This is a genomic window from Enterobacter sp. NFIX58 (assembly GCF_900110475.1).
Lineage (GTDB): Bacteria > Pseudomonadota > Gammaproteobacteria > Enterobacterales > Enterobacteriaceae > Enterobacter > Enterobacter quasiroggenkampii.
In genome coordinates, this window is record NZ_FODW01000007.1 from 57,672 (window position 1) to 114,606 (window position 56,935).

54 protein-coding genes (2 of these 54 only partly in view) are annotated in these 56,935 nt (G+C 56.1%); 37 read left to right on the forward strand and 17 right to left on the reverse strand.

All coding sequences use genetic code 11. The features are described 5' to 3' along the window. The 4 genes in view from ugpA to ugpQ are tightly spaced (at most 1 nt apart) and all read left to right on the forward strand, a layout consistent with a single transcriptional unit that may run on beyond the window. Positions 1–730, forward strand: the 3' portion of a protein-coding gene (gene ugpA, locus BMW97_RS21045; RefSeq protein ID WP_032650577.1) for a sn-glycerol-3-phosphate ABC transporter permease UgpA. Its footprint begins 158 nt before the window's first position; 730 of the gene's 888 nt are visible here — the last part of the coding sequence; the start codon falls outside the window, past its left edge; it ends in the stop codon at positions 728–730. After that, positions 727–1,572: a sn-glycerol-3-phosphate ABC transporter permease UgpE gene (gene ugpE / locus BMW97_RS21050; protein ID WP_013099125.1), complete on the forward strand. Its 846-nt coding sequence runs from the start codon at positions 727–729 to the stop codon at positions 1,570–1,572. Before ugpA ends, ugpE begins: the two co-directional genes overlap by 4 nt. A gap of 1 nt (position 1,573) precedes the next feature. Continuing rightward, entirely contained in the window at positions 1,574–2,644 is a 1,071-nt protein-coding gene (locus BMW97_RS21055) for a sn-glycerol-3-phosphate import ATP-binding protein UgpC (RefSeq protein WP_045909162.1), read from the forward strand. After that, positions 2,641–3,387 (forward strand): glycerophosphodiester phosphodiesterase, encoded by a 747-nt coding sequence (gene ugpQ / locus BMW97_RS21060; protein WP_045909163.1) that lies wholly within the window; start codon positions 2,641–2,643, stop codon positions 3,385–3,387. The genes BMW97_RS21055 and ugpQ overlap by 4 nt, the downstream gene beginning before the upstream one ends. Here the strand turns inward: ugpQ and BMW97_RS21065 are convergent. Further along, positions 3,371–3,748: a DUF2756 family protein gene (locus BMW97_RS21065; RefSeq protein WP_032664701.1), complete on the reverse strand. Its 378-nt coding sequence runs from the start codon at positions 3,746–3,748 to the stop codon at positions 3,371–3,373. The genes ugpQ and BMW97_RS21065 overlap by 17 nt on opposite strands. 123 nt (positions 3,749–3,871) lie before the next feature. Here BMW97_RS21065 and ggt point away from each other — a divergent pair, with 123 nt between their 5' ends. Continuing rightward, complete coding sequence (gene ggt, locus BMW97_RS21070; RefSeq protein WP_072204957.1) at positions 3,872–5,617, forward strand: gamma-glutamyltransferase; 1,746 nt, start codon at positions 3,872–3,874, stop codon at positions 5,615–5,617. 106 nt (positions 5,618–5,723) lie between these two features. On the opposite strand, the gene yhhY is transcribed toward ggt, so the two are convergent. Next, positions 5,724–6,212 (reverse strand): N-acetyltransferase, encoded by a 489-nt coding sequence (yhhY, locus tag BMW97_RS21075; protein ID WP_021242744.1) that lies wholly within the window; start codon positions 6,210–6,212, stop codon positions 5,724–5,726. Positions 6,213–6,468: 256 nt separating this feature from the next. Here yhhY and BMW97_RS21080 point away from each other — a divergent pair, with 256 nt between their 5' ends. The 5 genes from BMW97_RS21080 to gntU all read left to right on the forward strand — a co-directional run bounded on the left by BMW97_RS21080 (position 6,469) and on the right by gntU (position 11,420). Then, the gene (locus BMW97_RS21080; protein WP_063622868.1) at positions 6,469–7,506 is read left to right on the forward strand and encodes an oxidoreductase; all 1,038 of its coding nucleotides are present in this window, start codon (positions 6,469–6,471) and stop codon (positions 7,504–7,506) included. A 123-nt stretch (positions 7,507–7,629) separates the two neighbouring features. Beyond that, entirely contained in the window at positions 7,630–8,325 is a 696-nt protein-coding gene (locus BMW97_RS21085; protein ID WP_021242746.1) for a pirin family protein, read from the forward strand. A gap of 101 nt (positions 8,326–8,426) precedes the next feature. Next, positions 8,427–9,422: a gluconate operon transcriptional repressor GntR gene (gene gntR / locus BMW97_RS21090; protein WP_021242747.1), complete on the forward strand. Its 996-nt coding sequence runs from the start codon at positions 8,427–8,429 to the stop codon at positions 9,420–9,422. Between the two features lie 126 nt (positions 9,423–9,548). Next, positions 9,549–10,076 carry a gluconokinase gene (gene gntK / locus BMW97_RS21095; RefSeq protein ID WP_008503362.1) on the forward strand — a complete coding sequence of 176 codons (528 nt, stop codon included), beginning with the start codon at positions 9,549–9,551 and terminating at the stop codon, positions 10,074–10,076. Positions 10,077–10,079: 3 nt separating this feature from the next. Continuing rightward, positions 10,080–11,420: a gluconate transporter gene (gene gntU / locus BMW97_RS21100; RefSeq protein WP_014833577.1), complete on the forward strand. Its 1,341-nt coding sequence runs from the start codon at positions 10,080–10,082 to the stop codon at positions 11,418–11,420. A 104-nt stretch (positions 11,421–11,524) separates the two neighbouring features. Here the strand turns inward: gntU and plsB are convergent, their stop codons facing one another. Next, a complete protein-coding gene (gene plsB / locus BMW97_RS21105) occupies positions 11,525–13,945 on the reverse strand; it encodes a glycerol-3-phosphate 1-O-acyltransferase PlsB (protein WP_021242749.1) in 2,421 nt (806 codons plus the stop codon). Positions 13,946–14,099: 154 nt separating this feature from the next. Between plsB and BMW97_RS21110 the strand changes: the two genes are divergently transcribed. The 4 genes from BMW97_RS21110 to BMW97_RS21125 all read left to right on the forward strand — a co-directional run bounded on the left by BMW97_RS21110 (position 14,100) and on the right by BMW97_RS21125 (position 16,916). Then, complete coding sequence (locus tag BMW97_RS21110; RefSeq protein WP_021242750.1) at positions 14,100–14,468, forward strand: diacylglycerol kinase; 369 nt, start codon at positions 14,100–14,102, stop codon at positions 14,466–14,468. Between the two features lie 108 nt (positions 14,469–14,576). After that, positions 14,577–15,185 (forward strand): transcriptional repressor LexA, encoded by a 609-nt coding sequence (lexA, locus tag BMW97_RS21115; protein WP_045909165.1) that lies wholly within the window; start codon positions 14,577–14,579, stop codon positions 15,183–15,185. 63 nt (positions 15,186–15,248) lie between these two features. Then, positions 15,249–16,586: an MATE family efflux transporter DinF gene (gene dinF / locus BMW97_RS21120; RefSeq protein ID WP_045909166.1), complete on the forward strand. Its 1,338-nt coding sequence runs from the start codon at positions 15,249–15,251 to the stop codon at positions 16,584–16,586. 120 nt (positions 16,587–16,706) lie between these two features. Then, on the forward strand, positions 16,707–16,916 hold the full coding sequence (locus BMW97_RS21125) for a CsbD family protein (protein ID WP_014830284.1): 210 nt from the start codon (positions 16,707–16,709) through the stop codon (positions 16,914–16,916). A 47-nt stretch (positions 16,917–16,963) separates the two neighbouring features. Here BMW97_RS21125 and zur read toward each other — a convergent pair whose 3' ends face one another. Continuing rightward, complete coding sequence (zur, locus tag BMW97_RS21130) at positions 16,964–17,476, reverse strand: zinc uptake transcriptional repressor Zur (protein ID WP_008503369.1); 513 nt, start codon at positions 17,474–17,476, stop codon at positions 16,964–16,966. Between the two features lie 115 nt (positions 17,477–17,591). On the opposite strand from zur, the gene BMW97_RS21135 reads away from it, so the two are divergent. The 4 genes from BMW97_RS21135 to pspG all read left to right on the forward strand — a co-directional run bounded on the left by BMW97_RS21135 (position 17,592) and on the right by pspG (position 21,020). Then, positions 17,592–18,080 (forward strand): cupin domain-containing protein, encoded by a 489-nt coding sequence (locus BMW97_RS21135; RefSeq protein WP_045909167.1) that lies wholly within the window; start codon positions 17,592–17,594, stop codon positions 18,078–18,080. 172 nt (positions 18,081–18,252) lie between these two features. Then, complete coding sequence (locus tag BMW97_RS21140) at positions 18,253–19,563, forward strand: conjugal transfer protein TraF (RefSeq protein ID WP_048030222.1); 1,311 nt, start codon at positions 18,253–18,255, stop codon at positions 19,561–19,563. A gap of 82 nt (positions 19,564–19,645) precedes the next feature. Beyond that, on the forward strand, positions 19,646–20,641 hold the full coding sequence (gene dusA / locus BMW97_RS21145) for a tRNA dihydrouridine(20/20a) synthase DusA (protein ID WP_032623124.1): 996 nt from the start codon (positions 19,646–19,648) through the stop codon (positions 20,639–20,641). A gap of 136 nt (positions 20,642–20,777) precedes the next feature. Next, positions 20,778–21,020: an envelope stress response protein PspG gene (gene pspG, locus BMW97_RS21150; protein WP_008503373.1), complete on the forward strand. Its 243-nt coding sequence runs from the start codon at positions 20,778–20,780 to the stop codon at positions 21,018–21,020. A gap of 184 nt (positions 21,021–21,204) precedes the next feature. On the opposite strand, the gene BMW97_RS21155 is transcribed toward pspG, so the two are convergent. Then, the gene (locus tag BMW97_RS21155) at positions 21,205–22,188 is read right to left on the reverse strand and encodes a quinone oxidoreductase (protein ID WP_045909169.1); all 984 of its coding nucleotides are present in this window, start codon (positions 22,186–22,188) and stop codon (positions 21,205–21,207) included. Between the two features lie 60 nt (positions 22,189–22,248). On the opposite strand from BMW97_RS21155, the gene dnaB reads away from it, so the two are divergent. From dnaB to BMW97_RS21195, 8 genes are all read left to right on the forward strand, one after another. Continuing rightward, complete coding sequence (gene dnaB, locus BMW97_RS21160; RefSeq protein WP_008503375.1) at positions 22,249–23,661, forward strand: replicative DNA helicase; 1,413 nt, start codon at positions 22,249–22,251, stop codon at positions 23,659–23,661. Positions 23,662–23,677: 16 nt separating this feature from the next. Then, on the forward strand, positions 23,678–24,757 hold the full coding sequence (alr, locus tag BMW97_RS21165) for an alanine racemase (RefSeq protein ID WP_045909170.1): 1,080 nt from the start codon (positions 23,678–23,680) through the stop codon (positions 24,755–24,757). A 22-nt stretch (positions 24,758–24,779) separates the two neighbouring features. Then, positions 24,780–25,337 carry a nicotinamide riboside transporter PnuC gene (pnuC, locus tag BMW97_RS21170; RefSeq protein ID WP_023293520.1) on the forward strand — a complete coding sequence of 186 codons (558 nt, stop codon included), beginning with the start codon at positions 24,780–24,782 and terminating at the stop codon, positions 25,335–25,337. Further along, positions 25,334–26,344 carry an AAA family ATPase gene (locus BMW97_RS21175; protein ID WP_045909171.1) on the forward strand — a complete coding sequence of 337 codons (1,011 nt, stop codon included), beginning with the start codon at positions 25,334–25,336 and terminating at the stop codon, positions 26,342–26,344. Before pnuC ends, BMW97_RS21175 begins: the two co-directional genes overlap by 4 nt. A gap of 75 nt (positions 26,345–26,419) precedes the next feature. Next, the gene (tyrB, locus tag BMW97_RS21180) at positions 26,420–27,613 is read left to right on the forward strand and encodes an aromatic amino acid transaminase (protein ID WP_045909172.1); all 1,194 of its coding nucleotides are present in this window, start codon (positions 26,420–26,422) and stop codon (positions 27,611–27,613) included. 240 nt (positions 27,614–27,853) lie between these two features. Further along, positions 27,854–28,567 carry an acid phosphatase AphA gene (gene aphA, locus BMW97_RS21185; RefSeq protein ID WP_045909173.1) on the forward strand — a complete coding sequence of 238 codons (714 nt, stop codon included), beginning with the start codon at positions 27,854–27,856 and terminating at the stop codon, positions 28,565–28,567. A gap of 113 nt (positions 28,568–28,680) precedes the next feature. Beyond that, positions 28,681–29,097, forward strand: coding sequence for a secondary thiamine-phosphate synthase enzyme YjbQ (locus BMW97_RS21190; RefSeq protein WP_045909174.1), 417 nt, complete (start codon positions 28,681–28,683; stop codon positions 29,095–29,097). Positions 29,098–29,099: 2 nt separating this feature from the next. Further along, complete coding sequence (locus BMW97_RS21195) at positions 29,100–29,453, forward strand: MmcQ/YjbR family DNA-binding protein (RefSeq protein WP_008503382.1); 354 nt, start codon at positions 29,100–29,102, stop codon at positions 29,451–29,453. Between the two features lie 3 nt (positions 29,454–29,456). On the opposite strand, the gene uvrA is transcribed toward BMW97_RS21195, so the two are convergent. After that, positions 29,457–32,279: an excinuclease ABC subunit UvrA gene (uvrA, locus tag BMW97_RS21200; RefSeq protein ID WP_045909175.1), complete on the reverse strand. Its 2,823-nt coding sequence runs from the start codon at positions 32,277–32,279 to the stop codon at positions 29,457–29,459. A 250-nt stretch (positions 32,280–32,529) separates the two neighbouring features. On the opposite strand from uvrA, the gene ssb1 reads away from it, so the two are divergent. Beyond that, complete coding sequence (gene ssb1, locus BMW97_RS21205) at positions 32,530–33,054, forward strand: single-stranded DNA-binding protein SSB1 (protein WP_008503384.1); 525 nt, start codon at positions 32,530–32,532, stop codon at positions 33,052–33,054. A gap of 61 nt (positions 33,055–33,115) precedes the next feature. Here the strand turns inward: ssb1 and BMW97_RS21210 are convergent, their stop codons facing one another. Further along, a complete protein-coding gene (locus BMW97_RS21210) occupies positions 33,116–33,397 on the reverse strand; it encodes a YjcB family protein (RefSeq protein ID WP_045261050.1) in 282 nt (93 codons plus the stop codon). Positions 33,398–33,888: 491 nt separating this feature from the next. Here BMW97_RS21210 and BMW97_RS21215 point away from each other — a divergent pair, with 491 nt between their 5' ends. After that, positions 33,889–35,292 carry a sensor domain-containing diguanylate cyclase gene (locus tag BMW97_RS21215; RefSeq protein ID WP_045909176.1) on the forward strand — a complete coding sequence of 468 codons (1,404 nt, stop codon included), beginning with the start codon at positions 33,889–33,891 and terminating at the stop codon, positions 35,290–35,292. 339 nt (positions 35,293–35,631) lie between these two features. Continuing rightward, the gene (locus BMW97_RS21220; protein ID WP_045909177.1) at positions 35,632–37,197 is read left to right on the forward strand and encodes an EAL domain-containing protein; all 1,566 of its coding nucleotides are present in this window, start codon (positions 35,632–35,634) and stop codon (positions 37,195–37,197) included. A 6-nt stretch (positions 37,198–37,203) separates the two neighbouring features. On the opposite strand, the gene soxS is transcribed toward BMW97_RS21220, so the two are convergent. Continuing rightward, entirely contained in the window at positions 37,204–37,530 is a 327-nt protein-coding gene (gene soxS / locus BMW97_RS21225; RefSeq protein ID WP_008503387.1) for a superoxide response transcriptional regulator SoxS, read from the reverse strand. A gap of 98 nt (positions 37,531–37,628) precedes the next feature. On the opposite strand from soxS, the gene soxR reads away from it, so the two are divergent. From soxR to BMW97_RS21250, 4 genes are all read left to right on the forward strand, one after another. Next, positions 37,629–38,087 (forward strand): redox-sensitive transcriptional activator SoxR, encoded by a 459-nt coding sequence (soxR, locus tag BMW97_RS21230; protein ID WP_008503388.1) that lies wholly within the window; start codon positions 37,629–37,631, stop codon positions 38,085–38,087. Positions 38,088–38,451: 364 nt separating this feature from the next. Further along, positions 38,452–39,123: a glutathione S-transferase family protein gene (locus BMW97_RS21235; RefSeq protein ID WP_045909178.1), complete on the forward strand. Its 672-nt coding sequence runs from the start codon at positions 38,452–38,454 to the stop codon at positions 39,121–39,123. A gap of 294 nt (positions 39,124–39,417) precedes the next feature. Beyond that, positions 39,418–40,767 (forward strand): guanine/hypoxanthine transporter GhxP, encoded by a 1,350-nt coding sequence (gene ghxP / locus BMW97_RS21240; RefSeq protein ID WP_008503390.1) that lies wholly within the window; start codon positions 39,418–39,420, stop codon positions 40,765–40,767. Positions 40,768–40,917: 150 nt separating this feature from the next. Further along, complete coding sequence (locus BMW97_RS21250) at positions 40,918–42,564, forward strand: Na+/H+ antiporter (RefSeq protein ID WP_008503391.1); 1,647 nt, start codon at positions 40,918–40,920, stop codon at positions 42,562–42,564. Positions 42,565–42,645: 81 nt separating this feature from the next. Here BMW97_RS21250 and BMW97_RS21255 read toward each other — a convergent pair whose 3' ends face one another. Then, a complete protein-coding gene (locus BMW97_RS21255) occupies positions 42,646–43,533 on the reverse strand; it encodes a LysR family transcriptional regulator (protein ID WP_024906729.1) in 888 nt (295 codons plus the stop codon). Between the two features lie 102 nt (positions 43,534–43,635). Here BMW97_RS21255 and BMW97_RS21260 point away from each other — a divergent pair, with 102 nt between their 5' ends. Beyond that, a complete protein-coding gene (locus BMW97_RS21260) occupies positions 43,636–44,046 on the forward strand; it encodes a CidA/LrgA family protein (RefSeq protein WP_021242769.1) in 411 nt (136 codons plus the stop codon). Further along, a complete protein-coding gene (locus BMW97_RS21265; protein WP_045909180.1) occupies positions 44,039–44,728 on the forward strand; it encodes an LrgB family protein in 690 nt (229 codons plus the stop codon). Before BMW97_RS21260 ends, BMW97_RS21265 begins: the two co-directional genes overlap by 8 nt. 32 nt (positions 44,729–44,760) lie before the next feature. On the opposite strand, the gene actP is transcribed toward BMW97_RS21265, so the two are convergent. The 3 genes from actP to acs all read right to left on the reverse strand — a co-directional run bounded on the left by actP (position 44,761) and on the right by acs (position 48,808). After that, on the reverse strand, positions 44,761–46,410 hold the full coding sequence (gene actP, locus BMW97_RS21270; protein WP_045909181.1) for a cation/acetate symporter ActP: 1,650 nt from the start codon (positions 46,408–46,410) through the stop codon (positions 44,761–44,763). Continuing rightward, positions 46,407–46,721 carry a DUF485 domain-containing protein gene (locus BMW97_RS21275; protein ID WP_008503396.1) on the reverse strand — a complete coding sequence of 105 codons (315 nt, stop codon included), beginning with the start codon at positions 46,719–46,721 and terminating at the stop codon, positions 46,407–46,409. Before BMW97_RS21275 ends, actP begins: the two co-directional genes overlap by 4 nt. Before the next feature lie 128 nt (positions 46,722–46,849). Continuing rightward, complete coding sequence (gene acs / locus BMW97_RS21280) at positions 46,850–48,808, reverse strand: acetate--CoA ligase (protein WP_045909182.1); 1,959 nt, start codon at positions 48,806–48,808, stop codon at positions 46,850–46,852. Between the two features lie 423 nt (positions 48,809–49,231). Between acs and gltP the strand changes: the two genes are divergently transcribed. Continuing rightward, positions 49,232–50,545: a glutamate/aspartate:proton symporter GltP gene (gene gltP / locus BMW97_RS21285; RefSeq protein ID WP_045909183.1), complete on the forward strand. Its 1,314-nt coding sequence runs from the start codon at positions 49,232–49,234 to the stop codon at positions 50,543–50,545. 80 nt (positions 50,546–50,625) lie between these two features. Here the strand turns inward: gltP and BMW97_RS21290 are convergent, their stop codons facing one another. The 3 genes from BMW97_RS21290 to fdhF form a co-directional block, all read right to left on the reverse strand. Further along, positions 50,626–51,300, reverse strand: coding sequence for a tetratricopeptide repeat protein (locus tag BMW97_RS21290; RefSeq protein ID WP_023618154.1), 675 nt, complete (start codon positions 51,298–51,300; stop codon positions 50,626–50,628). 121 nt (positions 51,301–51,421) lie between these two features. Further along, entirely contained in the window at positions 51,422–51,574 is a 153-nt protein-coding gene (locus tag BMW97_RS21295) for a Hok/Gef family protein (RefSeq protein WP_045909184.1), read from the reverse strand. 322 nt (positions 51,575–51,896) lie between these two features. Then, complete coding sequence (gene fdhF / locus BMW97_RS21300) at positions 51,897–54,044, reverse strand: formate dehydrogenase subunit alpha (protein WP_082087749.1); 2,148 nt, start codon at positions 54,042–54,044, stop codon at positions 51,897–51,899. Between the two features lie 256 nt (positions 54,045–54,300). Between fdhF and BMW97_RS21305 the strand changes: the two genes are divergently transcribed. Then, positions 54,301–55,032, forward strand: coding sequence for a response regulator (locus BMW97_RS21305; protein WP_045909185.1), 732 nt, complete (start codon positions 54,301–54,303; stop codon positions 55,030–55,032). A 3-nt stretch (positions 55,033–55,035) separates the two neighbouring features. On the opposite strand, the gene lpxO is transcribed toward BMW97_RS21305, so the two are convergent. Further along, positions 55,036–55,944, reverse strand: coding sequence for a lipid A hydroxylase LpxO (lpxO, locus tag BMW97_RS21310; protein ID WP_008500041.1), 909 nt, complete (start codon positions 55,942–55,944; stop codon positions 55,036–55,038). Between the two features lie 143 nt (positions 55,945–56,087). Next, positions 56,088–56,935, reverse strand: partial view of a carbohydrate kinase family protein gene (locus tag BMW97_RS21315; RefSeq protein WP_045909186.1) — the 3' portion only. It continues 157 nt past the right edge of the window; only the last 848 of its 1,005 coding nucleotides appear in the window; its start codon lies off the right edge, out of view — the gene reads right to left on this strand; it ends in the stop codon at positions 56,088–56,090.

The window sequence follows — 56,935 nt, forward strand, 5'->3', positions numbered from 1 at the left end:
TGTCGGGCTGGACAACTTTACCGCGCTGTTCCATGACAGCTACTACCTGGACGCCTTCTGGACGACGATGAAGTTCAGCGCGCTGGTCACCGTCAGCGGCCTTGTCGCCTCGCTGTTTTTCGCCGCGCTGGTGGACTACGTGGTGCGCGGCAGTCGTATTTATCAGACCCTGATGCTGCTGCCGTACGCCGTGGCACCCGCCGTCGCTGCCGTACTGTGGATTTTCCTATTTAACCCCGGTCGCGGGCTGATTACCCATTTCCTGGCAGAGTTCGGCTACGACTGGAACCACGCCCAGAACAGCGGTCAGGCGATGTTCCTGGTGGTGTTCGCCTCGGTGTGGAAGCAGATCAGCTACAACTTCCTGTTCTTCTTTGCCGCGCTGCAGTCCATTCCCCGTTCGCTGGTGGAAGCCGCCGCGATTGACGGCGCTGGGCCAATTCGTCGCTTCTTCAGACTGTCGCTGCCGCTGATCGCCCCGGTGAGCTTCTTCCTGCTGGTGGTTAACCTCGTGTACGCCTTCTTCGACACCTTCCCGGTAATCGATGCGGCCACCGCAGGCGGCCCGGTGCAGGCGACCACGACGCTTATCTACAAGATCTACCGCGAAGGTTTCGCCGGGCTGGATCTCTCCGCCTCCGCCGCGCAGTCGGTGGTGCTGATGTTCCTCGTCATCATCCTCACGGTGGTGCAGTTCCGTTATGTCGAAAGTAAGGTGCGCTACCAATGATTGAGAACCGTCGCGGGCTGACGATTTTCAGCCACACCATGCTGATTCTGGGGATTATCGTCATCCTGTTTCCACTGTACGTGGCCTTTGTCGCCGCCACGCTGGACACCAAAGCGGTGTTCGACACGCCGATGACGCTGATCCCAGGCACACATCTGTTCGAGAACATGAAAACCATCTGGACCCAGGGCGTGGGCGCCAACAGCGCGCCGTTCTGGCTGATGATGCTCAATAGCTTCATCATGGCGTTCGGCATTACGGTCGGCAAAATTACGGTGTCGATGCTCTCGGCCTTCGCCATCGTCTGGTTCCGTTTTCCGCTGCGCAACCTGTTTTTCTGGATGATTTTTATCACCCTGATGTTGCCGGTGGAGGTGCGTATCTTCCCGACGGTGGAAGTGATCGCCAACCTGAAGATGCTCGACAGCTACGCGGGCTTGACCCTGCCGCTGATGGCCTCGGCGACCGCCACCTTCCTGTTCCGCCAGTTCTTTATGACCCTGCCGGACGAGCTGATTGAAGCGGCGCGCATCGACGGCGCCTCGCCGATGCGCTTCTTCCGCGACATCGTGCTGCCGCTGTCGAAAACCAACCTTGCGGCGCTGTTTGTGATCACCTTTATCTACGGCTGGAACCAGTACCTGTGGCCGCTGCTGATTATTCAGGACGTCAATCTCGGCACCGCCGTGGCGGGCATCAAAGGCATGATTGCCACCGGCGAAGGCACCACCCTCTGGAACCAGGTGATGGCGGCGATGCTGCTGACCCTTATCCCACCCGTAGTCATTGTTTTAGCCATGCAGCGCGCGTTTGTCCGCGGCCTGGTCGATAGCGAGAAATAAGATGGCAGGTTTAAAACTTCAGGCAGTAACCAAAAGCTGGGACGGCAAAACCCAGGTGATTCAGCCGCTCACGCTCGACGTGGCGGACGGGGAGTTTATCGTGATGGTCGGCCCGTCCGGCTGTGGCAAATCCACCCTGTTGCGCATGGTGGCGGGGCTGGAGCGCGTGACCTCCGGGGATATCTGGATTGACCGCCAGCGCGTCACCGAGATGGAGCCGAAAGACAGAGGCATCGCGATGGTCTTCCAGAACTACGCTCTCTATCCGCACATGAGCGTGGAGGAGAACATGGCCTGGGGGCTGAAAATCCGCGGCATGGGCAAAGGCCATATCGAGGAGCGCGTGAAAGAAGCCGCCCGTATTCTGGAGCTGGACGGCCTGCTCAAGCGCCGCCCGCGCGAGCTTTCCGGCGGCCAGCGCCAGCGCGTAGCGATGGGGCGCGCCATCGTGCGCGACCCGGCGGTATTTCTGTTCGACGAGCCGCTGTCTAACCTCGACGCCAAGCTGCGCGTGCAGATGCGTCTTGAGCTGCAGCAATTGCACCGTCGTCTGAAAACCACATCGCTGTACGTTACCCACGATCAGGTCGAAGCCATGACCCTCGCCCAGCGCGTGATGGTGATGAACAAAGGCGTTGCCGAGCAGATTGGTACCCCCGTGGAAGTCTACGAGAAACCAGCCACCCGTTTCGTGGCGAGCTTTATCGGCAGCCCGGCGATGAACCTGCTGGAAGGGCGCATCAGCAGCGCGGGCTCGCACTTTGAGCTGGAAAGCGGGATGGCATTGCCGATCAACTGGTACTATCGTGGCTACGCCGGGCGTAAGATGACGCTCGGTATCCGCCCGGAACATATCGGTTTAACCACTCAGGCGGAAGGCGGCGTGCCGCTGGTCATGGACACGCTGGAGATGTTGGGTGCAGATAACCTGGCGCACGGGCGCTGGGGCGAACAAAAAATGGTGGTGCGTCTGGCACATCAAGAGCGCCCTAAAGCAGGCAGTACGCTATGGCTACACCTGCCGGAAAATCATCTGCACCTGTTTGACGGTGAAACAGGACAACGAGTATGAGCAACTGGCCTTATCCCCATGTCGTCGCCCACCGGGGCGGCGGTAAGCTGGCGCCGGAGAATACCCTGGCGGCGATCGACGTTGGCGCGCGCTACGGCCACACGATGATCGAGTTCGACGCCAAGCTGTCGAAAGACGGCGAGATTTTCCTGCTGCATGACGATAACCTCGAACGCACCAGCAACGGCTGGGGCGTCGCGGGCGAGCTGCCGTGGCGCGATCTGCTGAAAGTCGACGCCGGAAGCTGGTACAGCGGCGAATTCAAAGGCGAACCGCTGCCGCTGCTAGCGGAAGTGGCCGATCGCTGTCGCCAGCATGGCATGATGGCCAATATTGAAATTAAACCGACCACTGGCACCGGGCCGCTGACGGGCAAAGTCATTGCCCTTGCCGCGCGCGAGTTGTGGGAGGGGATGACCGCGCCGCTGCTGTCATCATTTGAAATCGATGCGCTGGAGGCCGCGCAGGCCGCAGCGCCGGAACTGCCGCGCGGACTGCTGCTGGACGAGTGGCGCGAGGACTGGCGCGAGCTAACGACGCGCTTAGCGTGTGTCTCTATTCATCTTAATCACAAGCTGCTGGATGAGGCGCGGGTGAAGATGCTAAAAGACGCGGGTCTGCGTATTCTGGTTTACACCGTCAATAAACCCCAGCGTGCGGCCGAACTGCTGCGCTGGGGCGTGGACAGCATCTGTACCGATGCGATTGACCTGATCGGCCCGGACTTTAGTTCTGCGGATTAAGCATACTGCCATTCGACTGCGGCGGCAGCATATGCTGCTGTCCGCTGCCTGACGAGGTCATCCCACCTAACATTCCGCCGTTTTTGTTCGGCAACGGCTGCTCGCGCACCTGCCCCTGCTGCACGCGCTGGGTGTTGGCGTTCATCTGATTTTGCAGGCTTTGCTGCTGCATCTGGGTCTGCGTTCTCAGTTGCTGATTCAGCATCCCTTTTTGCTGCTGTTGCTGGCTCATCATCTCGGTCTGCATACGCTGCTGGCTCGGGATAACGTAACCCGGCTGGTTCGGGTTATTCATGGTGTTGAGTGGCTGTGCGAGCGCGGCAAAGGGGATCAGCGCCGTAAGAATCAATAAGCGTTTCATTGTCATTTCCTCCTGTTGAGGTCTCTCTTAAGTTTACCCTGATTTCACCATGACGATGATTTTTTAGGAGTTGTGAACCAGGCTTAAGCGGGGAATATGGATCCCTTCACCTGGAGAACAATAATGATGAAACCAACGTTTTTGCGCTGGGTCGCCCTCGCCGCGCTGATGGCAGGCGGTACATTTAGCGTGGCGGCCAACCCGCCCGCGGCGCCTCCGGTCTCTTACGGCGTGGAGGAAGATGTTTTTCATCCCGTGCGGGCAACCCACGGCATGGTGGCATCCGTGGATGCGCTGGCGACCCGCGTGGGCGTCGATATTCTCAGGCAGGGCGGTAACGCGGTGGATGCGGCGGTCGCCGTCGGCTATGCGCTGGCGGTGACGCACCCGCAGGCGGGGAACCTGGGCGGCGGTGGCTTTATGATGCTGCGCACCAAAGACGGGAAAACCACCGCTATCGACTTCCGTGAAATGGCACCTTCTCAGGCGTCACGGGACATGTTCCTCGATGACCAGGGGAACCCGGACAGTAAAAAATCCCTGACCTCGCATCTCGCGTCCGGCACGCCGGGCACCGTTGCGGGCTTCTCGCTGGCACTGGAAAAATACGGCACGATGCCGCTGAACAAGGTGGTACAGCCTGCTATCAAGCTGGCGCGGGAGGGCTTTGTGGTGAATGACGCGCTGGCAGACGACCTCAAAACCTACGGCAGCGAAGTGATTCCGAATCACGAAAACAGCAAGGCCATCTTCTGGAAAGACGGTGAACCGCTGAAGAAGGGCGATAAGCTGGTGCAGAAGAACCTCGCTAAAAGCCTGGAGCTGATTGCGGAGCACGGTCCGGACGCCTTCTACAAAGGGGCGATTGCCGACCAGATTGCACAAGAGATGCAGAAGAACGGCGGGCTCATCACCAAAGCGGATCTGGCGGACTACAAGGCGGTAGAGCGCGAGCCGATTAGCGGCACCTACCGCGGATACGAGGTCTTCTCCATGCCGCCGCCGTCTTCCGGGGGCATTCACATCGTGCAGATCCTCAACATTCTTGAAAACTTCGATATGCACAAGTTCGGCTTCGGCAGCGCGGATGCCATGCAGGTGATGGCGGAAGCGGAAAAACGCGCCTATGCCGACCGCTCGGAATATCTCGGCGACCCGGACTTCGTGAAGGTGCCGTGGCAGGCGCTGACCAACAAGGCGTATGCCAAATCTATTGCCGATCAGATCGACATCAACAAGGCTAAGCCGTCGAGCGAGATCCGCCCCGGCAAGCTGGCGCCGTATGAAAGCAACCAGACCACCCACTTCTCGGTGGTGGATAAAGACGGTAACGCGGTGGCGGTGACCTATACGCTCAACACGACCTTCGGCACCGGGATTGTGGCGGGTAACAGCGGCATTCTGCTGAATAACGAGATGGATGACTTCTCTGCCAAGCCGGGCGTGCCGAACGTCTACGGGCTGGTCGGCGGCGATGCGAACGCGGTAGGGCCGAAGAAACGCCCGCTGTCGTCCATGTCGCCCACCATCGTAGTGAAAGAGGGCAAAACCTGGCTGGTAACCGGTAGCCCGGGCGGCAGCCGGATTATCACCACCGTATTGCAGATGGTGGTGAACAGCATCGACTTTGGGATGAACGTCGCCGAAGCCACCAACGCCCCGCGATTCCACCACCAGTGGTTGCCGGACGAGCTGCGCGTCGAGAAGGGCTTTAGCCCGGACACCATTAAACTGCTTGAGCAGCGTGGGCAGAAGGTGGCGGTGAAAGAGGCGATGGGCAGCACCCAGAGCATTATGGTGGGGCCGGACGGAGCGCTGTTTGGCGCATCAGATCCGCGTTCGGTGGATGATTTGACGGCGGGGTATTGATTATTCCCCTCACCCTAACCCTCTCCCCATAGGGGAGAGGGGATTGCACGGTGCGGTCTTTTCTCCCTCGCCCCTATGGGGAGAGGGCCGGGGTGAGGGGAGTGTGTCACTTCATTCTCGCCATATAATACGCGTCCACATATTCGCCGTTGCGCAGGGCAAATTTCTTGCCGGTCCCTTCGATTTCAAAACCAAAATTTTTATAGAGGGCAACTGCCGCGGGGTTATCGGCAAAGACCGTCAGTTCGATACGTTCAATGCGCAACCAGTTGTCACACAGGTTGATCATCTCGCTCATGAGCCTGCGGCCTACGCCGCGTCCCTGCATATCCGCAGCCACGCTGATGCCGAATGTGGCAACATGGCTGCGACGCGGGTTTTCCATTACGTCCAGCGCCATATGTCCAATAACGCGCTGGTCCAGACAGGCAACGAGATGGCGCCGGCCTGGTTTTGTCGCAACGCGTTCGTGCCACATTTCCATAGAAGGATGAGGGAGCTGTAGCGTGTCGTGATACACATCAGGATGCGACATGATGTCACGTAAAGCTTCTGCATCGCTGGGTTCGATGTGGCGTATCACTATCTCACTCATTCCTTGTTCCTCAGTCAGTTAAACGTCCCTTCCAACATCAATGACTTTAAAATTTGAGTCAACCGCTATTTTTTGCAAAAAGTATTGGACAAGTGCGAATGAGAATGATTATTATTGCTCTGCATTCAGGAAGACCCCTACGGGAACCTGAAAGCACGACATTGCTCACATTGCTTCCAGTATTACTTTAGCCAGCTTTTAGCTGGCTTTTTTTTTGTTATGGTTAGACTCAGTAACCTTCCAAAAGGACTGAGCTATGACACTACATTGCGCATTTATTGGATTTGGTAAAAGTACGACCCGCTATCACCTGCCGTATGTTCTTAACCGCAAAGACAGCTGGCATGTGGCCCATATCTACCGCCGCCGCGCGAAGCCGGAAGAGCAATCTCCGCAGTATTCCCACATCCACTTCACCAGCGATCTCGATGAGGTGCTTAACGACCCACAGGTGAAGCTGGTGGTTGTCTGCACCCACGCCGACAGCCATTTTGACTATGCCAAACGCGCGCTCAATGCGGGTAAAAACGTGCTGGTAGAAAAGCCGTTCACCCCGACTATTGCCGAAGCGAAAGAGCTGTTCGCGCTGGCGAAAAGCAAAGGCCTGACCGTCACGCCGTATCAGAACCGTCGCTTTGACAGCTGCTTCCTGACGGCGAAAAAAGCGATTGAAAGCGGCAAGCTCGGCAACATCGTGGAAATCGAAAGCCACTTCGATTACTACCGTCCGGTGGCGGAAACGCAACCCGGACTGCCTCAGGATGGTTCGTTCTATGGTCTGGGCGTGCACACCATGGACCAGATCATCTCCCTGTTTGGCCGCCCGGACCACGTGGCGTATGACATTCGCAGCCTGCGCAACAAAGCCAACCCGGACGATACCTTCGAAGCCCAGCTGTTCTACGGCGACCTGAAGGCCATCGTCAAAACCAGCCATCTGGTGAAAATCGACTACCCGAAATTTATCGTTCACGGCACTAAAGGTTCGTTTATCAAATACGGTATCGACCAGCAGGAGACCAGCCTGAAGGCCAATATCATGCCGGGTGAGCCAGGCTTTGCCGCGGACGATTCCGTGGGCGTGCTGGAGTATGTGAACGACGAGGGCGTGACGGTCAAAGAAACGCTGAAGCCGGAAACCGGCGACTATGGCCGCGTCTATGATGCGCTGTTTGAGACCCTCACAAACGGCACGGCGAATTACGTCAAGGAATCTGACGTTCTGACCAACCTCGAAATCCTTGAACGGGCCTTCGAACAGGCTTCTCCTGCCACGATAACCCTCGCAAAATAAGCAAAAACGGCTCCTCTGCACTTGTTCACAATTTTTGAACAGAGGAGTCAATTTTCACCCTCTATGATCCCAGGCCGTTTGCGTCCACACTTACTCCATCGAAACGAACTGAGGGTGAAAACAATGATCTACTTACGCAAAGCAAACGAACGTGGTCACGCGAATCATGGCTGGCTGGACTCATGGCATTCATTCTCGTTTGCCGACTACTACGACCCAAACTTCATGGGCTTCTCAGCACTGCGCGTGATTAACGACGACGTGATTGATGCAGGTCAGGGCTTCGGTACCCACCCGCACAAAGACATGGAAATCCTGACCTATGTGCTGGAAGGCGCGGTTGAGCACCAGGACAGCATGGGCAACAAAGAGCAGGTTCCGGCGGGCGAGTTCCAGATTATGAGCGCGGGTACCGGGGTGCGTCACTCTGAGTACAACCCAAGCAAAACGGAAAAACTGCACCTGTATCAAATCTGGATCATTCCAGAAGAGACTGGCATCACGCCGCGCTACGAGCAGCGCCGCTTCGACGCGAAACAGGGTAAACAGCTGGTGCTCTCCCCGGATGCGCGTGAAGGCTCCCTGAAAGTGCATCAGGATATGGAGCTGTACCGCTGGGCGCTGGCGAAAGATGAACAGTCCGTGCATCAGATTGCCGCTAACCGCCGCGTCTGGATCCAGGTGGTGAAAGGCGACGTGTCCATCAACGGGACCAAAGCGACAACCGCCGATGGTCTGGCCATCTGGGACGAGCAGGCGATCTCCGTGCACGCCGACAGCGAAAGCGAAATTCTGCTGTTTGACCTGCCGCCGGTGTAATAAAACATAAATAAATCCCCATCCTTCCCTTTCACAGGGGAAGGATGGGCTTTGTCCGTGGTAAACTGAGCAAATCTCTCACTTCAAGATTTCTCAGGACGATGAAAAAGAAACGCCCCGTACTTCAGGATGTCGCCGATCGCGTCGGTGTGACCAAAATGACGGTCAGCCGTTTTTTACGTAACCCGGAACAGGTTTCCGTGGCGTTACGTGGCAAGATTGCCGCTGCCCTTGATGAACTGGGTTATATCCCCAACCGCGCGCCCGATATTCTCTCCAATGCGACCAGCCGCGCGGTGGGCGTTCTGCTTCCTTCTTTGACCAACCAGGTTTTCGCCGAAGTATTACGTGGAATCGAAAGCGTTACCGATGCGTTTGGCTACCAGACCATGCTCGCCCACTACGGGTACAAGCCGGAACTCGAAGAGGAACGTCTTGAATCGATGCTTTCCTGGAACATTGACGGCCTGATTTTAACCGAACGTACCCACACTGCCCGCACGCTCAAAATGATTGAAGTGGCCGGTATTCCGGTCGTGGAGCTGATGGACAGCCAGTCGCCGTGCCTCGACATCGCCGTGGGGTTTGATAACTTCGAAGCGGCGCGTCAGATGACGGCGGCCATCATCGCCCGTGGGCATCGTCATATCGCCTATCTGGGTGCGCGTCTTGATGAACGTACTATCATCAAACAGAAGGGATACGAGCAGGCGATGCTCGACGCGAACTTAACCCCGTACAGCGTGATGGTGGAGCAGTCCTCTTCCTATACGTCGGGTATTGAGTTGATGCGTCAGGCACGACGCGAGTATCCGCAACTGGACGGTATTTTCTGTACCAACGATGACCTTGCGGTCGGCGCAGCATTTGAGTGTCAGCGTCTGGGGCTGAAGATCCCTGATGATATGGCGATCGCCGGTTTCCACGGCCACGATATTGGCCAGGTGATGGAGCCGCGTCTGGCGAGCGTCCTGACGCCGCGTGAACGTATGGGCCGCATTGGCGCAGAACGCCTGCTGGCGCGCATTCGTGGCGAGACGGTGACCCCGAAAATGTTAGATTTAGGTTTCACCTTGTCACCGGGTGGATCTATTTGAACTGACAAATTTGAAGTAGCTCACACTTATTCACTTCGCGCACGTTTGGATATTGCTTCTCTTTTGCCCCAGCAGGACAATGTTACCGATAACTGTTACCCGTAACAATTGACTGAGGGACACCCTTTGAGCACGACTAATCACGATCACCACGTCTACGTCCTGATGGGCGTTTCCGGTAGCGGGAAATCAGCCGTGGCCAGCGAAGTGGCGCATCAACTCCAGGCTGCGTTTCTTGATGGCGACTTCCTCCATCCGCGCAGCAACATCATGAAAATGGCCTCCGGCGAGCCGCTGAACGATGACGACCGCAAACCGTGGTTGCAGGCGCTGAATGACGCCGCGTTCGCGATGCAGCGCACCAACAAAGTCTCCCTGATCGTCTGCTCCGCGCTGAAAAAAACCTATCGCGACCTGCTGCGCGACGGCAACCCGAACCTCTCTTTCATCTACCTGAAAGGGGATTTCGAGGTGATTGAAAGCCGCCTGAAGGCGCGCAAAGGTCACTTCTTCAAAACCCAGATGCTGGTAACGCAGTTCGAAGCGCTGCAGGAACCGGGTGAAGACGAGAAAGACGTCTTAGTGGTTGATATCGATCAGTCACTGGAGGGTGTTGTTGCCAGCACCATCGAGGTCATTAATAAAAGGCAGTAAGTTTTGAGTACATTAACGCTAGTTTTGACAGCAGTGGGTTCGGTATTGCTGCTGCTGTTTTTAGTGATGAAGGCGCGTATGCACGCCTTTGTTGCTTTGATGGTGGTTTCTATTGGTGCTGGTCTCTTTTCCGGTATGCCGCTCGACAAGATCGCCGCGACGATGGAAAAAGGGATGGGCGGTACGCTGGGCTTCCTGGCGATTGTGGTCGCGCTGGGCGCGATGTTTGGCAAGATTTTGCACGAGACGGGTGCGGTCGACCAGATTGCCGTCAAGATGCTGAAATCCTTCGGCCACAGCCGTGCGCATTACGCGATTGGTCTGGCCGGTCTGATTTGCGCGCTGCCGCTGTTCTTCGAAGTGGCCGTTGTGCTGCTGATAAGCGTCGCATTCTCCATGGCGCGCCATACCGGTACTAACCTCGTGAAGCTGGTCATTCCGCTGTTTGCGGGCGTGGCGGCGGCTGCGGCGTTTCTGCTGCCGGGACCCGCCCCGATGCTGCTGGCATCCCAGATGCACGCCGACTTTGGCTGGATGATTCTGATTGGCCTGTGCGCGGCAATCCCGGGGATGATTATCGCCGGCCCGCTGTGGGGCAACTTCATCAGCCGTTACGTTGAGCTGCATATTCCGGATGACATCACCGAGCCGCACCTGGGCGAGGGCAAAATGCCATCCTTCGGCTTCAGCCTGTCGCTGATCCTGCTGCCGCTGGTGCTGGTGGGTCTGAAAACCATCGCTGCGCGCTTTGTGCCGGTGGGGTCCACTGCCTACGAGTGGTTTGAGTTCATCGGTCACCCGTTCACGGCGATTCTGGTGGCGTGCCTGGTGGCGATTTACGGCCTGGCGATGCGTCAGGGGATGCCAAAAGACCGGGTGATGGAGATCTGCGGTGCGGCGCTGCAGCCTGCGGGGATTATCCTGCTGGTGATCGGTGCAGGCGGCGTGTTCAAGCAGGTGCTGGTGGATTCCGGCGTGGGCCCGGCTCTGGGTGAAGCGCTGACCGGGATGGGCCTGCCGATTGCGGTGACCTGCTTTGTGCTGGCTGCGGCGGTACGTATCATCCAGGGTTCTGCTACCGTGGCGTGTTTAACCGCCGTGGGTCTGGTGATGCCGGTGATTGAACAGCTGAACTACTCCGGTGCCCAGATGGCTGCGCTTTCTATTTGTATCGCGGGTGGTTCGATTGTGGTCTCTCACGTTAACGACGCCGGCTTCTGGCTGTTCGGTAAGTTTACCGGCGCCACCGAAGCGCAAACCCTGAAAACCTGGACGCTGATGGAAACCATTCTCGGCACGACGGGTGCAATTGTCGGGATGATTGCCTTTACGCTGCTCAGCTAAATGCGGTGATTTAACAAGGCTAAAAATAAGGCCCGGTAGCGTCAGCGCTTACCGGGCCTTTTTATTATCCAGGGCGTCAGGCCGGGCCATAACCCGGCATTGTGTTACTCGCCCTGCGTGGCGCTCTCAATCGTCAAGCGCACGTCCGAGGTAATCAGCTCTGCCAGCATCTGGTACACCTTCAGCGTCTCTTCCGGCTCGGCATCACCCGTATCACTGATGAAGCCTTCATCGCGAAGCGTCAGCACCAGGGAACTGAAGACCGCTTTGTCGAAGAATTCAGGGGCGTTAATGCCGTGCAGAACGGACAGGCGCTGGGCCAGCGTCCGGCTCTCTTTCTCCAGCGTACCGCGGTTGATAGACGGATTCGCGCTCAGCAGCCAGAACGTAATGGCGTAGCGCTGCAGCGTTTCGCGCGCACCGGCCGCCAGCAGCTGCAGGGTGCGGGAGCGTGACGGATTGATGTGCAGCTCGTCGTTGTTCAGGGTAATCAGCCCCTGGCGACGCATCTCTTCCGTCATCTTATCCAGTTCTGTCGCCAGCTCATCCTTACTCCAGCGCAGGAACAGCTCCGCTTTCAGCATCGGATAGATGGTCTCAAGATGGCGCAATAGCTCCTGACGGGAGATATGACGATGCTGGGTAATAATGGCGGCCATGAGCGACGGCAGCATCAGCATATGCGTGATGTTGTTGCGGTAGTAGGTCATCAGCACTGCCTGCTCGCGCGGCAGAATGATAATGTCGCCGATCGTGTCCTTTTCGACCTCAAACTTGTTCATCTGCAACGCGTGATCGATAAGTTCACTGGCGGTTGCAGAAGGCACGGTCGAATCAACCGAGTACGGCACGTTACGCATCATATCCAGATAGCAATCCAGCTGCTCCGTGAGCTGTTCACGGGTCAGCGAGCGCTGACGTGAAGCCAGAAGTGCCGTACAGCACAGGTTCATGGCGTTAGCCGCACCGGCGTTGTTAATGCGCACCATCAGCTCGGATGCGATGCCGTTAACCGTTGGCGTCAGCCAGGCCGGACGCACCGCTTCGATAGGATCGATGGACTCGCGCCACTCCGGAACGTGATGGTTCAGGTAGGTCATCAGCGGCATCGGTTCACCGAAGTTCACGTAGCCCTGACCGAGATTGCGCAGCTTGCTCAAGCCGCGCAGCATCTGCGGCAGGCTCTCTTTCTCTTTGGTCGCACCACGCAGCTCTTTCGCGTACGTGCCCACTTCCATCACGTGCTCGTAGCCGATGTAGATAGGCACCAGCGTGATCGGACGGGTACCTCCGCGCAGCATCGCCTGGATGGTCATCGATAGTGTGCCGGTCTTCGGATCGAGCAGACGACCGGTACGGGAACGACCGCCCTCCACGAAGTACTCCACGGAATAGCCGCGGCTGAACAGCTCGCCCAGATACTCGCGGAACACGGTGGAGTAGAGCTTGTTGCCCTTGAAGGTACGACGAATAAAGAACGCGCCCAGGCGGCGGAAAATCGGACCTGCTGGCCAGAAGTTCAGGTTGATACCGGCTGCGATGTGCGGTGGTACCAGCCCCTGATGATAGAGCACGTAGGAAAGGAGCAGGTAGTCCATGTGGCTACGGTGGCAGGGGACATAGACAATCTCATGGCCATCATGCGCCAGCTGACGCACACGCTCGGCGTTATGGACGTTGATGCCCTGATAGAGGCGGTTCCACGTAAAGCCGAGAATACGGTCGGACAGGCGAATCATCTCGTAAGAGAAGTTCGCTGCAATCTCTTCCATCAGCGCAATGGCGTTCTGCTGGGCTTTCTCATGCGAAATTTTCTTGCTGCGCGCTTCATCTTCAACGGCGCGGGCAATCGCTTTGGAGGCCAACAGCTTGTTGAACAGATCCTGACGCGCCGGGAGGCGTGGTCCTACGGCAGCCAGGCGCTGACGGGCGAAGTGCATACGCGCCACGCGCGCCAGTTTTTGCGCGATGATCTTGTCGGTGCCGTGCTCGTCCGCCATGCGACGCAGCGAAACGGAAGGGGAGAAACGCACAAAGCTGTCGCGTCCCAGCCAGGAGACCGCGAAGAACTTCTGGATGCCGTTAAGCATGCGCAGCGGCGGATTCTCTTCGCCTTTTTCACGGCCCGGACGACGACCAAACATCACCGATACCGGCACCATCTGCACATCCAGATCGGGATTGCTGCGGTGCAGGTCGAGATAATCATGGAACAGCTTGATGGACTCTTCTTTTGGCGTGTAATAGGTAAACACGCGCGGTCCACCGTGAATGAACACGTAGCGCGGCAGCAGCGTACCGTCAACTTCCAGCGGTTCAAGCGGGTCAGGTAAGTCATGCGCCAGACATTGGGCGCGAAGCGTCAGTAAGTCAGCCTTCGAGTTATAAGGCAAAACGTACATAATGGGGCGTGACGTATCGAGCCCCAATTCCAGCGCGGGTTCTGCTGGGATAGACTTGCTTTTTACCAGGATGCTTAATGGTAAATTAAGTAATTTGTAGTAAATTCGTGGCCAGCCGGACATAAACGATGTAAAGCCTCTGGTTAATAATGCAATTGCGGCGCAAGGATAACAGAAAGCGCGCAAAATTTCTGTTGTTACCCGTCATACTTCAGGCTGTAGCGAAACGCGCTACGGCTCCTGTTACTGACGCTCTTTTTTAAAAAAGGTTCTTTTAATGGCCAATAATACCACTGGGTTAACACGTATCATCAAAGCCGCCGGCTATTCATGGAAAGGTTTCCGTGCCGCATGGGTCAACGAAGCCGCCTTTCGCCAGGAGGGCGTCGCCGCTATCATCGCGGTGATCGTCGCCTGTTTCCTTGATGTTGATGCGATTACCCGCGTACTGCTTATCGGTTCCGTTCTTCTGGTGATGATAGTGGAAATTCTTAATAGCGCTATTGAGGCCGTTGTGGATCGCATTGGTTCCGATTTCCATGAGCTTTCTGGCCGTGCAAAAGACATGGGCTCTGCTGCCGTGTTGCTGGCGATTATCACTGCCGTTATCACCTGGGTCACGCTGCTTTGGTCACATTTCCGATGAGCCTCGAGGAATAATTAAGTCCCTGGTTTTTTGTGCAGTTTTTGGTTCCAAAATCGCCTTTGACTGTATATACTCACAGCATAACTGTATATACACCCAGGGGGCGGAATGAAAGCGTTAACGACCAGGCAGCAAGAGGTGTTTGATCTCATCCGGGATCATATCGGCCAGACGGGTATGCCACCCACGCGTGCGGAAATCGCGCAGCGTCTGGGTTTCCGTTCTCCAAATGCTGCCGAAGAACACCTGAAAGCGCTGGCGCGTAAGGGCGTGATTGAGATTGTCTCGGGCGCGTCACGGGGTATCCGCCTGCTGGTGGAAGAAGAGACGGGCATTCCGCTGATAGGGCGTGTTGCTGCCGGTGAGCCTTTACTGGCTCAGCAGCATATTGAAGGTCACTACCAGGTCGATCCTGGCATGTTCAAACCGAGCGCTGACTTCCTGCTGCGCGTCAGCGGCATGTCGATGAAAGACATCGGTATTCTTGATGGCGATCTGCTTGCGGTGCATAAAACACAGGATGTGCGAAACGGCCAGGTGGTGGTGGCGCGCATTGATGACGAAGTGACCGTTAAGCGTCTGAAAAAACAGGGTAACAGCGTACAGTTGCTGCCTGAAAACAGCGAGTTTTCACCCATTGTGGTCGATCTCCGCGAACAGAACTTCTCTATCGAAGGACTGGCGGTCGGGGTGATTCGCAACGGTGAATGGCTGTAATCCCTTCCTGACAGGCTATGGCACCGCTGTAGCCTGATTCATTCCCCACTCCCGGTATCTTTCATGTCACTGCTGACGGCATCCGATAAGGCATTGTGGCGTCTTGCTCTGCCGATGATTTTCTCCAATATTACCGTGCCCTTGCTGGGGCTGGTCGATACTGCCGTTATAGGCCATCTTGATTCACCGGTTTATCTTGGCGGCGTGGCGATTGGCGCGACGGCAACCAGCTTCCTGTTTATGCTGCTGCTCTTTTTGCGCATGAGCACCACCGGTCTTACCGCACAGGCTTATGGCGCGAAAGATCCGCTGCGTCTGGCGCGCGCGCTGGTGCAGCCGCTGATCCTCGCGCTTGGCGCGGGTGCGTTCATCGTTTTATTGCGGGCACCCCTGATCGATCTTGCGCTTCATATTGTTGGCGGCAGCGAGGCGGTATTAGAGCAGGCGCGACGTTTCCTTGAAATCCGCTGGCTCAGCGCGCCCGCGTCGCTGGCTAACCTGGTTCTGCTGGGGTGGCTACTGGGCGTGCAGTACGCCCGTGCGCCCGTGATTTTGCTGGTGGTGGGTAACCTGCTCAATATCGTTTTGGATGTCTGGCTGGTCATGGGTCTGCATATGAACGTGCAGGGCGCGGCGCTGGCAACGGCGATTGCCGAATACGGGACCTTTATCATTGGCTTGTGGATGGTCTGGCGTGTCCTGGCCATGCGCGGGATCACCCTGGCGCTGCTCAAAACCGCATGGCGCGGCAATATCCGTAAGTTGCTGGCCCTCAACCGTGACATCATGCTGCGCTCGCTTCTTCTCCAGCTTTGCTTCGGGGCGCTGACGGTTTTCGGGGCTCGACTGGGGCCAGACATCGTCGCGGTCAACGCAGTATTGATGACGTTACTGACGTTTACCGCCTACGCGCTGGACGGTTTTGCCTATGCGGTTGAAGCGCATTCCGGGCAGGCGTACGGTGCGCGCGAAAGCGGGCAGCTACGGGATGTCTGGCGGGCTGCCTGCCGTCAGTCGGGGCTGGTGGCGCTGGCCTTTGGTCTGGTTTACGCCTGCTTCGGTGAGCAGATCGTTGCATTGCTTACCTCTCTCCCTGCACTACGCGAGCTGGCGAGCCACTATCTCATCTGGCAAGTCGTCTTACCGGTGGTTGGCGTCTGGTGTTATCTGCTGGACGGCATGTTTATTGGTGCGACACGCGGGGCCGAAATGCGCAACAGCATGGCCGTCGCGGCGGCCGGGTTTGGTCTGACGCTGCTGACGCTCCCCTGGCTGGGTAATCATGGTTTGTGGCTGGCCCTGGCCGTCTTCCTCTCACTGCGCGGGTTATCGCTGGCGTTTATCTGGCATCGGCACTGGCAAAACAATACCTGGTTTCCCCCGCGCCACGATATATCGTGACGGTTAAAGATTCCGAATATGAAATTAACCACGGAATCCTTAACTACAATAATTATCACGTCCAGCAGAAAAGAACGTAACGGACGTTACGACCCGACGCTTAACGAAGAGGACACGATGATGAATAAAGACGAAATCGGCGGCAACTGGAAGCAGTTCAAAGGTAAAGCGAAAGAACAGTGGGGTAAGCTGACGGATGACGACATGACCGTCATCGAAGGTAAACGCGATCAGCTTGTCGGTAAAATTCAGGAACGTTACGGCTACGCAAAAGACCAGGCGGAAAAAGAAGTGGGCGACTGGGAAAAACGCAACGACTACCGCTGGTAACGCTGAATAACCCACAGGGCGGCTTTAAGCCGCCTTTTCTTTTGCCGTTAACGCGGCTTTTTCTTCACCAGAATTGAGTGGTCGTGCTGACACGCGTCCTGATGACGACAGGCTTCCACCTCCACGCACGCGGAACAGAGCCCGTGCGCCTCAATTACGTTATGACGCAGGGCAAAACCCATTTTCGCTGCCAGTGTATGCATAATATCTTCCACGCCTTCCGCAGCCTCTTCTTTCACCACGCCGCAGCGGTCACAGATAAACATCGCCGATGTGTGGGTGGGCTGATCGAACAGATGGCACAGCACATAGCTGTTGGTGGATTCCACCTTGTGCACAAACCCTTGTTCAAGCAGGAAATCCAGTGCGCGATAGACCGTCGGCGGCTTTGCCTGCGGTTCGCTTTCGCGCAGCAGATCCAGCAGATCGTAGGCGCTGATGGCACCCTGCTGCAGGCTCATCAGGCGTAAGACTTCAAGGCGCTGCGGAGTCAGGCGCACATTGCGTTGCGCACACAGCTTTTCGGCCTGCGCTAACAGCTCTTTTGTGGACTTATCCATGTAGCACCCCGGATGTTATAGGACGGAAAACCCCCACTTTATCATGTTCTGCTAAAAACACCGAGATCCGCCAGTCTGTGCTATACCTGACCCATCGCAAACCGGGAGATGCATAATGAAAAGACCTGACTGTATTCGGCACTGGCGCGACGTGGAAGGCGCGGATGACTCGACCTACCCCGACAGCGATGAGCTGTTCTCTATCGGCGCACCGCTGGCTCGCAAGCTTGGGCTCGGGCGTATTGGCATCCATCATGAGCGCCTGCCGCCGGGGCGCAGAACGTCCTATCCGCATGCGGAGAGCGACGAAGAAGAGTTTATTTATGTGCTCGAAGGTTACCCTGAAGCCTGGATTAACGGCTACTTGTGGAAGCTGGAGCCTGGCGACAGTGTAGGTTTTCCCGCCGGAACCGGCATCTGTCATACCTTTATCAACAACACGAACGACGAGGTTCGGTTACTGGTCGTTGGCGAGGCCAACAAGAAGCACAACCGCATCTACTATCCGCTCAACCCGGAGTATGCCGCCACGCGGGAAGATCGCTGGGTAGACCATCCCCCACAGTTTTTTGGGCCGCATGATGGAAAACCTGGGAAAAAATAATTTCCTCTTCTATAAATATTGAGGGCCGTCACAAAATATAACAGGCCGTAAGGGAGTTTTACTTAGGGAAAGAAATAGCGGGTCTTTTACTACTTATTCACAGCAATAGTTCGTTCCTGTTTGGGTGATAACAGACAGGGGTTATTTCATAACAGACTATAACGGGCATACTGTGAAAAAAAATTTTAAATTTTCGGTGGTTAGCATTGCTGTCTCCTTGTTTATGGCAAATCAGGCGGGAGCAGCCAATACCTGGACAGAATCACGCAGCGACGCCATGGGTGGCACCGGCGTGGCGTCGGGAAGCTATGGCAGTGGGGCGTTAATCAACCCGGCGCTGCTGGCAAAGGCAAAACCGGACGATGATGTGACGGTCATCTTGCCAGCCGTTGGGGTGCAGGTGACGGATGAAGACAATCTTCAGGACGAGATTGATAACATCAACGACAAAATCAATCACTACAAGGATGTGGTTGATAATCTCACGCCACGAGAAATTATCACCAATCCGTTAGGTTCCATTAATCAATTCCAGGGCGCGGCCAAAGATCTGGCCGATGAGCTGGACTATCTCAAAGGCAAAACCGCACGCGCAACGGCTGGTGCAGGGCTTGCGGTAAGTATCCCTAACGATGTCCTTTCCGTCGCCTTCATGGCGAAAGGCTATGCCCATGGCCGGGTGAGCTCGTCTATCGATCAGCAAGACATTGATTATCTGCGTGGTATTCAACGAAGTAATGTGGTGGCGGCCGGTGTTGCGCTGGATGCTGCGCTGAACGGTACGGATCAGATCACCAAGAACCTCAACTCAACGGCGTCCGGTCGGGCGGCGATTGTCTCCGACTACGGTGTTGCCGTTGCCCGTCAGTTTGATCTCGGCGGCGTCCCGGTTTCCGTGGGCGTAACACCAAAACTGCAAAAAACCTGGGTCTATAACTACACCACGTCCATCTACGATTACGACAGTAACAAGTGGAACGACAGCCGCTACCGTACTGACGATACGGGCTTCAACGTGGATGCCGGCATTGCGGCCGATTTCGGCGAAAACTGGACCGTCGGCGTGAGCGGACAAAACCTGATGTCGCGTGATATCGACACCAAAGATATCCGTATCCGCAATGGCCGTACGGGAGAAGTGGTGAGCTATAAAGACACCTACCAGATCCGTCCGCTGGTGACCGCCGGTGCTGCCTGGCACAACGACCTGGTGACGCTGACCGCCGATGGCGATCTGACGGAAACCAAAGGCTTCAAGAGCGAAGATACGTCGCAGTACGTGGGTGTCGGTGCCGAGGTGACGCCGCTGAGCTGGCTGGCGGTGCGTGCGGGTTATCGTGCCGACGTGAAGGGTAACGACAGCAATGTCTTTACCGGCGGTGTCGGTTTCGCGCCGTTTAGCACCGTGCATGTTGACCTGATGGGCCTGTACGGTGAAGACGAAACCTGGGGCGCAGGGGCTCAGCTGAGCATGACGTTCTAAAGTCAACCGGAGGCGCTGCGCCTCCGGCTTTTCTTTGTGCTATAGTAGCGCCCCTTTTCCACCAGATGCTTAAAACTTCGCCATGTCGTCAGAATTACAGACCGCTTTCCCTGCACACCGTTTTTCCATTGCGCCGATGCTCGACTGGACGGACAGACACTGCCGCTATTTCCTGCGCCAGCTCTCCCGCCATACGTTGCTATACACCGAAATGGTGACCACGGGCGCAATCATCCACGGGAAGGGTGACTATCTGGCCTATAGCGAAGAAGAGCATCCGGTTGCCCTGCAGCTGGGCGGCAGCGATCCGGCCGCGCTGGCGCAGTGTGCGAAGCTGGCGGAAGCGCGCGGCTACGACGAGATCAACCTGAACGTTGGCTGTCCGTCCGACCGTGTGCAAAACGGTATGTTCGGTGCCTGCCTGATGGGGAATGCCCAGCTGGTAGCGGACTGTATCAAGGCGATGCGTGATGTCGTTTCCATTCCGGTGACGGTCAAAACCCGTATCGGGATTGACGACCAGGACAGCTACGAATTTCTGTGCGATTTCATCAATACGGTCTCCGGAAAGGGTGAATGCGAGATGTTCATCATCCATGCGCGAAAAGCCTGGCTCTCCGGCCTGAGCCCGAAAGAGAACCGTGAAATCCCGCCGCTGGACTACCCGCGCGTGTATCAGCTTAAGCGTGACTTCCCGCATCTGACCATGTCCATTAACGGCGGCATCAAGTCGCTGGAAGAGGCCAAAGCGCACCTTGAACATATGGATGGGGTGATGGTTGGGCGCGAGGCGTATCAGAATCCGGGCATTCTGGCGACGGTCGATCGCGAAATCTTTGGCATCGAAGGTGCAGACACCGATCCGGTTGCCGTCGTGCGGGCGATGTATCCTTACATTGAGCGCGAGCTGAGCAACGGTACGTATCTCGGCCATATCACCCGCCATATGCTTGGGCTGTTCCAGGGCATTCCGGGCGCGCGTCAGTGGCGTCGCTACCTGAGCGAAAACGCGCATAAAGCCGGTGCCGATATCGAGGTGCTGGAACATGCGCTGCGACTGGTGGCAGACAAGCGATAACTTTCGCTAAAAGTTCGTCAAATTCACCACGCCCTGCGAATTCTCGTGGGGCGTTTTGCTTTAAGAACAACACGTTATGTCTGGCATGATTCTTGTAATGTTTGCAGCATCATTCGGGAACTCGTGGGAGAGCATCATGCTGGAACTACTTTTTGTGATTGGCTTTTTTGTCATGCTGTTAGCAACGGGCATTTCGCTGCTCGGCATTCTGGCGGCTATCGTGGTGGCGACGGTCGTCATGTTTATTGGCGGATTGTTTGCCCTGACGATCAAACTGCTGCCGTGGCTACTGCTGGCCGTGGCGGTGGTGTGGGTGATACGGGCGATTAAATCGCCAAAAGTACCCAGTTATCAGCGCAATAACCGCTTCCGTTACTAAGGTATTGAGGGGTTCGTCACAGAGTTGTAACTTTTCCAGCAGCATGGCTTAGAACAGAATAGGATTTACTTATCGAATCTGTCACTATGACTGCCGTTAAAGAATTCATCGCGCTGTACCCTACATACAGCCGAACTAAAAAAAGAAAGGGCTTCCCACGGGAAGCCCAATTTCTTTTTGGGGCTCAGGGAATCAACAAACTCGACCCCTGCGTTGCCCGGCTCTCCAGCACCTCATGCGCACGCTGCGCATCGGCTAGCGGGTATTTCTGCGCTTCTGCCACATCCACCTTAATGACGCCGCTGGCGATCAGTGAGAACAGCTCGTTGCTGGCTTCCTCAAGTTCTTCCCGGTTGGTGATGTAGCCCTGCAGGGAAGGGCGCGTGACGTACAGCGAGCCTTTCTGGTTCAGGATGCCGAGATTCACGCCGGTGACAGCACCTGAGGCGTTTCCGAAGCTCACCATCAGCCCACGACGCTGCAGGCAGTCCAGCGATGCCTCCCAGGTGTCTTTCCCAACCGAGTCATACACGACACGCACCTTTTTGCCGCTGGTGATCTCCTTCAGCCGTTCGACGATGCTCTCTTCACGGTAGTTAATCACCTGCCAGGCGCCCGCCTGCAGTGCGCGCTGCGCTTTTTGGGCATTGCCCACGGTGCCGATCAGTTTTGCGCCCAGCGCTTTTGCCCACTGACAGGCGATGAGCCCGACACCACCCGCCGCGGCATGAAACAGGAACTGCTCATCGGGTTTAATTTCATAGGTTTTACGCAGCAGGTAGTAAACGGTTAACCCTTTCAGAAAGGAGGCCGCCGCCTGCTCAAAGGAGATGGCATTAGGCAGCAGGGCGGCTTTATCCGCCGGGACGTTGTGGACGGAGCTGTAAGCGCCCAGCGCAGATTGCGCATACACCACGCGGTCGCCCTCTTTAAGATGCTTAACCGCGCTGCCCACTTTGATGACGACACCGGCTGCCTCGGTGCCCAGTCCGCTTGGCATCGACGGAGGCGGGTAGAGCCCGCCGCGAATATAGGTGTCGATGTAGTTTATGCCGATGGCTTTGTTTTCAACCTGCACTTCGTTTTCGCAAGGCGCGGTGGGGGTGAACTCCACCGCGTTGAGTACGTCAGGGCCACCATGCTTGTGAAATTCAATACGTGTTGCCATGCTTCCTCCAGAATGTGGTAATCTTTCGACCCACTCTTTATCTCGGTAACTCCATTCACTATGGCAGGAAACAAACCCTTCAACAAACAGACTGAACCTCGCGAGCGTGATTTCCAGGTCGCAGGGTTAAAAGTCCCGCCGCACTCGATTGAAGCGGAACAGTCGGTGTTGGGCGGTTTAATGCTGGATAACGAACGCTGGGACGACGTCGCCGAGCGCGTGGTGTCTGAGGATTTCTACACCCGTCCGCACCGTCATATCTTTACCGAAATGGCGCGCCTGCAGGAGTCGGGTAGCCCGATTGACCTGATCACCCTCGCGGAGTCGCTGGAGCGCCAGGGACAACTGGACAGCGTCGGCGGGTTTGCCTATCTGGCAGAACTGTCAAAAAACACGCCAAGTGCGGCAAACATCAGCGCTTATGCCGACATCGTGCGTGAACGTGCCGTTGTCCGCGAGATGATCTCGGTGGCGAATGAGATCGCCGAAGCCGGTTTTGATCCGCAGGGTCGCACCAGTGAAGACCTGCTCGATCTTGCCGAGTCCCGCGTCTTCAAAATCGCCGAAAGCCGCGCCAACAAAGACGAAGGCCCCAAAAACATCGCCGATGTCCTCGACGCCACCGTCGCCCGTATCGAACAGCTGTTCCAGCAGCCGCACGACGGTGTGACCGGGGTAAACACCGGCTATGACGATCTCAACAAGAAAACCGCCGGTCTGCAGCCGTCGGATTTGATTATCGTTGCCGCGCGTCCGTCGATGGGTAAAACGACCTTTGCGATGAACCTCGTCGAAAACGCGGCGATGTTGCAGGATAAGCCGGTACTGATTTTCAGTCTTGAGATGCCCTCTGAGCAGATCATGATGCGTTCTCTGGCATCGCTGTCGCGCGTGGACCAGACCCGCATCCGTACCGGCCAGCTCGACGATGAGGACTGGGCGCGCATCTCCGGCACCATGGGCATTCTGCTGGAAAAACGTAACATCTATATCGATGACTCTTCAGGCCTGACGCCGACGGAAGTCCGTTCCCGCGCGCGTCGTATCGCCCGTGAACACGGCGGTATCGGCCTTATCATGATCGACTACCTTCAGCTGATGCGCGTCCCGTCGCTCTCCGACAACCGTACGCTGGAGATCGCCGAAATTTCCCGCTCGCTCAAGGCGTTAGCTAAAGAGCTGCACGTGCCGGTGGTGGCGCTGTCGCAGCTTAACCGTTCTCTGGAACAACGTGCTGACAAGCGCCCGGTCAACTCCGACCTGCGTGAATCCGGCTCCATCGAGCAGGATGCCGACTTAATCATGTTTATCTACCGTGATGAGGTTTATCACGAGAACAGCGACCTGAAAGGGATCGCCGAAATTATTATTGGTAAACAACGTAACGGCCCGATCGGGACGGTGCGTCTGACCTTTAACGGACAGTGGTCGCGTTTCGACAACTATGCCGGTCCTCAATATGATGATGAGTAATTTCTAAGGAATTCAAATGCAAGCGGCAACTGTTGTGATTAACCGCCGCGCTCTGCGACACAACCTGCAACGTCTGCGTGAACTGGCCCCCGCCAGCAAGCTCGTTGCAGTCGTGAAAGCGAACGCTTACGGACACGGTCTTCTTGAGACCGCGCGAACGCTCCCCGATGCCGACGCCTTTGGCGTCGCCCGTCTTGAAGAAGCCCTCCGCCTGCGCGCGGGGGGGATTACCCAACCGATTCTGCTCCTCGAAGGCTTTTTCGAAGCCACCGATCTGCCAACCATCGCAGATCAGCATCTGCACACGGCGGTACACAACGAAGAACAGCTGGCCGCACTGGAAACCGCCGAGCTGAGCGAGCCGGTGACCGTGTGGATGAAGCTTGATACGGGCATGCATCGTCTGGGCGTGCGTCCGGAAAGCGCCGAAGCGTTTTATCAGCGTTTATGCCGGTGCAAAAACGTGCGTCAGCCGGTGAATATTGTCAGCCACTTCGCCCGTGCCGATGAGCCCGAGTGCGGTGCGACCGAGCGGCAGCTGGATATCTTTAATACCTTCTGCGAAGGCAAGCCGGGGATGCGCTCGATCGCCGCATCCGGCGGGATCCTGCTGTGGCCGCAGTCGCATTTCGACTGGGCGCGACCGGGCATCATTCTTTACGGCGTGTCGCCGCTGGAGAATAAACCCTGGGGGCCGGACATGGGTTTTCAGCCAGTCATGTCTCTGGTGTCTACTCTGATTGCCGTGCGCGAACACAAAGCCGGTGAGCCGGTGGGCTACGGCGGCACCTGGATCAGCGAGCGCGACACCCGCCTCGGCGTCGTGGCGATGGGCTATGGCGACGGCTATCCGCGCGCTGCACCCACGGGTACGCCGGTGCTGGTCAACGGTCGCGAAGTGAAGATCGTTGGCCGCGTGGCGATGGACATGATTTGTGTCGATCTGGGGCCTGAAGCCCAGGATAAACCCGGCGACGATGTGGTGATGTGGGGGGAAGCTTTACCCGTTGAACGTATTGCTGAAATCACGAAAGTAAGTGCTTACGAACTTATTACCCGCCTGACGTCTCGGGTGGCGATGAAGTACGTCGACTAACATTTTATTCCAGGGAAGGATAATGTCCCCTTCAGAAATCGCTGCGTGTCTGGCCTATGCTCTCTCCGTCTGGCTGGCCGCCAGAAACAATATCCATACGTGGTGGATAGGTATCATTGGTAGCGGGCTTTATGCCTGGGTTTTCTATTCTGTGCAGCTTTATGCTGACGTTACCCTTCAGTTCTTTTTCATCATAACGAGCATAACCGGCTGGCTGCATTGGCTTAAAGGCAATCATGGAGAGGTCTTGCCTGTCCGTCGTACCAGACCGGGACATTTTTTTATGCTTTTGGCCTGCGCCGTAAGCGTAGCAGCGGCGTACGGGTGGATATTGCATCTCTATACCAATGCATGGGCTCCCTGGCTGGACTCCATCATTTTGACATTCAGCATTCTTGCTCAGTTTATGTTGATGGGACGGCGTCTGGAAAACTGGTACATCTGGCTTGCCGTTAACACGCTGGCAGTACCGCTGTACGCGACGAGAGAACTGTATCTGACCGCCGGTTTATATCTGGTGTTTTGGTTTAATGCGTGGCACGGACTGTATCAGTGGCGCAAGGAGATCCGTGCGCAATGACGCTGTATGCCAACGGTCTGGTGGTAGGCAAATTCGCACCATTACATGCGGGCCATGAAGCGCTTATCAATACGGCACTTGAGCAGTGCGAGACGGTCTGTATCATCAGCTATTCGTCGCCGGAAATACGCGGTTACGAACCTGAAAAGCGGCTTAACTGGTTAACAACGCGCTTCCCACAATGTCGCCACCTCGTGCTTTCGCCGCAAGTGTTGGCTTCATATGGCCTTGCGCCACCGCCACCGAATGACGCTGATGACGATCTTCACCGGCATTATGTTGCAACGCTATGTGAGGACATTTTGCATTGTCAGCCAGAGGCGGTATTTACTGCCGAAGACTATGGAGACGGGTTTGCCACTGTCCTGAGCCAGCGTTTCGGACGACCGGTTGCGCACGTGCGTCTCCAGCGTCAACAGGGACCAGAGGCTCCATCGGGAACGCTCATCCGTTCTGATGTTCATCGTTATCGCAAGATGATGTCCCCTGAGGTGTATCGCAGCTTTGTTTTTCGTATCTGCTTATTAGGTGGAGAATCGACGGGCAAAAGCACGCTTGCAAAGGCACTGGCGCAAACGCTAAACGTTCCGTACGTTGCAGAGTATGGTCGTGAACACTGGGAAAAGAAGAACGGCATCCTTGATCTGGAGGATTTGCTGCATATTGCCCGCGAGCAGGTGCGTCGGGAAGAATCAGCCTGCACGGCGCCTTATCTGGTCTGTGATACGTCACCTTTAACGACCCTGTTTTACGCCCTCGATCAGTTTGGCAGCGCGCCGCAGGCGTTAATGGCGCTTGCTGAACGAGACTATGCACTGGTCGTACTTTGCGGAGATGATTTTCCGTTTGTGCAGGATGGCACCCGGCAGGGGGAGGCGTTTCGCCACAGACAGCAGGTATGGTATGAAGCAGAGCTATCACAACGAAACATTCCTTTTCTGCGCGTGCAGGGCTCACTGCCTGAACGAATCGATTGCATTTGCCGATATATCGAGTGTCTGGCCTGATATCGCACTCGACCTTCACCTGCTTCCGGTTTATTGTTGAAATCCCTGCCTCATCGAATTCCGGAGAACCATCGCGTGTTTCAGAAAGTTGACGCCTATGCCGGCGACCCTATCCTCTCCTTAATGGAGCGTTTTAAAGAAGATCCTCGCAGCGACAAAGTGAACCTCAGCATCGGTCTGTATTACAACGAGGATGGCATTATCCCTCAATTAAAAGCCGTAGCTGAAGCCGAAACGCGTCTGAACGCTGTTCCACACGGCGCTTCTCTGTATCTGCCGATGGAAGGGCTAAACGCTTATCGCAACACCATCGCGCCGCTGCTGTTCGGCGCCGATCACGCGGTGCTCGCGCAAAAACGCGTGGCGACCATCCAGACGCTGGGCGGCTCGGGTGCGCTGAAAGTGGGCGCAGACTTCCTGAAAAAATATTTTCCGGATTCAGGCGTGTGGGTCAGCGACCCGACGTGGGAAAACCACGTAGCGATCTTCGAGGGCGCGGGCTTTAAGGTGGCGACCTATCCGTGGTTCGACAGCGAAACGAACGGCGTGCGCGTTGACGCGCTGCTGGAAAAACTGAACACCCTGCCGGAGCGCAGTATTGTGCTGCTGCATCCGTGCTGCCATAACCCGACCGGTGCCGATCTCACCAATGCCCAGTGGGATGCGGTGATTGAGGTGCTGAAGGCCCGTAACCTGATCCCATTCCTCGATATCGCCTATCAGGGCTTTGGCGCAGGTATGGAAGAAGACGCCTATGCCATCCGCGCCGCTGCCAGCGCGGGGCTGCCTGTTCTGGTGAGTAACTCCTTCTCTAAAATCTTCTCCCTGTACGGTGAACGCGTTGGTGGTCTTTCCGTGGTATGTGAAGACGCCGAAGCAGCCAGCCGCGTGCTGGGTCAGCTGAAAGCGACGGTGCGCCGTATCTACTCCAGCCCGCCAAACTTTGGTGCGCAGGTGGTGGCGACGGTTCTCGGTGATGAAACGCTGAAAGCGTCCTGGCTTGGCGAAGTGGAGGCGATGCGTAAGCGCATCGTGTCGATGCGTCAGGAGCTGGTTAATGTCCTGAAAGAGGCTGTGCCTGGGCATAACTTTGATTATCTGCTCAAGCAGCGCGGGATGTTCAGCTATACCGGACTGAGCGCGGCGCAGGTCGATCGCCTGCGCGAAGAGTTCGGCGTCTACCTGATCGCCAGCGGCCGTATGTGCGTGGCGGGCCTGAATGCCGGCAACGTTCATCGCGTGGCGCAGGCGTTTGCCTCCGTAATGTAAGTATTCACTTACTTGCATGCTATATGTAGGCCGGGTAAGGCGCAGCCGCCACCCGGCTTTTTTGTTCGCGCCGGTGCCAGTCATTGCCCGGTGGCGCTGCGCTTTGTGATCGTCTTCTTTTTATTCCGCTTCATAAGCAAAAACTCCTTCCCTTCACCTCCCGCTGGGGTTATGGTCGGATAGTTTTTTGACCATTCACTCAAAATAAAACGATAACAAGCTGAATATTCAGGGGAAAATATGCGCAAGATCACACTGGCGCTCAGCGCCGCCTGCTTATTGTTCTCACTTAACAGCGCCGTCGTCGCGCGAGCTTCCGCCCCGACGCCGCTTTACACCGGCACTACCGCCGCCATTCTTGCCGAGCAGGCGCCCATTCACTGGGTTTCCGTGGCCCAAATCGAAAACAGCCTGATGGGGCGGCCACCAATGGCCGTGGGCTTCGATATTGACGATACCGTCTTGTTCTCAAGCCCAGGATTCTGGCGCGGCAAAAAAATGTATTCTCCCGACAGCGAAGCGTATCTGAAGAACCCGGAGTTCTGGGAAAAAATGAATAACGGCTGGGACGAGTACAGCATTCCGAAAGAGGTCGCCCGGGCGGTAATTGCTATGCATGTTAAGCGTGGCGACAGTATTTATTTCGTCACCGGTCGTAGCCAGACCAAAACGGAAACCGTCTCCAGAACCCTGCAGGACGATTTCCAGATCCCGGCAGCCAACATGAACCCGGTCATTTTTGCCGGTGACAAAGAGGGGCAAAACACCAAAATCCAGTGGCTGGAAAAGAAAAACATCAAAGTGTTTTATGGCGATTCGGATAACGACATTACCGCCGCGCAGGATGCAGGAGCCAGAGGGATCAGGGTGTTACGCGCGTCTAACTCTACCTATCGACCGCTGCCGATGGCCGGAAAGTTTGGCGAAGAGGTGATCGTCAACTCGGAGTACTGAGTCCCTGGCAGCGAGTTTGACTCTTTTTTAATCAAATCTCGCTGCTGCGGGTTTTACCTTTCGTCTTCTTGCTGCACACTTAGAAAGATTCATCTTTCATCATGGAGCAGCCTATGTGGTACCAACAGACCCTGACCTTAAGCGCGAAGCCACGCGGATTTCACCTGGTGACGGATGAAGTCATCGGGCAACTCCGCGACCTGTCGCGCGTCAGAACGGGTTTGCTGCATCTGCTGCTTCAGCATACGTCTGCCTCTCTGACGCTGAATGAAAATTGCGATCCCACCGTCCGGTCTGACATGGAGCGGCATTTTCTGAAGAGCGTTCCAGACAACGCCCCTTACGAGCATGACTATGAGGGGGCGGACGATATGCCTTCGCATATTAAGTCCTCTTTGCTGGGCGTATCGTTGATGCTGCCGGTCCACAACGGGCGGCTGCTGTTGGGCACGTGGCAGGGGATCTGGCTGGGAGAGCATCGCATTCACGGTGGTTCGCGTAAAATTATCGCCACGCTACAAGGGGAATAAAGATGACAATTTCGGAGATACTTCAGTACTGCATGAGCAAGCCCGGTGCGGAGCAGAGCGTCCACAGCGACTGGAAGGCCACGCAGGTTAAAGTGGGGGATGTGCTGTTTGCGATGGTGAAAGAGGTGGAGGGCCGTCCGGCGGCATCGCTGAAAACCAGCCCTGAACTGGCCGATTTACTCCGTCAGCAGCATGATGACGTGAGGCCGAGCCAGCACCTCAATAAGGCGCACTGGAGCACCGTCTATCTGGATGGATCGATTCCAGGCTCACAAATTTACTACCTGGTGGACGCATCTTATCAGCAGGCGGTTGAGCTGCTGCCGGAAACGACCCGACAGCAGCTCTCCGTGTGACAATTACAGCAACGGTTTAAGGAAGCGCGCGGTGTGCGAGGCTTCGCACTCTGCAACGGTCTCTGGCGTACCGGAGACGAGGATTTCACCGCCGCCGCTGCCGCCTTCCGGGCCGAGATCGACAATCCAGTCCGCGGTTTTAATCACGTCCAGGTTATGTTCGATGACCACGATAGTGTTGCCCTGATCGCGCAGTTGATGCAGCACGTCCAGCAGTTGCTGGATGTCGGCAAAGTGCAGACCGGTGGTCGGCTCATCCAGGATATACAGCGTCTGGCCAGTACCGCGCTTTGACAGCTCGCGCGCCAGCTTCACGCGCTGCGCTTCACCGCCGGACAGCGTCGTTGCGGACTGACCCAGACGAATGTAGGTCAGGCCGACGTCCATCAGCGTCTGCAGCTTACGCGCCAGCGCCGGAACGGCGTCAAAGAACTCGCGCGCCTCTTCGATGGTCATGTCCAGCACTTCGTGGATGGTCTTGCCCTTGTACTTAATCTCCAGCGTTTCGCGGTTATAGCGTTTGCCTTTGCACTGGTCGCACGGCACGTAGATATCCGGCAGGAAGTGCATCTCAACCTTGATCACGCCATCGCCCTGGCACGCTTCGCAGCGGCCACCGCGCACGTTAAAGCTGAAACGTCCTGGCGTATACCCGCGTGAGCGCGCCTCCGGCACACCGGCAAACAGTTCACGTACGGGCGTGAAAACGCCGGTATAGGTTGCCGGGTTAGAGCGCGGCGTACGGCCAATCGGGCTCTGGTCGATATCGATAACTTTATCGAAATGCTCCAGCCCCTGAATGTCGCGGTATGGTGCCGGCTCTGCCAGCGTCGCACCGTTAAGCGCGGTCTGTGCAATCGGGAACAGCGTATCGTTGATCAGCGTCGATTTACCGGAGCCGGACACGCCGGTGACACAGGTAAACAGCCCGACGGGCAGGGTCAGGGTGACGTCTTTCAGGTTATTGCCGCGCGCGCCGGTCAGCTTCAGCACTTTTTCCGGATCCGCTGCCACGCGCTGTTTGGGGACGTCAATCTTGCGCTTGCCGCTCATGTACTGGCCGGTCAGCGACTCGGGCACCGCCATAATGTCTTTCAGCGTCCCTTCCGCCACCACCTGGCCACCGTGGACGCCGGCACCCGGGCCGATGTCGATCACGTGGTCTGCGGCGCGGATCGCGTCTTCGTCGTGCTCGACCACAATCACCGTGTTACCGAGATTGCGCAGGTGGATCAGGGTGCCGAGCAGACGTTCGTTATCGCGCTGGTGCAGGCCGATTGACGGCTCGTCCAGCACGTACATCACGCCCACCAGGCCCGCACCAATCTGGCTCGCCAGACGAATACGTTGGGCTTCACCGCCGGAGAGCGTTTCTGCCGAGCGGGAAAGCGTCAGGTAGTTCAGGCCGACGTTCACCAGGAACTTCAGGCGATCGCCAATCTCTTTCAGCACTTTTTCGGCGATTTTCGCGCGCTGGCCAGAGAGCTTCAGGTTATTGAAGAAGTCCATCGCGTGGCCGATGCTCATGTCTGAGATGGTCGGCAGCGCCGTATTTTCCACAAACACGTGGCGCGCTTCGCGACGCAGGCGCGTGCCCTCGCAGGTGGCGCAGGAGCGGTTGCTGATGAACTTCGCCAGCTCTTCGCGCACCGCGCTGGATTCGGTCTCTTTGTAGCGGCGCTCCATGTTGTGCAGCACCCCTTCGAACGGGTGGCGACGCACGGAGGTATCACCGCGATCGTTCATGTATTTGAACTCGATGTTCTCTTTGCCAGAGCCGAACAGGATCACTTTGTGTACGTTCGGGCTCAGGCTGGCCCACGGCGCTTCAACGTCGAACTTATAGTGCTCCGCCAGCGACTTCAGCATCTGGAAGTAATAGAAATTACGCTTGTCCCAGCCGCGAATGGCGCCGCCCGCCAGGGAAAGCTCCGGATTCTGGATCACGCGGTCCGGATCGAAATACTGCTGCACGCCCAGGCCGTCACACGTCGGGCAGGCGCCCGCCGGGTTGTTAAACGAGAACAGGCGCGGTTCCAGCTCGCGCATGCTGTAGCCGCAAATCGGGCAGGCAAAGTTGGCGGAGAAGAGCAGCTCTTCCGCTTTCGGGTCGTCCATGTCAGAGACCACGGCCGTGCCGCCGGAGAGTTCCAGCGCCGTTTCAAACGATTCTGCGAGACGCGTGGCGAGATCGTCACGCACCTTAAAGCGATCAATCACCACCTCGATGGTGTGCTTCTTCTGCAGTTCCAGCTTGGGCGGATCGGACAGGTCGCAAACTTCACCGTCGATACGGGCGCGGATATAGCCCTGGCTTGCCAGGTTTTCCAGGGTTTTGGTGTGCTCACCCTTACGCTCTTTGATGATCGGCGCCAGCAGCATCAGGCGCTTGCCTTCCGGCTGCGACAGGACGTTGTCTACCATCTGGCTCACGGTCTGTGCCGCGAGCGGGACGTCGTGGTCCGGGCAGCGCGGCTCACCCACGCGGGCATACAGCAGACGCAGGTAGTCATGGATTTCGGTAATGGTACCGACCGTTGAACGCGGGTTATGCGAGGTGGATTTCTGCTCAATAGAGATAGCAGGGGACAACCCTTCAATGTGGTCGACATCCGGTTTTTCCATCAGCGACAGGAACTGACGCGCGTACGCAGAGAGTGATTCAACGTAACGACGCTGTCCTTCGGCATACAGGGTGTCGAAAGCCAGTGAGGATTTGCCAGACCCCGACAGCCCGGTCACGACAATCAGCTTGTCGCGAGGGATTATCAGGTTGATATTCTTGAGATTGTGGGTGCGGGCGCCCCGAACTTCGATCTTATCCATTCACCTTTCCCGGTTGGAACACGGATTGCCTGGTTTGTTTGAAGGACAAACGGCTGTCAGAAACGGCTAATTATGACACAATTTGACCTGTTTGAATATACAGTATTGGAATGCATTTTCTGATTCGCTGTGTAACAATGTCGAGTTGCGGGAGAACTCTGGAACGTGCTACGCAACTATCAAAGTGCGGCATGGAAATGGTACACTCGCGCGTTTACACTATTAAGAAACGTATTCAGGAGACACGAACATGGCCAGCAGAGGCGTAAACAAGGTGATTCTCGTCGGTAATCTGGGCCAGGACCCGGAAGTACGCTACATGCCGAGTGGTGGCGCAGTTGCCAACATTACGCTGGCTACTTCCGAATCCTGGCGTGATAAAGCGACCGGTGAGATGAAAGAGCAGACCGAATGGCACCGCGTTGTGCTGTTTGGCAAACTGGCAGAAGTGGCCGGTGAATATCTGCGTAAAGGTTCTCAGGTCTATATCGAAGGCCAGCTGCGCACCCGCAAATGGACCGATCAGTCCGGTGCTGAGAAGTACACGACGGAAGTGGTGGTTAACGTCGGCGGCACCATGCAGATGCTGGGTGGCCGTCAGGGTGGTGGCGCACCAGCAGGTGGCGGCCAGCAGCAGGGCGGTTGGGGTCAGCCTCAGCAGCCGCAGGGTGGCAACCAGTTCAGCGGCGGCGCGCAGTCTCGCCCGCAGCAGCAGTCTGCTCCTGCACCGTCTAACGAACCGCCAATGGATTTCGACGACGACATTCCGTTCTGATTTCCGCGTTCCCCAAACAAAAAACCCAGACATTGTCTGGGTTTTTTTATTCCATAAGGGATCAGGTAATCACCATCGGCCAGTCTGGTGGTGTGTGGCTCATCGCCTCAACCATCACCACTTTGATATTTTCCCAGACGGCGGCCATATCCAGCAGGGTAATGCCAAGCAGACCCGTTGCAAACCAGCAGGCAGCCCCCAGCCCCAACAGCGTGCTGATGACAGCGAGACCCGCGTAGTCAGATTTACGAAACTGAATGTTCAGCGTGCTGGCCAAAAACATCAGTACCGCACTCAACAAAGGCCAGCGCAGGAGTACCATGCTGGTAGTAATGGTTGCCATAAAACCCATCCTCTATAAAACAGACGAACTGAATGAAACAGAATGTTTTCGTTACATAAGTTGTGTGAACTATATCACGTTTGCTGTTTTATTCGCCAGTCCCGGGATGATGAAAAACGAGCGATTCATAGTTGCCGAGAATCAGTGGGTGCCTGAGTGAAAATATATCTTTGCTGGCTAAGTTCCCCAGTTCCCGCACTCTTTATAATGAATTCATTAAGATAGCAAAACTGATGCAAAAGGACGCACTCTGTACAATGTTTACAGCAATAACCCTATGGCTTATGCTTGAGTGGACAATTAATTTTACTCGCAGCTAACCTTTCAGGTTTTTGAATTTCATTATTTTTTTATTTCTTTGTACGTTTTTAATTACACACAACGTTGTTTTTAATTCGCTACGCTGAGATTCAGCCTGCGCGTTGGTTTGTCGATTTTTCGAATCTGAAGAAAGTTGCGTCCGGTTTATCGCCTGATAATCAGCGAAAAAAATGAAAGAAAACCGACGTGAGATTGTTAATGACAGCATGCAGGCGTTGCATGCGCTGGCTAAGTTAATGCCCCAGCTTCATGCTCAATGTTCTCTGGCCGACATGCTGGCGACCATCAGTCGCGCGCTGGGCGCAAGCCTTGCCTGGGTCAGCGTTAACGGTGATGACGGGCTGAAGCGCGTGGTGTCCGCCGGGGAGATGACCTGCCATCCCCTCGACGTGGCCGATTTCCTGGCGAACACGCTGCTCCAGCGGCATCATCGATCGTGGCGGGTGGTTTACTGGAAAGAGAATATTGGCCGCACGTTATTTCCTCCTCAGCACCCGGGCTATGCGCAACTGCAAAGCGGTGTGCTGTGCAAGCTTTCAACTCAAAACTGGCACTGCAGCGGTTATTTCTTTTTAGCGTTCGAAGAAAGGCTTTCTTCTTTGCCGATTCTGAAAAATATCGTCGTGGTGCTGGTCGAAAAATTAAAAGACTATTTTGCGGAAATTATTGCCCGAGAAAAAACGGCGCAGGAAATGCAGCGCGTCGTGACGCAATATAAGACGCTCTTTGAACGCGCCCCGGTTTTAATGAACTCTTTCGACAAATTTAACCGCTGCGTGCTGTGGAATGCCGAATGTGAAAAAGTATTCGGCTGGACGATGGCGGAGATCGCGGAACATGCCGATCCGCTTTCGCTGTTTTATCCCGATCCTGAAGAGCGGCGGCGGGTAAGAGAGTCGGTCAATGTCTCGCCGCTGAAGGATATGTATGAATGGCATCCGCTACGCAAAGATGGCACCCCCCTGACGGTGCTGTGGTCAAACATTCTGTTGCCGGACAACTCTATCCTCAATATTGGGCTGGATATCACCGAGCGGAAAAAAGCCGAACAGCAGCTCGAAGTTAAAGCCACCACTGACGATCTCACCGGCTGCTTTAACCGGTCGGCGATTTTGCAGCAGCTGGAGCTTGCGCTGGCTTCCAGTGCCAGGCAGGAGGCCAACAGTCATTTTTGCGTTCTGATGTTTGACCTGGATTTTTTCAAACAGATCAACGACGAGTGGGGACACCCGGTGGGCGATGCGGCGCTTCTTCACTTCTGTAATGCTATCCGTGAGTTGGCCCCTTCAGGCTCCGCACTAGGGCGCGTGGGAGGGGAGGAATTTTTGCTCCTGCTGGCGCAAACTGACGGCAATGGCGCTGCGCAACTGTCCGCCAGGTTGCGCACCGTTCTGCAAACTCATCCACTGATAGTGGGCGAGAGAACGCTGTCGCTGTCGTTTAGCGCAGGGGTCGTGGAAGTCCGCGGGGGACAGCGGGATACTTCAGCCTTGCTAAGGCGTGCTGATAAAGCGTTATATGAGGCTAAGCATTTGGGGCGAGGAAAAACGGTGGTGGCGGCTGATTATTTATAAATCAGTGAACACAATACACCCGATCAAATAGCATAAAACGTCATGATGACGGTGTGCTTTTTTCATGCTGCCAGAAGTTTGGCTTAATCAACAATCGTCTGTTGTGTTATCTTCCCACCGCCCTTACGGGCTGGATAATTATTTTCCTTAATTGAAACGGAACGAATACTTACAGTTTCACTTACGGGAAAATATTATCGTCATAACGAAATTTAAGATTTTTAATACGAAAAGTCAGTTGCTAACTTCGCATGATTCATGCAACGTAATCACCTGTTTAACACAGCATCCGGCCTTCATTACTACAGGCGTACAACATGCAGGGATATAGGGCGGGAAATGAATCGTAGCGCGCAGCGCAAGATGCTCAGGGTGGTAGGGATCATCATGGTAGTTATGCTGCCGGTGATGCTTGCGCTATGGTTTGCCCAGCTAAGAGCTGTGTCTGAAACAAGCGCCCAGCTACGGACATTTGCTGAACTGGCTTTAGACAAAACAGAGCTGGTTATACAGCAGGTTGATCTGGCCCGGGACGAGGCGGAAAAATATCGGGGCGAGCTTTGCTCCCCGGGACACCGTCAATATATGTTGAACGTTGTTCGTGGCCGCCTGTTTGTTGCCGATTTAATTTATGCTGAAGGTCAGAATTTTCTTTGTTCGACCGTTTTTACACCGGATCGTCCCTACGCCATTCCCGTCGCTAATTACACGCGTAAACCTGACGTCGCTATCTATTATTATCGCGACACCCCATTTTATACTGGTTATAAAATGACATATATGCAGCGTGGAAATTATGTGGTGGTCGTTAATCCACTTTCATACAGCGAAGTCATGTCTGCGGATCATTCTCTCTCGTGGGGGGTATACGACACGGTAACCAATGCTTTCTTTTCCGTCAGTCAGAAAGCCAATGTTTCTTTATTAAATTCGATGATTCGGGATAAGGAATCGGTATTTCAAAAAGATAACCGCTTTTATACGATCGTCACATCCCCCAAAAGACCGATTGCGGCCATCGTGTCGACATCGAATAAACGCTTTTATGAAACGCTTTACCATCAGGCGACATTAACGCTGCCGCTGGGAATGATTTGCAGCATTATTATTTTGCTGGTCTGGTCCCGCACCCATCGTGAGCTCAATTCGCCGGGGCGTTTACTGCACAGGGCGCTGAACAAACGCCAGCTTTGCGTGCACTATCAGCCGATTATTGATATCAAGAACAACCGGTGTGTCGGCGCGGAGGCGTTATTACGCTGGCCTGGTTTTAACGGGCAGGTGATGAGCCCGGCTGAGTTTATTCCGCTGGCTGAAAATGAGGGGATGAGCGAGCGGATTACGGATTATGTCGTTGAGGAAGTGTTCAGTGATTTAGGCCATTTCCTGGCCGAGCATCCGCATCTCTATATTTCGATTAACCTGTCGGCGACGGATTTCCACTCCTCGCGGCTGATCGCCATGATTTCTGAGAAGGCCCGCCACTATGCCGTCCGCGCGCAGCAAATTAAAATTGAAGTGACGGAACGCGGTTTTATCGATGTGCCTAAAACCACGCCGGTGATTCAGGCTTTTCGTCAGGCGGGGTATGAAGTGGCCATCGATGATTTCGGTACCGGCTACTCGAACCTGCACAATCTCTACTCGCTGAACGTCGATATTTTGAAAATCGACAAATCGTTTATCGATACCTTAACGACCAACAGCACCAGCCACCTGATCGCCGAGCATATTATCGAGATGGCGCAAAGCCTGCGGCTGAAAACCATTGCGGAAGGGGTTGAGACGGCAGAGCAGGTGAGCTGGCTGTTGAAGCGCGGCGTCCAGTTTTGTCAGGGATGGCACTTCGCGAAAGCGATGCCGCCCCAGGAATTTATGACCTGGCAGCAGCAACCTTTGCACTGAGCGTGATTAATTCAACTGGTGGCGATAGTCGCTCGGCGTGCGGTCAAACTCGCGGCGAAACACGCGGGAAAAGGTTTGTTGCGACACATAACCAAGATCCATCGCGATATCAAAAATCGGCCGCTGCGTTGAGCGTAGCGCCTGCGCCGCCAGCAGCAGTCTGCGCTGACGAATGTACTCACCCAGCGTCTGATGCATGACCGTACGGAACATTCTCTGTAAATACCATTTCGAATAGCCCGACTTTTTCGCGACCACATCAATGTTCAACGGTTGGTCGATATGGTCATCAATCCATTCAATAAGCGTCTGAATAATCTGCTGATGCGACATAAGGTTGCCCCTCTGTAGATACAACTATCTCGGTTAATTCGTCGTTTTCTCTACGGGGGAGTATAATTCCTCAAGTTAACTTGAGGTAAAGAGGTTTTATGGAAAAGAGATTGCCGCGCATTAAAGCGCTGTTAACCCCCGGCGAAGTGGCAAAGCGAAGCGGCGTGGCGGTATCGGCGCTCCACTTCTATGAAAGCAAAGGGTTAATTAAAAGCATCCGTAACGGCGGCAACCAGCGTCGCTATACCCGCGACGTGCTCCGCTATGTGGCGATTATCAAAATTGCGCAACGAATCGGAATTCCCCTGGCCACGATCGGCGAGGCATTTGGCGTGCTGCCGGAAGGGCACACGCTGAGCCCGAAAGAGTGGAAAGAGCTGTCGTCCCAGTGGCGTGAAGAGTTGGACAGGCGTATTCATACGCTGGTCGCGCTGCGTGACGAACTGGATGGCTGCATTGGCTGCGGCTGCCTGTCGCGCAGCGACTGCCCGCTGCGTAACCCCGGCGACAAACTGGGCGAGCAGGGGACGGGAGCGCGGTTGCTGGAGGAAGATTGAGAGTGGTTTGCCGGGTGGCGCTTCGCTTACCCGGCCTACCAAACCGTCAAATGTAGGCCGGGTAAGGCGTAGCCGCCACTCGGCAAAACCCCACATACATAAAGAACTAAAGCGCCACAAAGGGCGCTTTAGTTTTTCCCGGTCTTTGTCTTTCTCTCTATCCCGCTGGTTCACGGGAGGGTTTCCCCCGACATCAGCACCCCTCGTGTCGAGCTGGTTGGGGAGGTTCCGGATTGTGCTGACACTTTAATTCTATGCAAGGCCCGTTTTTTCGCCAGCGACGCTGACCGGTTTTTAGCCGAATTTTTTTCGCGGTGTTGTTCAATTTTCTATAGTTAAAAAGTATGAATAACAGGAGAAAGCCATGCTCACGGTACACCACCTAAACCAGTCGCGCTCGCACCGCGTAATCTGGGCGCTGGAAGAACTCGGTCTGCCTTATGAGATCGTTCACTATCACCGCGAAAAGAACATGCTGGCACCTGAGGCGCTCAAAAAGGTGCATCCGTTGGGCAAATCACCGGTCATCGAAGATAACGGACTGATCCTCGCAGAGTCAGGCGCCATTCTGGAGTATTTGCAGGAGACGTACGATCCCGAGTCGCGGCTTAAGCCTTTAGATCCCGCGCATAAGGTGCAGTACCGCTTCTGGCTGCACTACGCGGAAGGGTCGCTGATGCCGCTGCTGTTAATGAAGCTGGTCTTCAACAGCCTCGGCAAGCCGCCCGTGCCATTTGGTATCCGAACCCTGGGGAAAGCGCTGGGGCAGGGGGTGCAGAAAGCGTACCTCAACCGCCAGCTGGAAACCCATGCACGCTTTATTGAGTCGCACCTTGCTAAAAACAGCTGGTTTGCCGGGGATTCGCTCAGCATGGCCGACATCCAGATGAGCTTCCCGATCTTTGCCCTGCTGGCGCGCGGCGGTATTAATAACCTGCCGCATAGTCAGGCATGGAAAACGAAGGTTGAAAACAGCCCTGGCTGGCAACGAACCCTGGCACAAGGGGGGCCGTTATCCATCCCGGGGGAGGATTGAAATGTAAACAAATTGCGCATAGACGATAACGTTTGCGCATCCTCTGTTTATTTCTTCAGCGTCATAAGTGAATTTTAGCGAAAAACGATAAAGTTCAGTTGAAAAGGGCGGGGATTAGGCTAGATAATCGTTTGCCTTAATTTGACCACCCGTTTGTAAGCGCGGAGCTAAACGTTTGCTTTTTCTGTGACGCCCTTTCGTCGCAAACGCAACACAAGGATTTGACGTTTAGCTGGCAGTGGCGTCTCCACCTCGCTTACGGACTTCCTAAAAAACTCTCAGGGGATGTTTTCTATGTCTACGCCATCTGCGCGTACTGGCGGTTCACTTGACGCCATGTTTAAAATTTCGGCCCGCGGCAGCACCGTGCGCCAGGAAATCGTTGCCGGTTTGACAACGTTTCTGGCGATGGTGTATTCCGTCATCGTTGTGCCGGGTATGCTGGGCAAAGCGGGCTTCCCGCCAGCCGCTGTCTTTGTAGCGACCTGCCTTGTGGCCGGCGTGGGCTCTATCGTGATGGGCCTGTGGGCGAACCTGCCGCTGGCGATTGGTTGCGCCATCTCCCTGACCGCGTTTACCGCGTTCAGCCTGGTGCTGGGCCAGCACATCAGCGTACCGGTTGCGCTGGGCGCCGTTTTCCTGATGGGTGTGCTGTTTACCGTTATTTCAGCGACCGGCATCCGTAGCTGGATCTTGCGCAACCTGCCGCAGGGCGTGGCGCACGGTACCGGCATCGGCATCGGCCTGTTCCTGCTGCTGATCGCCGCCAACGGCGTCGGTCTGGTCATCAAGAACCCGCTGGACGGTCTGCCGGTGGCGCTCGGCCATTTCGCCAGCTTCCCGGTGATCATGTCGCTGATCGGGCTGGCGGTGATTATCGGTCTGGAAAAACTGAAAGTCCCGGGCGGCATTCTGCTGACCATTATCGGTGTTTCCATTGTCGGCCTGATTTTCGATCCGAACGTCCATTTCTCCGGCATTTTCGCCATGCCGTCGCTGAGTGATGACAAAGGCAACTCTCTGATTGGCAGCCTGGATATCGTTGGCGCGCTGAACCCGGTCATCCTGCCAAGCGTGCTGGCGCTGGTAATGACCGCGGTGTTTGACGCGACCGGTACCATTCGTGCGGTGGCCGGTCAGGCGAACCTGCTGGATAAAGACGGTCAGATTATTGACGGCGGCAAAGCGCTGACGACGGACTCCCTGAGCAGCGTCTTCTCAGGCCTGGTGGGTGCAGCGCCTGCGGCGGTGTACATCGAGTCCGCAGCGGGTACGGCGGCAGGCGGTAAAACCGGCCTGACGGCGATCACCGTGGGCGTGCTGTTCATGCTGATCCTGTTCCTCTCTCCGCTCTCCTACCTGGTTCCGGCGTACGCGACCGCGCCAGCGCTGATGTACGTTGGCCTGCTGATGCTGAGCAACGTGGCGAAAATCGACTTTGCGGATTTCGTGGACGCGATGTCTGGCCTGATTACCGCGGTCTTTATCGTGCTGACCTGTAACATCGTGACCGGCATTATGATCGGCTTCGCGTCGCTGGTGATTGGTCGTCTGGTCTCCGGGGAATGGCGCAAGCTGAACGTTGGCACCGTTGTGATTGCCGTTGCGCTGGTGGCGTTTTACGCGGGCGGCTGGGCAATCTAAATTGGCCTTTGATGCGAAAACGGGTGGCTCAGGCCGCCCGTTTTTATTTTCAGGACTCATCCTGTTGCCTTTTGCGTTACTCTGGTGAAGATAGAATAAAAGGCACGACGCCTTCCGGAGTACATAAGCAACACAGCAAACAGGGAACGCATGGAAATCTTCTTCACAATACTCATCATGACCCTTGTGGTCTCGCTATCCGGGGTGGTTACACGCGTACTGCCCTTTCAGGTCCCCCTGCCATTAATGCAAATTGCCATCGGCGCGCTGCTGGCGTGGCCGACGTTTGGCCTGCACGTGGAATTTGACCCAGAACTGTTCCTCGTGCTGTTCATTCCGCCACTGCTGTTTGCCGATGGCTGGAAAACGCCCACGCGCGAATTCCTTGAGCACGGGCGAGAGATCTTCGGCCTGGCGCTGGCGCTGGTGGTGGTCACCGTCGTCGGGATTGGTTTTCTGATCTACTGGACGGTACCGGGCATTCCGTTAATTCCTGCCTTTGCGCTGGCCGCCGTACTGTCGCCAACCGATGCCGTGGCGCTGTCCGGCATTGTGGGTGAAGGCCGTATTCCAAAGAAAATTATGGGGATTTTACAGGGGGAGGCGCTGATGAACGACGCCTCCGGCCTGGTTGCCCTGAAGTTTGCCGTGGCCGTTGCGATGGGCACGATGGTCTTTACCGTCGGCGGCGCGACGCTGGAGTTCTTTAAGGTAGCCATCGGCGGTATTCTCGCGGGCTTCGTGGTGAGCTGGCTGTACGGCCGCTCATTGCGCTTCCTCAGCCGCTGGGGCGGCGATGAACCCGCTACGCAGATCGTACTGCTGTTCCTGCTGCCGTTCGCCTCTTATCTGATTGCCGAACATATCGGCGTGTCGGGCATTCTGGCGGCAGTGGCGGCAGGGATGACCATTACCCGCTCCGGTGTGATGCGCCGCGCGCCGCTGGCTATGCGTCTGCGTGCCAACAGCACCTGGGCCATGCTGGAGTTTGTCTTTAACGGCATGGTGTTCCTGCTGTTGGGCCTGCAGCTGCCGGGTATTATGGAATCCTCGCTGGTGGCGGCCGAAGCCGATCCGAACGTTGAAGTCTGGATGCTGTTTACCGACATCGTGCTGATCTACCTGGCGCTGATGCTGGTGCGTTTCGGCTGGCTGTGGACGATGAAAAACTTCAGCGTCCGCTTCCTGAAGAAAAAGCCGATGGAGTTTGGTTCGTGGACAACGCGTGAACTGCTGATTGCCTCTTTTGCGGGCGTACGCGGGGCGATAACCCTTGCCGGTGTCCTCTCCATTCCGCTGCTGTTGCCGACGGGCGACGTCTTCCCGGCGCGTTACGAGCTGGTGTTCCTGGCGGCGGGCGTCATTCTGTTCTCACTGTTTGTCGGCGTGATTATGCTGCCGATTTTACTCCAGCATATTGATGTCGGTGATTCGACCCAGCAGCACAAGGAAGAGCGTATTGCGCGTGCAGCGACCGCCGAAGTGGCGATTGTCGCCATCCAGAAAATGGAAGAGCGTCTGGCCGCGGATGCGGAAGAGAACATCGATAATCAGCTGCTGACGGAGGTGAGTTCCCGCGTAATTGGTAACCTTCGCCGCCGCGCGGACGGGCGTAACGATGTGGAAAGCTCGCTGCAGGAGGAGAACCTGGAACGCCGGTTCCGTCTGGCAGCGCTGCGCTCAGAGCGTGCCGAACTGTACCACCTGCGCGCCACGCGCCAGATCAGCAACGAGACGCTGCAAAAGCTGCTGCACGATCTGGACCTGCTGGAAGCGCTGTTGATAGAGAATCAGTAGCGCTGTTTTGCCGGGTGGCGGCTTCGCCTTACCCGGCCTACGGTTCGAACGTAGGCCCGGTAAGCGCAGCGCCACCGGGCACTATTCAGACCGCACCCAAAACCCCTCACAACACTGCAGCCACGCCTGCGCGCTCTGCGACAAATAGACCCCTTCACGCCAGATCATCCCTAACTGCCAGTGCAGATCGCTCTCCAGCGGGATCCAGCGCAGCGTGTTTTTATCCAGACGCTCGCAAATCGGCTGCGGCAGAATGGCAATCCCCACGCCCGCCTGCACCATCGCGGCCAGGAAATCCCATTGTCCGCTGCGTACCGCAATGCGCGGCTTGACGTTATGCTGGTTAAACAGCGTCATCAGCTGGCGGCTGAGGGCGAAGTCTTCGTTGTAGATCAGCAGAGGGTGCTCGCCGAGCAGTTCAGGCTTCACCGACTCCCTCTTTAGCCAGTCGCCGGAGCGGGGCACCAGCACGCACAGCGGGTGGCTAAAGAGCGGAAGCGTCGCCAGGCCGCTCTCTTCCTCAACGGGGAGGGCGGTCATTGCCACGTCGAGCTCGCCGTTAGTGACGGCCTGCTGGACGGTTAACCCACCAAACTCCGAAATCTTCAGCTCTACGCCGGGATAACGCTGGCGAAACAGGCTAATCGGCCCGGCCATCATCATGCCGACCATCGGGGGAATGCCGAGGCGAAGCACCCCTTTGGTCAGATGATTAATATCGTCCAGCTCTGCTTCCAGCTGGCGGAACTCCGCCAGAATCGCCAGCCCGCGTTCGAACACCACGCGTCCGGTGTCGGTCAGCAGCAGCTTGCGCCCGTCGCGGATCAGCAGGGTACAGTTCAGTTCATCTTCGAGGTTTTTCAGCATTTTGCTGATGGTGGGCTGGGTAACAAACAACTTCTCCGCTGCGCGGGTGAAACTTTGCTGACGAACCACTTCGACAAAATAGCGCAGCGTTCTTATGTCCATGATTATTCCTCGAAACTATACCTTTGATGATTTTAATTCATTTCAGTCCACACCGTGCGCTCACTATACTGGCACCTCGTCTCATTTTTGAGGAAAACCCCCATGGCCGTGGCGTTAAGCCGTGTTACGCCTGCCGTTGTACAACGACTCCAGGTCCCGGTTCAGGTACTGCTCTACGCGGGACTGTTTGTTTTCGCCGAATATCTTGTCGGCTGGCTCCACCTGCCGTTGCCTGCCAACCTGGTGGGGATGCTGTTGATGCTGACGCTCATCCTCTGTCGCGTGATCCCCCTTAACTGGGTGCGCGCCGGGGCGCGCTGGCTGCTGGCGGAGATGCTGCTGTTCTTTGTTCCTGCCGTGGTGGCGGTGGTGAACTATGCGCAACTGCTGATGGTGGACGGCTGGCGAATCTTTGCGGTGATCGCGCTGAGTACGTTGATGGTGCTGGGGGCGACCGCCTGGGTCGTGGATAAAGTCTACCGGTTTGAAATCAGCAGGCACAAACATGACTAACTTTCAGATCAGCGTCTTGTGCCTGATCGCGACGCTCGGGATCTACTTCGCCAACAAGCGGCTGTATCGCCGGTTTCATGCGCTGCCGCTGATGCCGCTGGTCTTCACGCCGATCCTGCTGGTGCTGATGCTGGTCTTCGGCCACATTTCCTGGCAGAACTACATTGGTGAATCCCACTGGCTGCTGTGGCTGCTCGGCCCGGCGACCATCGCCTTTGCCGTGCCCGTTTATGACAACCTGGCGATTATCAGGCGCCACTGGATGTCGCTCAGCGCAGGCGTGATCACCGCCACGGTGGTCGCGGTCTGTAGCTCCGTCTGGCTGGCGAGACTGTTTACGCTGCCCGATGAAATTCAGCGCAGCCTGGCCGTGCGCTCGGTGACCACGCCGTTTGCGCTGGCGGCGGCTAAACCCCTCGGCGGACAGCCGGACCTGGTGGCGCTGTTTGTGGTGGTGACGGGTGTCTTTGGGATGGCGGTGGGCGATATGCTCTTTCTGCGGCTTTCTATTCGGGAAGGAATGGCCAAAGGCGCGGGATTTGGCGCGGCGTCGCACGGCGCGGGCACGGCACGTTCCTATGAGCTGGGCCAGCAGGAGGGCGTTGTCGCGAGCCTGGTGATGATGCTGTCGGGCGTGGTGATGGTGCTGGTTGCGCCGCTGGTGGCGTGGGTGATGTTTTAAGCTCCCCGACCAGAATGGCCGGGGAGAAAGGTTTAGTGCGCGCGGCCCTGCTCAACGCCAAGACCGGTTTGTGAACGAATAAACTGGGCGCGGAATTTCTCGCGCTCCAGGTTACCTTCCGGCGAATTGTCGGTAGCCGAGAAGACCCAGATACCGATAAACGCCACGGCAATGGAGAACAGCGCCGGGTATTCATACGGGAAGATGGCACTGGCGTGACCGAGGATCTGCACCCAGATCGTCGGGCCCAGAATCATCAGGATCACCGCCGTCAGCAGCCCCAGCCAGCCGCCAATCATCGCGCCACGGGTGGTCAGTTTCGACCAGTACATGGAGAGCAGGATGATCGGGAAGTTACAGCTGGCCGCAATGGAGAAGGCCAGCCCCACCATAAAGGCGATGTTTTGCTTCTCGAACAGAATGCCCAGCAGGATCGCCACAACGCCCAGCACCAGCACGGTGATTTTGGAGACCTTCAGCTCATCGCGCTCGCTCGCGCCTTTGCGGAAGACGTTGGCGTAGAGGTCATGCGAAACCGCCGACGCCCCGGCCAGCGTTAAACCCGCAACCACCGCAAGAATGGTGGCGAAGGCCACGGCAGAGATAAAGCCGAGGAACAGGTTGCCGCCCACCGCGTCGGCCAGATGCACCGCCGCCATGTTATTGCCGCCAATCAGCGCGCCCGCGGCATCTTTAAACGCCGGGTTTGCACCCACCAGCATGATCGCGCCAAAGCCGATGATAAAGGTCAGGATATAGAAGTAGCCCATGAAGCCGGTAGCGTAGAAGACGCTCTTGCGCGCTTCACGCGCATCGCTCACGGTGAAGAAGCGCATCAGAATGTGCGGTAAACCTGCGGTACCAAACATCAGGCCCAGACCGAGCGACAGGGCAGAAATCGGGTCTTTCACCAGCCCGCCCGGGCTCATAATGGCTTCTCCTTTCGGGTGGACCGCCATGGCTTCGGTAAACAGATTATTGAAGCTGAACCCGACGTGCTTCATCACCATAAAGGCCATAAAGCTGGCGCCGAACAGCAGCAATACCGCTTTGATGATTTGCACCCAGGTGGTGGCCAGCATGCCGCCGAACAGGACATACATCACCATCAGCACGCCCACCAGCACCACCGCGATGTGGTAGTTCAGGCCGAACAGCAGCTCGATCAATTTACCCGCGCCTACCATCTGTGCGATCAGGTACAGCGCCACTACCACCAGCGAACCGCAGGCGGAGAGGGTGCGAATCGGCCCCTGCTTCAGGCGATACGAGGCCACGTCGGCGAAGGTATAGCGACCCAGGTTGCGCAGGCGCTCGGCAATCAGGAACAGAATGATCGGCCAGCCGACGAGGAAGCCGAGGGAGTAAATCAGGCCGTCATAGCCGGAGGTGTAGACCAGTGCGGAGATCCCGAGGAACGAGGCGGCGGACATAAAGTCACCCGCAATCGCTAGGCCGTTCTGGAAGCCGGTAATGTTGCCGCCTGCGGTGTAGTAGTCGTTACGGGAGCGCACGCGTTTCGACGCCCAGTACGTAATGTACAGCGTCAGCACCACGAAAATCAGGAACATGATAATCGCCTGCCAGTTGGTTGGCTGGCGCTGTACCTCGCCGGTAATGGCATCCGCCGCGTGGGCGGCAAAGGGAAGTGTGGCGGCTAGCGCCGTCAGGACTCGCTTCATGATGCTTTTACCTCTTGCAGTACCGCTTTATTAAGGCGATCGAACTCACCGTTCGCGCGCCAGACGTAGACGCCGGTGAGCACAAATGAAATCACGATCACGCCAATGCCAATGGGAATACCGCGCGTCACGCTGGTCCCCTCGTGCAGCGGGGTGCCCAGCCAGTGCGGCGCAAAGGCGATCAGCAGAATAAAGCCGACATAGATAATCAGCATGATGATGGAAAGGGTGAAGGCAAACCGTTGCCGCTTATCGACGAGCTCCCTGTAGTGCGCACTATTCTCTATCTGCTGACAAATATGGTCATTCATCACAGAGTCTCCAAAGGTAAGGTTGGTTTGTTTTTATCCCCTCTCCCCTATGGGGAGAGGGTGAGGGGAGGAAGGTGCGGTCTGATGCCCTCACCCCGGCCCTCTCCCACGGGGAGAGGGAGAAAAGATTACGATGGCATTGCGATGGCCTGCTTCTCTTCGAGCAGTTTTTCCACCACGCCAGGATCCGCGAGCGTTGAGGTATCACCGAGGTTGCTGGTGTCCCCTGCCGCGATTTTGCGCAAGATACGGCGCATGATTTTGCCGGAGCGGGTTTTCGGCAGCGAGTCGGTCCAGTGCAGCACGTCCGGCGTGGCCAGCGGGCCAATCTCTTTACGCACCCAGTTGCGCACTTCGGTGTACAGCTCTGGCGACGGCTCTTCCCCATGGTTCAGAGTGACATAGGCGTAAATCGCCTGGCCTTTGATGTTGTGCGGAATACCGACAACGGCCGCTTCGGCAATCTTCGGATGCGACACCAGCGCCGATTCAATCTCCGCGGTGCCCAGACGGTGGCCGGAGACGTTCAGCACGTCGTCCACGCGTCCGGTGATCCAGTAATAACCGTCTTCATCACGGCGCGCGCCGTCGCCGCTGAAGTACATGTTTTTAAAGGTCGAGAAGTAGGTCTGCTCGAAGCGATCGTGATCGCCGAACAGGGTACGCGCCTGACCCGGCCACGAGTCCGTGATCACCAGGTTGCCTTCGGTGGCCCCTTCCAGTGGGTTGCCTTCGTTATCCACCAGCGCAGGCTGCACGCCGAAGAACGGACGGGTTGCCGAGCCTGCTTTCAGCTGCGTGGCGCCCGGCATCGGGGTGATCATGAAACCGCCGGTTTCGGTCTGCCACCAGGTGTCCATGACCGGGCATTTCTCGTTGCCGATTTTCTTCCAGTACCACTCCCAGGCTTCCGGATTAATCGGCTCGCCCACGGAACCAAGGATGCGCAATGAAGAGCGGTCGGTGCCTTCGATGGCTTTATCGCCTTCCGCCATTAATGCGCGGATCGCCGTTGGCGCGGTGTAGAGAATATTGACCTGATGCTTGTCGACGACCTGACACATACGCGCCGGGGTCGGCCAGTTGGGTACGCCTTCAAACATCAGCGTTGTTGCGCCACAGGCCAGCGGGCCGTACAGCAGGTAGCTGTGCCCGGTGACCCAGCCCACGTCGGCGGTGCACCAGTAGATGTCGCCCGGGTGGTAGTCGAAGACGTATTTGAAAGTGGTGGCCGCGTAGACCAGATAGCCGCCGGTGGTGTGCAGCACGCCTTTCGGTTTGCCGGTTGAGCCAGAGGTGTAAAGAATGAAGAGCGGATCTTCCGCATTCATCTCTTCAGGCTGATGCTGGTCGCTCGCTTTTTCAATCAGGTCGCTCCACCACAGGTCGCGCCCCTCGTGCCAGTCGATTTTGCCGCCGGTACGCTTAAGGACGATGACGTTGCTGACCGTTTTGACGTTCGGGTTTTTCAGCGCTTCGTCGACGTTTTTCTTGAGTGGGATACCGCGTCCTGCACGCACGCCTTCATCGGCGGTGATCACCAGTTTTGAGCTTGAATCGACAATACGACCCGCAACCGCCTCTGGCGAGAACCCACCAAAGATAACCGAGTGAATGGCGCCGATACGCGCGCAGGCCAGCATGGCCACCGCCGCTTCCGGCACCATCGGCATATAGATTGCGACCACGTCGCCTTTTTTAATGCCTTTTTCCAGCAGGACGTTGGCAAAGCGGCACACGTCGCGGTGCAGTTCTTTATAAGTAATATGTTTGCTCTGCGAGGCATCATCGCCTTCCCAGATAATCGCCGTCTCGTTCCCGCGTGCGGCAAGGTGACGGTCAAGGCAGTTCGCCGCCAGGTTCAGCGTGCCATCTTCATACCATTTAATGGAGACGTTACCGGGCGCAAAGGAGGTGTTCTTCACCTTCTGATAAGGTTTGATCCAGTCCAGGATATGGCCCTGTTCACCCCAGAAGGTGTCCGGGGCGGTGATAGATTGCTGATATTTCTCGTGGTACTGCTCCGGGTTGATCAGGCAACGGTCCGCAATGTTTGCGGGAATGTCATGTTTGTGTATTTGGCTCATGGCTTTTTTTCTCCTTGTAAGATGTTAATAATATGTCGCAAAAACGTTAATAGTAGGGGCTTTACAAGCTTTGTTTATTATTTGGGCTACAGATCACGCATTGTTTGAACAGGTTGAAAAATGAGCGAATGAAACTTTGAAGGAAAATAATTTATGCTGACGATTATTCACATTTATGTTTAAAAAAGCGTTTTTATAACAAAAGGTTATTTATTAGAAACAGGAGAAACTCCCGTCACGGACGCTTTTACGAGTGAAATGCGTCGTTCTTTAAGGCTTGCGCAACAGGCCGCGCAAATGATACTCATACGCCGCGTTAAAAAATCCCATAAATCGACGCAACACAATTCATACCCTATCAGTATGTCCCCCTATTCATGCAGTTTGAGTGAATAAGGCGCTTCATTGAGGAAGTCAGTTTCTATGAAAAACGTTAAAGTCAGCCTGGCCTGGCAGATCTTAATTGCCCTTGTGCTGGGCATCCTGCTGGGCAGTTACCTCCACTATCACAGCGACAGCCGCGACTGGCTGATTGCGAACCTGCTTTCACCGGCAGGGGATATCTTTATTCATCTGATCAAGATGATTGTGGTACCAATTGTGATCTCGACGCTGGTGGTGGGTATTGCGGGCGTCGGCGATGCGAAGCAGTTAGGTCGTATTGGTGCGAAAACCATTATCTATTTCGAAGTGATCACTACGGTTGCGATCATTCTCGGTATCACCCTGGCGAACGTGTTCCAGCCGGGTTCCGGGATTGATATGTCGCAGCTGGCTACGGTGGATATTTCGAAATACCAAAGTACAACCGCTGACGTGCAGAGCCATGCACACGGCCTGATGGGCACTATCCTTTCTCTGGTACCGACCAACATCGTGGCCTCGATGGCGAAGGGCGAGATGTTGCCTATTATCTTCTTCTCGGTCCTGTTTGGTCTGGGGCTCTCCTCTCTGCCCGCGACGCACCGCGAACCGCTGGTGACCGTGTTCCGCTCTATTTCCGAGACCATGTTTAAAGTGACCCACATGGTGATGCGTTACGCGCCGGTAGGGGTGTTTGCGCTTATCGCCGTCACCGTGGCGAACTTCGGTTTTGCCTCCCTCTGGCCGCTGGCGAAGCTGGTGATTCTGGTGCACTTCGCGATCCTGTTCTTTGCGCTGGTGGTGCTGGGCATCGTGGCGCGTCTGTGCGGGCTGAGCATCTGGATCCTGATCCGTATCCTGAAAGATGAGCTGATTCTGGCCTACTCCACGGCAAGCTCTGAGAGCGTGCTGCCGCGTATTATTGAGAAGATGGAAGCCTACGGCGCGCCAGCGTCGATCACCAGCTTCGTGGTGCCGACCGGTTACTCCTTTAACCTGGATGGTTCCACGCTGTACCAGAGTATCGCCGCTATCTTTATTGCCCAGCTGTACGGCATTGATCTGTCGCTGTGGCAGGAGATCGTCCTGGTGCTGACGCTGATGGTGACCTCTAAAGGTATCGCAGGCGTACCGGGCGTGTCGTTCGTGGTGCTGCTGGCGACGCTCGGCAGCGTCGGTATTCCGCTGGAAGGTCTGGCCTTTATCGCGGGCGTGGACCGTATCCTCGACATGGCGCGTACGGCGCTGAACGTGGTGGGGAATGCTCTGGCGGTGCTGGTTATCGCCAAGTGGGAGCACAAATTCGATCGTAAAAAGGCGCTGGCGTATGAACGCGAAGTGCTGGGTCGTTTTGATAAGACTGCCGATCGCTAATCTCTTAAGCCCGGTGGCGCTGCGCTTACCGGGCCTGCGGGTCTTGTAGGCCGGGTAAGGCGAAGCCGCCACCCGGCACTTTACTCCCCGCTCAACGCATCAAACTCTTCACATCCCGTATCAAAACCTTCAGTACAGCTCAGGTTCAACCAGTACAGTGCTTTCTGCTTATTTGGCGTGATAAAGCCTTTCTCACCCTGCCTGAACAACATCCCTGCCCAGTACTCGGCATAGCCCGTACGCGAAAGGGCTGAACTTCGCTTGAACCACGAGGCGGCCTGCACGTCATCCTGCGCCACCTCTACGCCGTTGGCATAAATCAACCCCAGCAGCAGCTGCGCATCGACCGCAGAGTCACTGTCGATATCTTCGGTTGCCGTTTGCAACAGTCTGATAGCCTGCGGATAGTCCGTTTTCCCCGCCTGAGTATTCACCAGAATGCGCGCCAGCATGATCGCGCCGCGTTTGCTGCCAGCAATGTTTGCCTGTTGGGCCAGGGCTTTGGCCTGTGCGTAATCGCCCTGCGTAAAGAGGATTTGCGAGAGCAACCCCATGGCGTCGACATCGCCGCCTTTCGCGGCTTTCTCGGCCCACAGCGCGGCCTGCTTGCTGTCGCCGGAGCTGAAGTACGTATCGGCAAGATAATACTGGGCACGCGCATCACCGGCTTCCGCCTGTTTCCGATACTGGCTGCCTATCTCATCCGCGCGGGCGAAGGACGTTAAAAACACTAACAACAGAAAAATGGCTTTCATGGATTCTTATCATCTGGGTACACGCCGCGCAGTATAATCGCGGGCGCAAAAGAAAAAAATGGGTGCATTAAGACCTCAGCATCCTACAAGTCGGGCGGAACCGTTGTTCCGCCCATAGAGGTTAGCCTGGGTTGCAGGCTAATTTAGCCGCCACCTCCTGATGTTCACTCTTTATTGAAAACTCGCAGAGCTTACCGCGAGTAATAAAGGTAAAGATCACTATCGTCAGGCAAACAATAAAGACGATGCCTAACGCAGTTTTTAATGGCGTCATGCCTTTTACTCCTTGTCAAAAAAAGAATAAGAGGCTACTCTCAACCTGTTGGGAGTTGAGGGAGTAGCCTCGGGTAAATGAAAATTTCCCGGGGCTTTCTACTTTCTGTCCCTCAACAATGCTCAAGACAGAAAGTCTTAAGCACCCGCCGCATATCTTATCTCTCTGAATTAAAATGCAAAGATGTAATTTCTTTTCGCGAAAATTACATTATTTCTGCGAGCCGCTTTCCAGAATAATAATTTATATTTCTTATGAATTAATCGGAAATAAAAAGGGAGTGAATATATCACTCCCTTTATTCATCGATGAATTAACGGCTTCAACCCATTGCGCTTTCGCGCAGTCGGGCTTTTAGCTTGTTATATTCGTCGATCACGTACTGTTCTGCCGCGTGCTGATCCGCAATCGGCTCAACGTTGACGGCGCAGTATTTATACTCCGGCGTTTTGGTTATCGGGCTTAAATTCTCCGTTACCAGCTCGTTGCAGGCACCAATCCACCACTGATAGGTCATATAGACCGCCCCTTTGTTTGGACGATCGCTGACCTGCGCACGGGTGATGATCCGCCCTTTGCGCGAATTCACCCACACCAGCGCCTCGTCCTCAATACCAAGGCGTTCCGCATCGGCGGTGTTGATTTGCGCATAGCCGGGCTCGTCCGCCAGCGCGGCCAGCGCGGCGCAGTTGCCGGTCATCGAACGACAGGAGTAGTGGCCCACTTCACGTACGGTGGAGAGCACCATCGGATACTCATCGGTGAGTTTATCAATGGGCGCGACCCAGTCGCAGGTGAAGAATTGCGCCAGCCCGTTCGGGGTGTCGAATTTCTCCTTAAAGAGATAGGACGTGCCTTGATCGGCCTCCGACTCATCCCGGCACGGCCACTGGATGTATCCCAGCTCACCCATTTTTTCATAGGTGGCGCCGTAGAAGTCCGGACACAGGCTGCGCAACTCGTCCCAGATCTCCTGGGTGTTGTTGTAGTGCATCGGGTAGCCCATACGGGTGGCTATTTCGCTGATAATCTGCCAGTCCGTTTTCAGATCCCACTTCGGCTCGACCGCCTTGAAGAAGCGCTGGAAGCCGCGGTCGGCCGCGGTGTAGACGCCTTCATGCTCGCCCCAGGAGGTCGACGGTAAAATGACATCCGCCGCCGCCGCGGTTTTGGTCATGAAGATATCCTGGACAATCACCAGCTCCAGATCCTCAAACCCTTTACGCACCGCAGAGAGCTCGGCGTCGGTCTGAAGCGGATCTTCGCCCATGATGTAGGCCGCACGCACTTCGCCATGCGCCGCGCGGTGCGGCAGCTCGCTGATGCGGTACCCGGTGTGTTCCGGCAGGCTTTCCACGCCCCAGGCCTTCGCGAATTTGGCGCGGTTCTCCGGGAATTTCACGTACTGGTAGCCAGGATAAGTATCCGGCAGCGCGCCCATATCGCAGGCGCCCTGCACATTATTCTGACCACGCACCGGGTTCACGCCAACGTGGGCTTTACCCAGATTACCGGTCAGCATCGCGAGGCTGGTCAGAGAGCGCACGGTTTCCACGCCCTGGTAGAACTGGGTCACGCCCATGCCCCAGAGGATGGCGGCGGTTTTCGCCCCGGCATACATCCTGGCCGCCTGACGGATCGCCTGCGCACTGACGCCGGTTATCGCTTCAACCGACTCTGGCGTGTAGCCTTCGACTATTTTCTTATACTCTTCAAAGCCTTCCGTACGGGTCGCGACAAACGCCTGGTCGTACAGGTTCTCCTCAATGATGACGTGTCCCATTGCATTCAACAGCGCGATGTTCGAGCCGTTTTTCAATGCAATGTGCATATCCGCAATGCGCGCGGTTTCAATTTTGCGCGGATCGCAGACGATGATTTTCGCCCCATTCTGTTTAGCGCGAATAACGTGGTTCGCGACGATAGGGTGAGAATCCGCCGGGTTATAACCAAAGATGAAGACGAGATCGGTATTATCTATCTCGTTGATGGCATTACTCATTGCGCCGTTACCGACCGACTGGTGCAGACCTGCAACCGATGGGCCGTGTCAGACGCGAGCGCAGCAGTCGACGTTATTGGTACCAATAACGGCGCGCGCGAATTTTTGCATCACATAGTTGGTTTCATTTCCCGTCCCGCGGGAAGAGCCGGTAGTCTGGATGGCATCCGGGCCATACTTGGCCTTGATGGCGCTCAGGCGCGTGGCGACGTAATCCAGCGCCTCGTTCCAGGAGACGGCTTCCAGCTTGCCGCCGCGCTCGCGGCGGATCATAGGGGTTTTCAGGCGCGGGGTAAGGATTTGGGTATCGTTAATAAAATCCCAGCCGTAGTAACCTTTCAGGCACAGCGTGCCCTGGTTGGTTTTCCCCTGCGCGGCCTCCGCCCGGACGATTTTGCCGTTATCGACCACCAGGTGGATCTTGCAACCTGAGGCACAATAAGGGCAAACCGTGACGACTTTTTTCATCAGTCTGCTCCAGTTAATCGAATCGTTCGCACCCACTATGCAGCTTCTATGCCATGTTTTTTGTAGGGGTATACCCTGACTTTACGGCCCATTCGGGGTGAAAACCCTGACAAAAAGCAGTCAATCGTCAAAATTGACGTGTCGACAGGGCGGCGGATGTGACATGGGTTGAATTTCCGTCACTGAAAAAACCTTTTGACTGGAGCCGACGGCAGAATAGTTCAGACTTAACATAATCCCCTGACGGAAGCATACGATGAAACCGGCGATTCTGGTGGTTGATGACGATACGGCAGTCTGCGAACTGCTTCAGGACGTGCTGAGCGAGCACGTCTTTAGCGTGCTTGTCTGCCATAACGGCCAGGATGCGCTGCGCCAGGTGCAGCAGGAGCCGAATATCGCGCTTGTGCTGCTGGATATGATGCTGCCGGATATCAACGGCCTGCAGGTTCTGCTGCAGCTGCAAAAGCAGCGTCCGGCGCTACCGGTTGTGATGTTAACCGGCCTGGGCAGCGAGTCAGACGTGGTGGTGGGGCTGGAGATGGGGGCCGACGATTATATTGGCAAACCGTTCAACCCGCGCGTGGTGGTTGCCCGCGTGAAAGCGGTGCTGCGCCGTACGGGCGTGCTGGCGGCGGAAGCTCCCGCAGCGCCCGTCGCGGGCATTGCGTTTAACGGATGGACGCTTGATACCACCCGCTGCGAGCTGAGCGATCCGCAGCGTAATCCTGTGCCCTTAACCCAGGGCGAGTACGGCCTGCTGCTGGCGCTCACGCAAAATGCCCGTCGGGTGCTGAGCCGTGACAGGCTGCTCGAGCTGACCCACAGCGAAAGCGCCGACGTGTTCGATCGCACGATTGACGTGCTGATCATGCGCCTGCGCCGGAAAATAGAGGCTAACCCGCATCAGCCTGCGCTCATCAAAACGATCCGCGGGCTGGGTTACGTGTTTGCCACCGATGTGAGCCGGCCCGAACAGGCGGCATAAGGCTTACGTTATCGCCGGAACAATGATGGCGGCAAAGATTGCAGCGATGCACAGATACTTGAGGGCGTAATAGGCCTTACGGTTTCTTTTTTTCAGACGCTGCCCCCGCTCGCGACCTGCATGAACGTATTTAAAAATGCGGTTAATGCCACCAGTGCTGTCATTCTCGTCATTCGGTGAGCTGGCTGCAGACATTAGCGTGGTTCCCACCCAATGGTTAACCGCCTGCGCCCAGCGCCATTTCATCGGACGCTCAATATCGCAGAAGAGAATAATGCGCGTTTGATCCGTTTTATTCTCTGCCCAGTGGACGTAGGTCTCATCAAAAATAACGGCTTCACCATCCCGCCAGCTGTGGCGCTGCCTGTCGACTTCAATAAAGCAGCGATCGTCATTCGGTGTGAATAAGCCCAGATGGTAACGAACCGAGCCCGCGTACGGGTCCCGGTGCTTGCCAAGCTTCGCTCCCGCCGGCAGCTCGGCAAACATGGCCGCCTTCACTGAGGGGATTTCACTTACCAGCCGGGTCGTCACCGGGCATAAAGACTGCGCGGAGGGATGGGCATCGGCATACCACTTCAGATAAAAACGTTTCCAGCCGCGTTTAAAAAAGGTGTTAAAGCCAGCGTCGTTATTATTTTCCGCCGCCTTAATATGATGCTGCAAACGCAGGGCCTCTTCGCGAATAACCAGCCAGTTTTCCGTCAGCTTATTTAATTCCGGGAAGCGTTCTGTTTCAAAGAAAGGCTGCCTGGCGGGCAGGGAAGAAAACGCTGTCATAAACATATTGATGGGCGCCATGAACGTCGAATGGTCGAAGAGCTGACGAGAAAGCGTCTGTTTTTCTTTGCCGCGTGAATGCGCATAAATAACGCTGATAATGAAAATACCGATGATGATGGCTGCGAACATTTTTCCCTTGTCCTCTTTCTATCTCATTTCGGAAAAGCGTGCGGACAGTGTGCTGCCCACGCCGAATATGCCAGATGGAGAGAGTGTAGTTCAGGGATGTAAAATTCATAGAACTGTAATGAAATATCGCAATTATTGTTAAATTAAACGCTCTCGCGAATAAACGCCTGCAGCTCGGCCAGCGTTTTTGCGCCGTCAATCGCATTGGCGGCCAGCAGGCTTGCCCGCGCGCAGGCGTGCGCCAGATAAATACTCTCTGTCAGCGGCAGCGATTCATGGCAGCCGTATAAAAAGCCCGCGCAAAAGGCATCGCCCGCGCCGACGCTGCCGATAATCTCTTCCTGCTCCAGCATCCATGACGGGATCCAGCGACCCTCTTCACCGCGGGCTTCTCCCCATGCGCCTTCCGGACAGTGGATCACCACCCGCTGGCGTACGCCTGCCGCCAGCAGCTGCGCCGCGGCATCGGCGATATGGGCAATGTGCGGGGCGTCGTTTTCATCACGCATTGTCAGGCCGCTAAACTCACCGGCCTCCAGCTCGTTAATGACCAGATAGTCGAGATGGCGCAGGGCAGGGAGCACCAGCGGCTGATAGCGTGGGTCACCCTTGCGGGAAACCAGGTCGAGCGAGGTTTCATACCCCTGGTCACGCATTTGTGCCAGCAGCCGCGCGCTGCGGGTACCGAACTCGTCATCGGGCATATCCAGGCTGTCGAGCAGCAGGAGATAGCCGAGATGGAAGATCTTCATCGATCCGTCTAAGCGATCGAAAGCGGGAAGATCCAGCAGGCGGTTGGCCCCCGGTGAGTGGAAAAAGGTGCGCTGTCCGCTGGGATCGGTCATCACCTGCGACATGGAGGTTGGCGCAAAGGTGGTGCGCTGTACGCGCTGGCGGTTGACGTGGTACTGGTCGAGCATCGCCAGAATGTAGTCTCCGTCGCTGTCTTCGCCAATCAGCCCCACCGCCTGCAGCGGCAGGCCAACGTGCA

Bases quoted from the DNA above. Each gene is read 5' to 3' on its own strand.
- ugpE (WP_013099125.1), top strand. From the start codon at position 727: ATGATTGAGAACCGTCGCGGGCTGACGATTTTCAGCCACACCATGCTG.
- BMW97_RS21055 (WP_045909162.1), top strand. From the start codon at position 1,574: ATGGCAGGTTTAAAACTTCAGGCAGTAACCAAAAGCTGGGACGGCAAA.
- ugpQ (WP_045909163.1), top strand. From the start codon at position 2,641: ATGAGCAACTGGCCTTATCCCCATGTCGTCGCCCACCGGGGCGGCGGT.
- BMW97_RS21065 (WP_032664701.1), bottom strand. From the start codon at position 3,748: ATGAAACGCTTATTGATTCTTACGGCGCTGATCCCCTTTGCCGCGCTC.
- ggt (WP_072204957.1), top strand. From the start codon at position 3,872: ATGATGAAACCAACGTTTTTGCGCTGGGTCGCCCTCGCCGCGCTGATG.
- yhhY (WP_021242744.1), bottom strand. From the start codon at position 6,212: ATGAGTGAGATAGTGATACGCCACATCGAACCCAGCGATGCAGAAGCT.
- BMW97_RS21080 (WP_063622868.1), top strand. From the start codon at position 6,469: ATGACACTACATTGCGCATTTATTGGATTTGGTAAAAGTACGACCCGC.
- BMW97_RS21085 (WP_021242746.1), top strand. From the start codon at position 7,630: ATGATCTACTTACGCAAAGCAAACGAACGTGGTCACGCGAATCATGGC.
- gntR (WP_021242747.1), top strand. From the start codon at position 8,427: ATGAAAAAGAAACGCCCCGTACTTCAGGATGTCGCCGATCGCGTCGGT.
- plsB (WP_021242749.1), bottom strand. From the start codon at position 13,945: ATGTCCGGCTGGCCACGAATTTACTACAAATTACTTAATTTACCATTA.
- BMW97_RS21110 (WP_021242750.1), top strand. From the start codon at position 14,100: ATGGCCAATAATACCACTGGGTTAACACGTATCATCAAAGCCGCCGGC.
- lexA (WP_045909165.1), top strand. From the start codon at position 14,577: ATGAAAGCGTTAACGACCAGGCAGCAAGAGGTGTTTGATCTCATCCGG.
- dinF (WP_045909166.1), top strand. From the start codon at position 15,249: ATGTCACTGCTGACGGCATCCGATAAGGCATTGTGGCGTCTTGCTCTG.
- BMW97_RS21125 (WP_014830284.1), top strand. From the start codon at position 16,707: ATGAATAAAGACGAAATCGGCGGCAACTGGAAGCAGTTCAAAGGTAAA.
- zur (WP_008503369.1), bottom strand. From the start codon at position 17,476: ATGGATAAGTCCACAAAAGAGCTGTTAGCGCAGGCCGAAAAGCTGTGT.
- BMW97_RS21135 (WP_045909167.1), top strand. From the start codon at position 17,592: ATGAAAAGACCTGACTGTATTCGGCACTGGCGCGACGTGGAAGGCGCG.
- dusA (WP_032623124.1), top strand. From the start codon at position 19,646: ATGTCGTCAGAATTACAGACCGCTTTCCCTGCACACCGTTTTTCCATT.
- pspG (WP_008503373.1), top strand. From the start codon at position 20,778: ATGCTGGAACTACTTTTTGTGATTGGCTTTTTTGTCATGCTGTTAGCA.
- BMW97_RS21155 (WP_045909169.1), bottom strand. From the start codon at position 22,188: ATGGCAACACGTATTGAATTTCACAAGCATGGTGGCCCTGACGTACTC.
- dnaB (WP_008503375.1), top strand. From the start codon at position 22,249: ATGGCAGGAAACAAACCCTTCAACAAACAGACTGAACCTCGCGAGCGT.
- alr (WP_045909170.1), top strand. From the start codon at position 23,678: ATGCAAGCGGCAACTGTTGTGATTAACCGCCGCGCTCTGCGACACAAC.
- pnuC (WP_023293520.1), top strand. From the start codon at position 24,780: ATGTCCCCTTCAGAAATCGCTGCGTGTCTGGCCTATGCTCTCTCCGTC.
- BMW97_RS21175 (WP_045909171.1), top strand. From the start codon at position 25,334: ATGACGCTGTATGCCAACGGTCTGGTGGTAGGCAAATTCGCACCATTA.
- aphA (WP_045909173.1), top strand. From the start codon at position 27,854: ATGCGCAAGATCACACTGGCGCTCAGCGCCGCCTGCTTATTGTTCTCA.
- BMW97_RS21190 (WP_045909174.1), top strand. From the start codon at position 28,681: ATGTGGTACCAACAGACCCTGACCTTAAGCGCGAAGCCACGCGGATTT.
- BMW97_RS21195 (WP_008503382.1), top strand. From the start codon at position 29,100: ATGACAATTTCGGAGATACTTCAGTACTGCATGAGCAAGCCCGGTGCG.
- uvrA (WP_045909175.1), bottom strand. From the start codon at position 32,279: ATGGATAAGATCGAAGTTCGGGGCGCCCGCACCCACAATCTCAAGAAT.
- ssb1 (WP_008503384.1), top strand. From the start codon at position 32,530: ATGGCCAGCAGAGGCGTAAACAAGGTGATTCTCGTCGGTAATCTGGGC.
- BMW97_RS21210 (WP_045261050.1), bottom strand. From the start codon at position 33,397: ATGGCAACCATTACTACCAGCATGGTACTCCTGCGCTGGCCTTTGTTG.
- BMW97_RS21215 (WP_045909176.1), top strand. From the start codon at position 33,889: ATGAAAGAAAACCGACGTGAGATTGTTAATGACAGCATGCAGGCGTTG.
- BMW97_RS21220 (WP_045909177.1), top strand. From the start codon at position 35,632: ATGAATCGTAGCGCGCAGCGCAAGATGCTCAGGGTGGTAGGGATCATC.
- soxS (WP_008503387.1), bottom strand. From the start codon at position 37,530: ATGTCGCATCAGCAGATTATTCAGACGCTTATTGAATGGATTGATGAC.
- soxR (WP_008503388.1), top strand. From the start codon at position 37,629: ATGGAAAAGAGATTGCCGCGCATTAAAGCGCTGTTAACCCCCGGCGAA.
- BMW97_RS21235 (WP_045909178.1), top strand. From the start codon at position 38,452: ATGCTCACGGTACACCACCTAAACCAGTCGCGCTCGCACCGCGTAATC.
- ghxP (WP_008503390.1), top strand. From the start codon at position 39,418: ATGTCTACGCCATCTGCGCGTACTGGCGGTTCACTTGACGCCATGTTT.
- BMW97_RS21250 (WP_008503391.1), top strand. From the start codon at position 40,918: ATGGAAATCTTCTTCACAATACTCATCATGACCCTTGTGGTCTCGCTA.
- BMW97_RS21255 (WP_024906729.1), bottom strand. From the start codon at position 43,533: ATGGACATAAGAACGCTGCGCTATTTTGTCGAAGTGGTTCGTCAGCAA.
- BMW97_RS21260 (WP_021242769.1), top strand. From the start codon at position 43,636: ATGGCCGTGGCGTTAAGCCGTGTTACGCCTGCCGTTGTACAACGACTC.
- BMW97_RS21265 (WP_045909180.1), top strand. From the start codon at position 44,039: ATGACTAACTTTCAGATCAGCGTCTTGTGCCTGATCGCGACGCTCGGG.
- actP (WP_045909181.1), bottom strand. From the start codon at position 46,410: ATGAAGCGAGTCCTGACGGCGCTAGCCGCCACACTTCCCTTTGCCGCC.
- BMW97_RS21275 (WP_008503396.1), bottom strand. From the start codon at position 46,721: ATGAATGACCATATTTGTCAGCAGATAGAGAATAGTGCGCACTACAGG.
- acs (WP_045909182.1), bottom strand. From the start codon at position 48,808: ATGAGCCAAATACACAAACATGACATTCCCGCAAACATTGCGGACCGT.
- gltP (WP_045909183.1), top strand. From the start codon at position 49,232: ATGAAAAACGTTAAAGTCAGCCTGGCCTGGCAGATCTTAATTGCCCTT.
- BMW97_RS21290 (WP_023618154.1), bottom strand. From the start codon at position 51,300: ATGAAAGCCATTTTTCTGTTGTTAGTGTTTTTAACGTCCTTCGCCCGC.
- BMW97_RS21295 (WP_045909184.1), bottom strand. From the start codon at position 51,574: ATGACGCCATTAAAAACTGCGTTAGGCATCGTCTTTATTGTTTGCCTG.
- BMW97_RS21305 (WP_045909185.1), top strand. From the start codon at position 54,301: ATGAAACCGGCGATTCTGGTGGTTGATGACGATACGGCAGTCTGCGAA.
- lpxO (WP_008500041.1), bottom strand. From the start codon at position 55,944: ATGTTCGCAGCCATCATCATCGGTATTTTCATTATCAGCGTTATTTAT.